Raw genomic sequence first — 57,671 nt, forward strand, 5'->3', positions numbered from 1 at the left:
GGGATAGTTCAATTAAGTGTGTCTGGGTTAGTTATTACTCTATCGCAAGGCGTAGCCTTGCGACGAGCGCGCGATCCGCGCCGCACAGTCGGAGGCCGAAGGCCGGAGACTGCGCGGCGCGGATCGCGCGCTGCCATTTTTAGCTTGGCCCCATGTGCTTGGTTACCCGATCCCCATACAGCTTAACCAGATCGCGCTGGATGGCCTTCCAGCCATACGCCTGTTTGCGCCACGACTTCTCGTTATGCATTAGGCTCAGGTACACCTGCTTCATCAAGGCCGTATCTGATGCCCAGGCAGCCTTGCCCTTGATGAGTTTACGGATGATTCGGTGGACGGCTTCCACGGGGTTGGTCGTATAGATCATTCGACGTAGGGCTATCGGGAAGTCTAGGAAGGCCATCAGCTCATCCCAATCACGACGCCAACTGACGACGATACTGCTGTACTTGTGACCCCACTCTACCTCAAAAGCCTCTAGGGCTGTTGCTGCTGCCTCCTGAGTGTCCGCCTTGTAAACCGCCTTCAAACCTCTTACCACCGCCTTCATGTCCTTGTCATCTACGAAGCGCGTGGTGTTGCGCATCTTATGCACCAGGCACTTCTGGACCACCGTGGCCGGGAAGACATCATTCATCGCCTCACTAAAGCCCGTCAAGTCATCCGTGCAGAAGACTAAAACGTCCTCGACGCCACGAAACTTTAAGTCCTCAAGTACCAGTCCCCATTGGTTAGCACCCTCATTTTCAGACATATACATGCCCAATAGGTCCCGATTACCGTGACCGTCAACAGAGTAAACAGTGTAGAACGCACGGCTGGAGTACTTGCCCTCGTGGCGGACTTTGAAATGGATCGCATCCATGTAAATTACGGCATAGAACTCTAAAAGTCGGCGGTTACGCCACTCTTGAATGACTGGAAGTACCTGGTCCGTAATGGCCGATATCTTGCCCGCCGAAATGTCCACCCCAAACATCGTCTGGAGCAACCGCTTAATGTCCTCAACCGAATTACCCTGCGCATACAGAGCTAGTATCTGCGTGTCCAAACCACTCGATAGCTCTCGCTCTCGCTTGGGTACTAGCTGGGGCTCAAAGGTCCCCTGCCGGTCCCGCGGCGTACGGATCGACAAGGGGCCAGCTTCGGAAAGAATCGTCTTGTCGGTGTAGCCGTTACGCTTGTTCTCCTCCCCTTGGGCTCTCGTCTCAGCAACATGGCCTAGGACCTCGCCGTCCAGGGCGGCATTAACCATCGTCTGGAGCAGATGAGCAAACGGGCTACCTTGCTCTAGTAGGGGTTTACGCGAGTAAAGCTGCTCGTGCATCTGCCGGAACTGCTCAGGATCGCTGAACAACTCTTCCAGCGTGGGATTTTTACTTTTCTTTGCCATAAATCACGAATCTAAGTTGTGTGAATGTAGACACACTTAGATGAACAGTCTCCAGTTTAGTAGTTCCCAGTCGATAGTTCATCGTTTCTAGTCGATAGTTCATAGTTCCTGATCGATAGCTAATCAACCGAACCATGAACCATGAACTACTGAACTATGAACTATGAACTATGAACTACTGAACCCCTAAACCAAACCACAAACCCGCTGATACGCCTCGTGCAAATCCCTAACCGTTTTATCCGCCTGGAAGTGTTCAGTGACGTAAGCCTTGCCTGCGGGCCCCAGGGTTTCGCGCAGGGGGGCTTCCTCGGCAATGCGCACCATGGCCGCCAGCAGGGCGTCTTCGTCCCGGGCGGGAATGATGAGGGCCGTTTTGCCGTCAATGCCCAGGCCCCGGTTGCCGCCAATGTCGGTCATGACCGTCGGCCGGCCCAGGAACATGCTCTCCAGCAAGACTTTGCTCAATCCCTCGCCCTTCACGCTGGGCAGCAGACTGACGTCAGCGGCGGCCAACAAGCGCAGCGCGTCGGTCCGGAAGCCAGCAAAAGTGTAGCTGTGGGAGTAGTAGCTGTCGGCCAGGTCCGATTCCAGCTCCGGCGTCTGCAGGCCCCGGCCCACGAAGAGGAAGTGCAGGCCCAGGTCGGGCGGCAGGCGGCGGATGGCCGTACCCAGGTAATCCATGCCCTTCATCCGCCGCGCGTTGGCCAGGATGATGACGGTCAGCTGCGCAAGGTCGATGCCGAATTCTTCCTCCAGGTTCGCCGGAACAATGTCGGCGTACCAGGCGGGGTCGTGGCCCTTGCCTACCACGATGGTCTTGTCCTTATCGAAGAAGGGTAGGGCATCGAAAGCGTCTTTTACCGCCTGGCTGACGCAAATGATGGCGTCTACCCGCCGGTTGAGGTGCTGAAAATAGGCGGAAGGGTCCCACCAGTGGACGTTGCCGGTGTAGCCCCGGTAGGTGACGACCTTGCCCGGCCAGCCCTTCGCCGCGCGGATGCCCGCCACGATGCTTTTGTTGTTGAAAAGGTGCAGAACGTCGTAGTGCTGCCGGTCCAGCTCCTGCCGAATGCCCGCCGCGTCGGCCCGGCCAAATTTGCTGGCCGGGTGCCAATCGATGATGCGGACGCCGCCCGCTTCTAATTCATCGAGGTAGTTGGCGCCTTCCCGCCGCGTCATCAGCGTAATGCGGTAGCCGTAGTCCTTCACCAGCCCCGTAAACCAGCGCCCCTCCGGACGAACAGCGTGATAGCTATCGCGGTAATCACTGACAACCAGAATGGAAAGGGATTGGGCCATGGGGCAAAGGTAGCATTTTACCTTTCCTGGCAAATTGGCGAACGGCAACGCCCCAGCTCCTGCCACCTGTTAAAGCACACCGCCCCCCGGCGCTTTTTCGTTAGCCACCTATGCAGCGAACCCTTCTTGGCCTCTTACTCATTTTTTCTGCCACCGCACTCTCCGCCCAAAGACGGGGGCCCGAAGCCTACCACCGCGGGGTGAGCATTGCCGTGGAGCTGGGGCTGGAAACGGAGCGCCGGGAGACCTACTCCCTCTTTCTGCGGAATCCCCCGGTTCTGCCCAACCCCGAAACGCCCCAGCCCCCGCCCATCCTCCTGGTACGGCCAGGCAACGATACCCTCCGGTATTTTTTCCAGGAGGATACCGACTTTTCCGGTCGCCCCGCCCGCCGCACCCAGCGCTATAACTTTCAGGTGAAGCTGGAAAAGAAATTGCTGAGCGGAATGGAATTCGGCGGCGGCGTGTTCTTCAGCAGCGGGAGCCTCGATACGGAACTGGAAAACCCCGCTGCCCCTTTCGATGATTTCGCCTACCGCGTCAGCAAGGTCGATTACCTCAAATACGGCGTCTCCGCCATCCTCAAATTCCACCTGTTCCAACACCGTCGCCTGCAGCCCCACCTGGGCATCCAACCCTTGTTCCACTTGGAACGGGTGAACGCACTGGAACGGAGCGTAATCTTTCCCGCTTACGGCATCGAACACCCCGTCGCTCTGCCCCCCGATCCCTACACTTTTTTTGTACTCGATCTGCGCCTGCTCTGCGGCCTGAGCTACTCCCTGACGGATAGGTTCCTCCTCGGCCTCAACGCCGTAGGCTTTTCCGCAACCCGCCGGGCGTACCTGGGCCTGGAATGGAAGTATCGGTTGACGGACTATTAGCTTAATGAGTGAATGCGTGAATGAGCGAATGAGTGAATAAAAGCCGGTGGAAGCAGGGCATAAAAAGTGTAACAAAATAATTTTTCGCTGACTTCCCTATTGGCAAATCCTAGTGTAAAATGCTGATAATCAAATATTTTCACAATATTACGTTTTCAAAATCGGATTTTTGGGAGGAATAGCATCTCCCTGCATGCCCACCCCGTGCGGTACCCAATCGCTGCGCGGCAGTATGTCCCGTGCCATAGCCTGCCTCATGCGGCAGCCAATTAACTGCGCTGCTGCCTACGGCGGTCGATTATTCGATTATTCATTTATTCAACTATTGTACAAGTGCGGCAGCCTATCCCGTGCGGCAGCCCACTAGCTGCGCTGCTGCCTACGGCGGTCACGCATTCACGCATTCACGCACTAGAGCCCTAAGCGATTAATCGCCTCCCAAGCCAGTTCCGACTCGTAGCCCCGCTGAAAAAGGTAGTCCGCCAGCTTCCGCCGCCGCAGGTAGGGGTGGAGTCCCTTCTTTTCTTTCCGGTTGCGCCGGAGCAGCTCTTCTTCCAACGCCTGCTGGTATTCTTCGTCCGATATTTCCTGAAGCGCCTTGTTGATGCAGTAGGGGGAAATTTCCCGCTGCCGCAGTTCCTGGGTGATTTTTTGCCGGCCCCAGCGTTTCATCCGGAACTTGCCCCGGGCGAAGTTGCGGGCGTAGCGCTCCTCGTCCAGAAATTTTTCGCTGATCAGGTCGGCAATAACCGCTTCGCCGGCTTCCCCCCCGTAGCCCAGCGTGTAAAGCTTGTTCCGGGCCTCCTGGTGGCAACGGTCCTGGTAGGCGCAAAAAGTCCGCAGCGCCTCCAGCGCCTGGGGGTGGGTGTAAACGACCTTTTGCTCTTTATTAAACAATTTGTAGTTGTTGGGTGGGGTAAAAATACAAATTTTATGCCAACCTCCAAGGCCGGCTCCGGTTAGTATTGCTTGTTAGGACTTTCGTCCGCTAATATTCATCCATTCGTTTGGTGCTTAATCTGCCAGGCGAATGAAGTAAAAAATCCCATGGACTTCGATTTTACTGCATTCTGGACCAAGTACGAGGCCGTACTGCTGGTCATCGGCGCCAAAATTCTCGCGGGCGTCTTCATCTTGGTAGTTGGCTTTTGGCTCATTGGATGGATGGCCCGCCAACTTGGCCACCTGCTCCAAAAGCGGCAGATTGACATCAGCGTGGCGGGTTTTCTTACCAGCTTTTTCAGCGTCGGACTCAAAATTTTGCTGGTGCTTTCCATCGCTGGCATGTTCGGGGTGGAAACGACGTCGTTCATCGCCATCCTCTCCGCACTTTCCCTGGCCGTGGGGCTGGCCCTTCAGGGCAATCTCGGGCACTTCGCCAGCGGCATCCTCCTACTGAGCTTCCGGCCCTTCCGGGTCGGGGATTTTGTTACCGCCGACGGCTACTCGGGCACCGTCAAAGAAATTCAGGTTTTCCACACCATCCTCACGACCCTGGATAATCGTCTGATCATCATCCCTAATGGCAAGGTGATGGGCAACGCCATCGAAAACATGACCGCCCAGGGCTTCCGGCGTGCCGACTTCACCTTCGGCATCGGCTACGGAGACGACATCGATAAGGCCCGCGCCGTAATCGCCGAAGTCATCAACGCCACCCCCGGCATTTTGCTGGAGATGAACTACGACATCCTCGTCAAAAAACTCAACGACAGCAGCGTGGATTTTGCCGTGCGCTTCTGGACCGATAACGCCAATTACTGGCCCGTTTTTTTCCACTTTACCGAACACGTAAAAAAGGCTTTTGACGCCGCAGGCATCGGCATTCCCTTTCCGCAAATGGACGTCCACCTCAAGTCCGCACCCCCTCCGCCGAAGGAATTGGGTGTTTAAAGGTGCTTTTTTGGGGGCGACTAAAATTCCTCCCCTGCCAGGCATTGAGATCTCCGCCCAACGGTGCTATTTTTCCACCGCTGCCCCGCGCCGGGGCTGGCGATTAAACGGAAACTTGCACTATTTATGGACCTCAATTTTATTACCGACGAGCACTGGGCGCTCGTTACTGCCTACGCCGTAAAAGCAGCGGGTGCGCTCCTCGTCTTGTTCATCGGCTTCTGGATTGCCAACGCGCTGACCAAAGTAGTGGGCCGGCAAATGAGCCGCAGCGACGTAGACCAAACCATCATCAATTTCATCCGCTCGCTGGTTAGTACCGGCCTGAAAATCCTGGTCATCATTGCCGCTGCGGGCATGGTAGGGGTAGAAACGGCCAGCTTCATCGCCGTATTCGGGGCCCTGGCCTTTGCGGTCGGCCTGGCCCTGCAGGGCACGCTGGGGCACTTCGCCAGCGGCATCATGCTCCTCTTTTTCCGTCCTTACAAAGTGGGCGATCTCGTAACCATTGGCGGCGGACAAACCGGCACGGTCAAGGAACTGCAAATCTTCAACACCGTCTTGGCAACGCTCGATAACAAGCGCGTCATCGTCCCCAACGGCACCGTCACCAGCAACATCATCACCAACATCAGCGGCCAGGGCATCATTGGCGTTGAGCTGAAGTACGGCATCGGCTACGGAGACAGCATCGATAAGGCCCGCGCCGTCATTCTGGCAGTGGGCAAGGAATGCCCCTGGATCCTGGAAAATCCCGCCCAGGGCGTCGTCGTGGCCGAACACGGAGACAGTTCCATCAACCTCGCCACCCGCCCCTTCTGCAACAGCGAACACTACTGGGATACCTTTTTCTATATGCAGGAAAACGTCAAAAAGGCCTTTGATCGCGAAGGCATCAGCATTCCCTTCCCGCAGCGCGATGTGCACCTGATCCAACCCAAGTAGGCCCACTAGTGGATGGGGCGCCGTTTCAACTGAAGTGGCGCACCATCCGCACCTCTTCTTCCGTCAGGTGGCGGTAAAAGCCCCGGGGAAGGTCTTTTTTGGTCAGGCCGGCCAGGTACACCCGGTCGAGTTTTTCCACCGTGTAGCCCAGGTGCTCAAAGGCGCGACGGACAATCCGGTTGCGGCCAATGTGGATCTGCAAGGCCACCGTTTTGGGGTCGGCTTCGTCGGCCAACCGGGCCCAGCTGACGTTGAAGGGACCGTCGTCCAGGTCAAAGCCAATCTCCAGCCGGGCCAGGTCGCTCAGGGCGAAGTCGCGGTCGAGGGTAGCGTGGTAAATTTTGCTGACGCGGTGGCTGGGGTGGGTGAGGCGTTTGGCGGTGTCTCCGTCGTTGGTGATGAGGAGCAGGCCGGTGGTATCGCGGTCGAGCCGCCCGACGGGAAAAAGGCGGTAGGGAGTGAGTTGAGGGTCTCGCAGAAGGTCCATCACCGTCGTGCGGTCCTGCTCGTCGCTCGTCGTCGTAATCACGTTGCGGGGCTTGTTGAGCAGGATGTAGACGAAGCGTTCGTCGGGCCGCACTGTTTTGTTGCCTACACTGACTTCATCGCCCGCCTGGATCTGGTAGGCAGGGTTGGACTCCACCCGCCCGTTTACCTTTACTTTGCCGGCCTTCACCAGGTCGCCCGCCTGCCGGCGGCTGGCCACGCCGCTGTGGGCAATGTATTTGTTGAGGCGCATCCCGATGATGTCGTCCACGGGGCGATCCAGCCCGGGGGGCGTGGCGGAGTTCCGGGCCTGGGAACGTTGGAAGTAACGAGGGGTTTTCATTGCTGCAAGGTAGGGAGTTTGCCAATTCATAGTTGATCGTGCACCAGGCAGCAACTGCACGATGAACTATCGACTACTGGACGGATAAAGATGGCGCGGCCGCAGGTGCTGTGCCCGTCGTTTGAAAGAGCAAGGAATGAAAAAGGCCAGCCTTACTCCTTAACCACCTGCACACTGTAATTGCGGTTCCCCAGTTGCAGGTGAAGGGAATAAACGCCACCCGGCAGGTGCCCCAGCGAAGACAAAGTGAAGTCATTGGACTCCACCCGGTAGGTCCCTACCAACTCACCGCTGACGTTGTAAAGACTGGCTTTGGCCGGCAAAGGGAATTGAAAATCGATGGATCCACTCAGCGTTTCCCGGAAAGGACTGGGGAATATGCGGATGCCAGAGGCGGCGTCTATCGGCGTTGTCGCTACCGTGCCTTCCTGGAAAACACGGACGTAATCGAATACCAAATCACCGCTCTGGAAGCTGCTCTCGATGCTGGGCTGGATGGCAAAATTGAGCAGGAGGTATTGCTCGGCGTGGAAAGGCCAGGTGCTGGCGTTGCGCACCGCAGGCCGGTAGGTGTAGTGTACTACGTCGTCAACGCTGAAGACCAGTTGTTCGGCCGTCCACTCCAGTGCATAGACGTGAAATTCGTTGGAAACAGTAGGGATGCTGCGTCCGCCGTGGTTGACGGTATTGCCAAAGCTTGAGGGAGTATGGATGGCACTTTGCACAAAATTCTGGTTGTTTCCCCAGTGCTCCATGATGTCAATTTCGCCGCACGCCGGCCAGCCCGTGGTGCCGAAGCCTTGGGTCTGCCAGTAGGCACCCGTTTCGGTGATGTTTTTCCCTAGCGTCCAGATGGCCGGCCAGGTACCTATCCCCCTGGGCAGTTTGGCCCTGACCTCCACGCGGCCATAGGTAAAGGCAAACCTCGAGTTCAGACGCGCCGAGGTGAATTGCTTGGTATGGCCCTGGTTGGTGTAGGTCTCGCGCTGGGCCCGGATGGTCATCAGGCCGTTTTCGAGAAAGGAGTTGTCCGTCCGGTCCGTATAATGTTGGATCTCTCCGTTGTACCAACTGCCACCATCGGGCAGGCGCGTCTGATGAAACCATTTGCTGGTATCAATTGCTCCCGTACCTTCAAATTCGTCCGACCACACCAATCGGTCAAAAGTCGTCGTGCTGCTGCTTGGGCGGACCGTATCTACCTGCGTGGGGGCTGCCTCCACCGGCCACCCGTTCACCAGTCCTAAGGGTAAAAGGAGCAAAAATGGGTTTAAGAAGAACAGTAACGGCTTTTTCATTGGTTGAGGGGATTTTGCGGCGCATTAGTCCGGGCACCTTACCAAAGGTAGGATTTTTAAGCTAAATGCCCGTTGGGCGTGGATACTGACCAGCCTACCCCCCTTGTTCTACTTCCAAAACCCTGGCGCTTGCTGGGGGGAAGCACTGCGCAGTAAACCCCAGGAAATTTAGACAGGCGCTAAGCTCAGCTTTTGAGAAAAGCAGAATACATCCAAACCATTTTTTCCTGTGTACGGATGTAGTCGCTCATCAGGGCATTTGTGCCCTCGTCGCCCGCCTCGCTTGCCAGTTGAAGCACTTCCCTTTGCATGACGATGACGGTTTGGAAGCTATCCAGTATGGCCCTCACCGCCAGCATCCCATCCGATTGTTTGGCACTTTCCTGGATGGACGCCAGTTGTACGTAATCCGAGTAGTTGTGCGCAGGGGTTTGGCCCAGGGTCAGAATACGCTCCGCAATTTCATCGATCTTGAGCAAAAGGTCGTTGTACAATTCCTCAAACTTTACGTGCAGTTCAAAGAATTTTTCCCCTTTGATGTTCCAATGAAAGCCCCGGGTGTTCTGATAAAAAAGGGAGTAATTGGCCAGCAAAACATTCAACTTCTCGGCCAGTTCAATGGCTTTGTCTTGTTCTAACCCAATGGCATTCAACGTAGGCATGGTAAGTGTTTTTGGCCGTAGTAAATAATGATCTACGAAAACACCCGTAGCCGTTTATAGGTTGTCGACGCCAGCGATTTTTGACCGTGGTTGGCGGCAATATTACTGCCCACCCAATCGCTCCGCCCGGATGCCGGGCTTGATTACTTCGGCGGCCTGAAACTGTTGCTGGGCCGCTTCGATCTGCCCGGCGTTGTAGAGTGCGGTGCCGTAATTCCACAGGGCGTCGGCATTAGCGGGCTGGACCTGGGCGGCGCGGCCGAAGTAGCTCACCGCTAGGTCGTTGCGGCCAGAAACGCCGTTGGCCACGCCCAGCAGGCGGAGGGTTTCGTAGTCGTTAGGAGCCAGTTGCTCCGCCCGGCCGAGGTAGGAGAAGGCGGCGGCCAGGTCGCCGCGTTCCTCGCCGGCGTTGCGGCCAGCGGAGACGAGCGCGATCAGCAGGTTATCCTGCGCCGCTTGGTAATCGACGTTGATGGCCAGCACCCGCTCGTAGTCGGCAATGGCCGCATCGTAGTCTTTCAGCAGCAAATTGGCGTTGCCCCGCAGCAGGTAGGCGTTCAGGTAGGTAGGGTGGATGGCCAGGGCGGCGTTGAGGTCTTCGCGCGCGGCGGTGAGAAGGCCCTGGTTGGCGGCCTGGCTGCTGGCCGGCAGTTGCTGGTAGCGGTCGATCCGGACTCCCCCCGCCGCGTTGCGCAACTTGGCACTGTTGGGCTGCCGCAACACATCGGTGGTAAAAAGGGTAAAGTTGTCTTTCCACACGGGGTTGCGTACCAGCGTGGCCACCCCGAAGAGGAGCACCAGACCGGGAATCACCCAAGCCAGCCCCCGGCCACAACGCTCGCTCAGCGCCGCCAACCCGGCCGTCAGCGCCACCGCCCAGCCCAACGAGGGCATGAAAAGGAAACGTTCGGACATGTTCGTGCCCACACTAAAAAAGACGTTGCTGACGATGGACAGCGAGGCCAGGTAGATCAGGATGCCCAGCGCCACCATCGGTCGCTGCCGCCAGCGCAACAGCGCGTAGCCCGCCAGGCCCAGGTGCAGCAGCAAACCCAGCCAGGGCGTCAGCGCCCCCCAGCTTTGCACCGGCACCGCCCGGGGGTAGTAATCGTGCACCAGGCCGGTAGGAACAAACAGCAAACGCAGGTACTCCCACAGTGTATGCATGACCGTGGCCAGGCGGTCCGCCCCCGAAAGGGCCACCCAGTTGCCATTCTTCAGCTCCAGAAAAGGATTGTTGAGGAGCTCCATAACGGGCTCGCCGAGGGAAAAACCGATCACGGCACTGCGGATTGCCAGAAAAACTGCGGCGGCTACCACCGTCGGCAAATAGTAACGGAGCCGGCCCAGCCCCGTCTTCCCCTGCTCCCTGAACAACAACAGCACCGGAGGAATGACGGCGAGAAAGGTAATCGCATTCTCCTTAGCCAGGCATCCGAGAAAGAACAACCCGGCACCTGCGACCGCGCCCCAAAACCATTCCCGTTCCGCCGCCCGCCACACCAGCAACGTTGCGCCGACGGCCCCGAGCAGGGCCAGGATTTCGTCGCGCCCCTTGATGTTGGCCACCACCTCGGTATGCAGCGGATGCGCGGCAAACAAGGCCGCCGTCGCCAACGCAAACCACCAGGGCAAAGCCGGACGCGTGCGCGCCAGGTCCCGCAGGAAAAGAAAAATAACCAGCGTGAGGCCACCGTACCAGAGCACGTTGAGCAGATGGTGCAAAAACGGCCCTTCACTCAGCTGCCGCTCCACCGCAAAAAGGGCCAGCGTCAGGGGCCGGTAGCGCCCGCCTGCCACGAGGCTGGCCTTGCTTTCGTCCTGAAAAAAGCCATAAAAGGTATCGTAACTGAACAATTCCGGCCATCCGGCAATACCCTTTTGGACAATCACATTATCGGTAATCACAATCGCATCGTCCAAAGCGAAATCGTGGCCCAGCGTATTGACGTAGAGCAGGCACGCCAGCAGGAAAAGTCCTCCCAACTGTACCCGCAGGCGAAGGAACCAGGGCAGCGCCGCAGGCGCGGCAGGGGACGGGGGCGCGGCGGCCACTTGCGGTTTTTTCGACTTTTTTGCCATGGCCTAAATGTACGCAGCCAGCGGAAAGTACGGGAAGTTGCCGTCATTTTAAGCCCCGGAGCCGGGCAATCTGCCTTAGCTTTGCCCGCGCACCCCAAAATCTTAGCCCATGCCCCTCATACTGGTAACCAACGACGACGGCATTACTGCCAATGGCATCCGCGAATTAGTCAGCATTGCCCGGGAGTACGGCGACGTGCTGGTGGTCGCACCCGATAGCCCGCAATCGGCCCAGGGCCACGCCATCACCATCGAGCGGCCCGTTTTTGTGCGCGAAAGCGACGTCTTCGGGCCTAAGGTAGAGTCTTACGAATGCAGCGGAACGCCGGTGGACTGCGTGAAAATTGCCAAGAGCGTTTTGCTGCACGGCCGCAAGCCCGACCTCTGCGTTTCGGGCATCAATCACGGCAGCAACGCGGCGATCAACATCCTCTATTCCGGCACCCTTTCGGCGGCCATGGAGGCGAGCCTGGAGGGCATCCCCAGCATCGGCTTCAGTTTTCTGGATTACCGGGCCGATGCCGACTTTACGCCCTGCCGCCCCTACGTCCATCAGCTCATCCAACACGTTTTGCAGAACGGCATGGAGGCCGGCAGCCTCTTCAACGTCAACATCCCCAAGCTGGAGGAGGGGCAAATCAAGGGCCTGAAGGTATGCCGGCAGGCCGAAGCCCGGTGGGTGGAGGAGTACCAGCGCGGCGAAGACCCCCGCGGCCGGCCCTATTACTGGCTGACCGGCCGCTTCGTCAACGAAGACGAACGCCTGGATACCGACGCCCTGGCCCTGCAATCGGGCTACGTCTCCCTCGTACCCAGCCACCACGACCTGACCAATTACGCCGCCCTCGATCGCCTCAAAGCGCTCGAAGGTGCCCTCCAACCGCCACAAACGCCCGGCCAGCCGCGTACCGGACCCGTAAAGAACCAGCAACTGGAGCAGTTTTAAGCCCTACCGTTCCCGACCAGCAAACCCCTTCCGGCGGGGTGCGCTGACCGTTCAGTCTGCCAAAACCGCCGCTCCGTAGACGGTTATGGTGCCCTGTTGTACGCACCATTTCTCCGCTTAACTTTGCGTGACAGACAATCTCAGGAAAATACCTTGGACCGGCCCGATAGGCCATGTTTTCGACAGCCTCGCTCCGGTGGGGGTCATTATCTCATGAGAGTATTGCGAGTATTTATTCTCTCCGGATCGTTCACGAAGATGAGAATACCCACCATCTGCTAATCCGGCTTCTCAACGCGCGGTCCGTACCAACGGGCCGCGCGTTCGTTTGTTGGCTTTTTTTGTTGGCCAATATTTTGCGGTGGGCGCGGCCGCAGGTGCTCCAGAAAGTTGCAGAAGCAAGGTGCGGAAGCGCCAAAGAACCATCCCCCCACCAAGGCGTTGGATTGGGAAACCCCCGGCTTTTCCCATGTTCCACATCATGCACAACACGGCAGATTTTGACGCCGCCCTGGCCGCCAGCCACGAGCAAGCCATCGTTTTGTTCAAGCACAGCGCCAGCTGCCCCTTCAGCGCCGTTGCGCAGTTGGAAGTGGCCCACGCCAAAGACGCGCTGGAGGTGTACGGCATCGTTGTGCAATACACCGAAGCCCTGAAAATCGAGATTGCCGAACGGCTGGGGATCGCCCACCGCAGTCCGCAGGCCATCATCATCCACAAAGGCGAAGCGAAGGCCGAGTACTGGCGCAGCCAAATCAAAGAAAAACAGCTCAAAGAGGCCATCCGCGCCCTTGGATAGGGTGGGCGTACGGCGGAGCGGTGGTATTTTGGGCTTTCTCCGGTCCGGTGGCGGGTGCTGGTCTCTCGGCCCTCCCCTGCGCAATTCTCCTTATTTCTTCGATTTTCCATTCCCAAGTTCTGGCCCATGCCCACTCCCCAAACCTTACGTACTTCCCTGACGGACGCCTTCTTCATCATTGTGGGGGTGCTCTGCGCCGCTTTCAGCCTGGAGGGCTTTTTGCTGCCGAATGCCTTCATCGATGGTGGGGTGACGGGCATTTGCCTGTTGATTACCGGGGTGACGGGCTGGCCCTTGCCGGTGCTTCTGGTCGTTGTCAATATCCCTTTTCTGGTGCTGGCCAATTCGGTGGTGGGCCCGCGTTTTGCGCTCAAGACGGGGCTGGCCATTGCGCTGTTGGCGGCGGTGATCCTCTTCGTGCACTTCCCGCAGCTTACGCAGGATAAACTGCTGGTATCCGTCTTCGGGGGATTTTTCCTGGGGGCGGGCATCGGGCTTTCCATGCGGGGTGGCAGTGTGCTGGACGGAACGGAGGTGCTGGCCATTTTCCTGAGCCGCCGGCTGGGGGCCAAGGTGAGCGACTGGGTCATCATCATCAACGTCGCCATTTTCTCCGTTGCCGCCATGCTGCTTTCCATTGAACAGTCGCTCTATTCCTTACTGACCTATATTGTGGCCTCCAAGGCACTGGACTTCATCGTAGACGGCGTGGAGGAATATACCGGGGTTACCATCATCAGTCCGCAGAGTGAAGACATCCGCATTGCCCTCATCGAAGAAGTAGGCTGCGGTGTGACGATCATCAACGGACAGGGTGGCTTCGGAGCCCGCGGGGAATTGAAAGAGCTTGACCTGCTCTACGTAGTCGTTACCCGCCTGGAAATCCACAAGCTCACCACCGTTGTCCGCCACCGCGACCCCAAGGCCTTCATCACCATGAGCAGCATCAACGACGTCTACGGGGGAATGGTTAAAAAGCGAAATGCCGTAGGCTAGCGCACCATCAAGGCTTTTCCGCCTCCAAAATCTGACATCCAACATCTGACATCCAACATCTGACATCCAACATCTGACATCCAACATCTGACATCCAACATCTGACATCAAACATCTGACATCAAACATCTGACATCAAAAATCCCCCGCTATCGCTATTGGCTGAGCTACCTCTGGGAGCAGGTGCTGGAAACAACGGCGTCTGACTACAATGCTTTTTTGCAGGTGAGTTTGGTTCATGGCCGCCTTCAGCTGGTGGCGGAGGAGGCGATTTACAGTTTCGGGGATTATTACCTGAACTTTCGCAAGGTCTTCGAAGTCTTCGATTTTGGGCAGTTGCCCGAGCGGGCGTCGGTCCTCGTACTGGGTCTGGGCCTGGGCAGCATCCCCGAGTTGCTGGCCCTCAGGCACGGGCTGGCCTACGCCTACGTCGCCGTAGAGATCGACCCCGTCATCATTGAATTGGCTGCGGAGTACAGCCTGCCGGCGCTCGACGTACCCCTGGAAATTCACCACGCCGATGCCTACGCCTTTTTGCAGCTTGACGACCGGCGTTACGACCTCATCTGCGTCGATGTTTTCCAGGACGCGACCGTTCCTGAACACCTGGGCGGGACAGATTTTCTCGACCTGCTAAAGGAAAGCCTGGCCCCCGGCGGTGCCATCATCTACAACCGTTTGGCCGATACCCTGCTGCACAAGCGGCAGGCCCGGGCCTACTTCGAGGACGTTTTCGGGCCGGCCTTTCCAAAGAGTGCGCTGTTTGACTCTGGGGGCAATTTTATGCTGGTCAACGAGGCCCGCTTCGTGGAGGCTGCCGCCGGAGCGGGGTAGCCTTACCTTGCTACTTTGTCCCTTCCCTGGCACCTGCGTCCGCGCCCAATGTTTTTTTAGAGGCTGCGGGCAACTTGTCTGTTACACCCGCTAGCGTGACTCCGGGGAAAAACTTATCTTAGCCCAATGAAAAGGACCTGCCCTGAATGCGGCGATGAATACACCGGCCGCTCCGATAAAAAATTTTGCTCTTCGCCCTGCCGCGCCGCCCACCACAACCGGCTGAACGCCGAAGACACGGCTTTTCAACGCAACGTCAACAATATCCTGCGCCACAACCGCAACGTGCTGGCCGAGCTTAACCCCGAAGGCAAGGCCAACGTCCGCCGCGAACGCCTGATTGACCGCGGCTTTAAATTCCGCTATTTCACCAATGAATACCGGACGCGCAACGATACCCTCTACCACTTTTGCTACGACTACGGCTACCGCGTGGAAGACACCCCCGATAGCGAATGGGTTTTCCTCATCAAGCGCCAGGAATACGTTGAGTGACCTTGGCGCGTTATAGTAGTGGGCTGCACCAAACGCCTACCACCTCCTAAGCAATACCCATGGTATCAAAATACGACCATCTTTTAGTCGGACTGCTCACCTCTGTGGTGATTTCTTTCATCGCCTACGCGCTGCTGATCCAGGGGGTGGAATGGGCCTCGGGCCTGGCCGAGCGTAATATTGTGTTCCAGCCGCGTACGGTGGCCCTGATGGCGATTTGCCTCAACGTGCTGCCCATGAATTACTTCCGCCGCCGCTACCACAACCGGAGCCTGCGGGGGCTCGTCATCGGTACGATGCTTATGGCTACCCTCTGGTTTGTCTACTACGGCCGCGATTTGCTCAACGGTGGGTAGCTTGCTTAAGCTATTTTTTCTACCTTTCGCGGATGACCGTAACCGACAAAATCGCCGCCCTCCGCCGGGCCATGCTGGAGAGCCAGCTCGATGCCTACATCGTTCCTTCCACGGACCCTCACCAGAGTGAATACCCGGCCCCGCGCTGGGCCGCCCGGGAGTGGACCTCGGGCTTCACGGGCTCCTCCGGGACGCTGGTGGTCACGCTCCACGAAGCCCGATTGTGGACGGACAGCCGCTACTTCATCCAGGCCGAGACCGAACTGGCGGGCAGTGGCATCAGCATCATGCCCGAGCGGGTGCCCAACGCCGTATCGATTGAAGACTGGCTGGGGTCGACCCTGTTGGCCGGACAAAACGTGGGGGCTGACGGCCGCGTCATCAGCGTAAACACCGCCCGGCGGATGCGCGACGCGCTGGCCAAGAAGGACCTGCACTTGCTTCTGGACGACGACCTTTTTCAGCGTATCTGGCTCGCCCGCCCCGCCGTACCCAGCCGACCAGTATTCGAGCACGCCGCCGCATTCAGCGGGGAAACCTGGCAAGTCCGCCTCACCAGGATGACGGAATGGGTCCGGGGGAAAGACCTGGGCTACTACGTTGTTACTGCCCTGGATGAGATTGCATGGCTGCTGAACCTGCGGGGCAGCGACATTGACTTTAACCCCCTCTGCGTAGCCTATCTCGTGGTAGGCAGCGGCGGAGACCATGCGCTGTTCGCTGCCCCCCGCCCCGGCTTTACGGCCTGGACGGAAGCTCCCCCCGCCGGCCACCAGCTGGAAGTGTACGATTACGACAAGATCAGCAGCTACCTGCGCCGCATCAATGCCCTGGATGCCGACGTCGGATTGGACGCCGCCACCTGTTCCGCCCGCCTCTACCTCCACGCTGGCGAAGACCGCGCGGAAACGATTCCCAGCCCCATCCCCGGCTGGAAGGCCATCAAAAACGAGGTGGCCCTGGATCACCTGCGGCAAACCATGCGCCACGACGCCGTAGCCCTGCTGCGCCTTTTTCGTTGGCTCCCCGGGGCCGTGGCCGAGGGGGTCGATGAAGATGGCGTTGCCCGACACCTCACCAGCCTGCGTGCCGAACAGCCGCATTACGTAAGCGACAGCTTCAACGCCATCGTCGGCTACGGCGGCAACGGGGCCATCGTGCATTACCACGCCCCGGCCATCGGCTCGGCCACGCTGGAAGCTACGGGAATCCTCCTGCTCGATTCCGGGGGACAGTACCTGAGTGGCACCACCGACATCACCCGCACGGTAGCTCTGGGGCCAACCACCGGGGAGATGCGCCGCGATTTTACCCTCGTTTTGCAGGGACACATTGATCTGGCCATGGCCCGCTTCCCCCGGGGCACTTCGGGGGCCCAGCTCGACATCCTGGCGCGGCAACCCCTTTGGCAGGTACACCAGGACTACGGCCACGGCACCGGCCACGGCGTCGGCTTTTTCCTCAACGTCCACGAAGGTCCCGCCAGCATCAGCCAACAACCCAAGTCGCCCAACACCCAGTATCCCCTGGAACCGGGCATGGTATTGAGCAACGAGCCGGGCTTCTACCGTACGGGCGCTTACGGGCTGCGGGTGGAAAACCTGGTGGCGGTAGTCCCGGCTGCCGTGGAGGGCTGGCTCGAATTTGAGACGCTGACGCTGTTTCCCATCGACCAAAGCCTGATCGTGCGGGAAATGCTCACGGCCCAGCAGTTGGACTGGCTCAATGCCTACCATTCCCGCGTTTTGGCCGAAGTAGGGCCTCTGTTGGAAGGCGACGAACTGGCCTGGCTGGAGGTCGCTTGTAGGGCGCTGTAGGGGAGATATTTAGGAAATCAATTCGTTATTTGGGTGCGGCTCCCTTTGCGCTGGGCTCGTACTTTCGAACATGTTCGAATGTTCGGGGGGCTGTTGCGTTTGGCTCGTACTTTCGAACATATTCGAATGTTCGCCGGAGGGGGGCACTCAACCCCTTACCAAGCAACCCCCTAAGATATACCGTCCACTACCGACCGGGCAATTCCTCCGCCAGTACGCCGTAGAGCGTTTCAGCACCGCTGAAGTAATTTTTCAGCAGGATGTTTTCGTTGGGGCTATGCTGGTTATTGTCGGGGTTCACCAGGGGCAACACCACGGCAGGAGCGTCCAGTATCGTAACGAAAGGGGCGATGGGTACCGAGCCGCCCATGGTGCGGATCAGGATGGGCTCGCGCTGGAAAGTCCGGTGGAGGGCACTGCGCAGCCACTGTACGGTGGGCCCGTTGAGGTCGGTCCGGAAGGCTCCGTAGCTGGTGGTGCCAGCAAAACTGGCCAGACGGGGATGGCGGGCGCGTTCTTCGTCGGTGGGTTCACGGCCTTCGGGAATGAGGTAATAGCCCTGGGCTTCGAGGTGTTTGCGGATGAGTTCCAGGAGCCGGTCGCCGTCGGATTCCTGGACGAGGCGGAGGTCGAGATTGGCTACCGCCGTGGCGGGGATGATGGTCCGGGCGGCGGCGCCTACCCAGCCGCTCTGGATGCCTTTGATGTTGAGGCTGGGGTATTGCAGGGCTTCCTGGAGATTTTCGCCCACGCCATCGGGCGTACGGAAACCGATGCGGCGGTGGATTTCGTCGGCATCGTCGGGGACGCTGGCGAGTTGCCGCCGGGTGGCGTCGTCTAGCGTGATGCCATCGTAAAAGCCGGGGATGGTCACGCGGCCCGCTTCGTTTTTCATGGAGGCCAGGAGTTGCGCCAGGCGCAGGGCGGGGTTGGGGGCGTAGTTGCCGTAGTGGCCGCTGTGCTGGGAAAGCTTGGGGCCGTAAACCGTAAGGCGGGCCGAAGCAATGCCCCGCGCTCCACCGACGATGGTGGGGGCGTTGATGGCGTGTACCGGCCCGTCCAGAATGATCAGGTGGTCTGCGGCGAGGTCCGCGCGGTGGGTTTCGACGGCCCCGGGCAGGTCGGGGCTGCCGGCCTCTTCCATGGGGTCGACGATGAATTTTACGTGATAATTGGGCCGTTTGCCGCTGGCGATGAGGTGATCCCAGGCCACCAAAAAGAGCAGGATGGGGGCTTTGGCGTCGGAGCTGGAGCGGGCAAACAGGCGCACGTCGGTTGTCTCCGGCGCAGTGGGGCGGGTGGCCACGCGGGTGTATTCGATGATGCCGTCGGCGCGGCTGTCCATTCGGCCGTACACCGGTTGAAAAGGCGGGGCGAGCACCCACTTGCTCACGTCCACGGCCTGCCCATCGACGTGGCCGTAAAAGAGTACCGTCTCGGCTTGGGGCGTAGCGGCCTGGTAGTGGAAGAGCAGGAGATCCAGTCCAGCGTTTTTCAGTCGCTTGCCGACGAAGCCGCGTTGGGCGAAGGCTTTTTCTACCCACTGCAGGTTGGGTTCGATTTGCCCTTCCACGCGGGCGTCGTTGGGCAGGGCCAGAAATTCTTCAAAAACATCGAGCGATTCCAGCGTGCGTTGGTAAAGCGTCTTACCACCGGCATCTCCGGGCGTACTGCTGCGGGGCGTAGCTTGCTGGGCGCGGCCGCAGGTGCAAATGATCAGGACAAGGAGCAAGGGAAGGACGCCACGCCGGCCGGCCCGTACGATGGAAATTATTGTTTTCATTGGGCTAAGGTAAGGGGAAGTGCGCGTTGTACAATCATCTTTCCAGCATTCGCAATTTCACCTCATTGCGAAGAAGAATTTTACGAGGAGCCTTGAATTTGACCCAAGGTGATTCCAGTAGGCAGAATAGCAGTAGAGCAAAACTCTCTGTTGTAATCGCTTCTCTATTCGAAGGTGTAAATCAATGACGGGAAATTTATTTTTAAAAATATCTCTCCACCTATTGCTTTAATGACCAGAGTGTCCTACTTTTGTAGAGTATTCATATTGATAACCCCTTTTAACCAGCCAAGTGATGGAGGCTATTTTGCCTTTGGTGTGGGCCACAAAACCCTTCTTGTGAGATTTTCTACCCCCCCCCCTTTAGCAGTGCGATTATTTTAATCACTTGCTTGTCTTTTTTGCCAAGCATCTCCTTTGCTCAAGGGGTCGCCAATGCCTTACAAATTAGTCCAAATGCATCGTTTTCTAATATCTCCTCCAGCGCTAGATCAAAGCTGGACAGGATGAGAGCAAATGATGCATTCCATGAAATATCTCCAATTTTCCTTGCTGATATTGCTACGTTTAATGAAGGTGCTGATGTTCCAATACAACTTCCAAGGGTGAAAAGTCCCGTGTTTATCAGGCCTATCCACGTCGAACTAAAAACGAATGGAGATTATGACTGGTACGGTGAGATGGAAAGGAATCCAGGCGTCTAGATGTCTCTAAAGAAAAGAAACGACGAAATTTTCGGTAGCTTGACCTACCAAGGTAGGCACTTCAGGATCAGAAACCTTGAGCGAGGTTTCCCTGTACTGATCGAGTTGGAGAAAGTAAATGAGTCTTTTGCTTACTGTTCCTCAAAGGTAGAAGAATTGGCTATCAAGCCACCAAACCAGCACAACGCTAAGATCGATTGTGCCCCACTCAGACTTATTCGAATACTAACGCTATACACTTCTGCTGCTAGCGCAACTGGCCTGAACCCCGTTACGGAAGCCGCAGACATGATCGGTAATTCAAACATCGCCTTAATAAATAGTGGATTGAATGATGTTCGCTTTGAAAACGCAGGAGTTCAACTCTTTAATGGCTTTGTTGAGACAAATACCAATAATCCAGGACTTGACATTCGAGATGATTTAGTTGCGCTGACAGTTGCGCTGAATGACCCTGCAACAGCGGTGAGTCAGTTTAGAGAAAACTTTAACGCCGATCTAGTTGTCTTGTTTGTTGATGGCAACTATAATGGTCTAACTTTTACGATTTTAGGTAGGGCGGGGCTTGCCCCGCTCGTTGAATCAAATGCCTACGCTATTGTGGAAATAGATGGAGGGTCCAATACAACATACACCCACGAAGTAGGGCATAACCTAGGATGTCTACATGATGATGACATGGATACTACGGATCCATTGATTGGTGATTTTGCAAACGCGCAACTCTTTTCCGTCGGAAATGATGATTTCAAGACAGTTGTAGCAAATGGGGGGGCTGTAGGGCAAACCATACTTAATTTTAGTAACCCTGGTATTAATTTTGCTGGTGTGGCAACCGGGACAGCCAACGAGCGCGACAATGCACGTCAAATCGATGAAAACTCGGCGTGCCCAGTTTCCTGTTATCGCCTGGGAGGAGCCCCAATGAATGTTTACATCAGTGGATTGAATATGGTCAATGCAAACCAATCATCGAATTGGTGTGCTAATGTATCTAATTGTGGAAGTATAACTAATTACAACTGGGCCTACAGTACAAATGGGTTTAGCTACACCCCTTTCTTTGGCGGCTCCTGTGCATCTTTTACGGCACCTTCCGGAGCAAGCCAGTTCTTCTTACGAGTTGTGGTTTCTTGTGCAGATGGAAGCCAAGCTGAAGATGTTCACCGAGTAACGATACAGGCTGGCGGCGGCGGTGGCGGACCGATTCCAAGGGCAGTCGGTCCAAACGAGGTAATGGCAAATGAAGATTTCCTTCCCCAAGATGATGTCTTTTCCCTAAGGCTGTTCCCAAATCCAATAATTGAAAACCAACTAAGCCTGAGTATGCAGGTGGGTCAAGATTACCAAGATGCTGTTCTTTCTTTGAGAAGCCTCTCTGGAGGGTTGGCTCATTCCATCCCGTTACAAAGTCTCAAGCAGGGAGCCAACAATATCAGCGTAAATTTACCAGATTTATTGCCAGGGGTTTATGCCGTGACTGTTTCTACTGCTTCAGGACAACAAGCCACTGTCAAAGCCATAATTAAATAATATCACCGTGCCCCCCTTCACCAAAATCATCATATTCAGCCTATTCATATTTTTGAACTGGGGATGTGAAAAAGCAGAGCCATTTACCCGTAATGATGCGGTGCACCGAGGGGAAGCATTAGCCTCATCGGGAGAAATGCTTGAGTTCGTCCCAATGCAGTTTCTAGCAACGCCATCCCTACGCACGGGATTCCACCGAATATCTGGTATTTCGGTTCCGTTGAACCTCCCAAATAAGCCTGAGCTTATTGTCGATATGAATATATTAGACTTGTCCATTGGCTGTAAGGAACTGAATCACGCGCCAGCATTTCCCACCAGCCCAATTACCTATCCACACGCCAGGGTGGACCAGAGCATTGATGATCAATCGCTTACTCCTTACGTACTCCGAGAAGATCGTGAAAGCTGGGTGTGCATTGATACCATAACCGAGGGTGGTAGGCAGCTGGAGGGCACGTTTGAGTTGCACCTGTACCGGGAAGAAGCAACTTTCCCCGGGTTTGAATCGGGATGGCCTCGTGAGTTGTCCCTATTGGAAGGGAGGTTCACGGCCTATGGCGTAATTGGTGGGCAGTGATCACGGGGAGTAATTGCTGAACAGGCATTTTCACCCCTAGCAACTGCTCCTCTCAAGGGATTAAGCGATGCTACGCTATAACGGAAAACACAAGGTTTCTACTGGCGAAAGCCAACTCCGCAGTGGGGTTTTCCATTTATTGAGATGATGAGAACCCTTCTAACTCTTCTGGGCAACAAGCCACTGTCAAAGCCATAATTAAATAATACCACCGTGCCCCCCTTCACCAAAATCATCATATTCAGCCTATTCATCTTTTTGAACTGGGGATGTGAAAAAACAGAGCCATTTACCCGTAATGATGCGGTGCACCGAGGGGAAGCATTAGCCTCTTCGGGAGAAATGCTTGAGTTCGTCCCAATGCAGTTTCTAGCAACGCCATCCTTACGTACGGGATTTCACCGGATATATGGTATTTCAATTCCGTCAAACCTCCCAAATAAACCTGATTTATTACTTCAGATGAATATCTTAAATTTATCAATCGGCTGCAAGCAATTGAACCATTCTCCGGCATTTCCCACCAGCCCAATTACCTATCCACACGCCAGGGTGGGCCAGAGCATTGATGATCAATCGCTTACTCCTTACGTACTCCGAGAAGATCGTGAAAGCTGGGTGTGCATTGATACCATAACCGAGGGTGGTAGGCAGCTGGAGGGCACGTTTGAGTTGCACCTGTACCGGGAAGAAGCAACTTTTCCCGGGTTTGAATCGGGATGGCCTCGTGAGTTGTCACTCTTGGAAGGGAGGTTCACGGCCTATGGCATAGTTGGCGGGCAGTGATTTCAGGGAGTAGGTACGCTTTAAACAATCAAATTATCACCCCGCAGCAACTCCCGCATCTCCAGGTCCATTACCCCGGCGCGCTGCCGGAATTTATCGGGGTCGCTGCGGTAGGGTTCCTGGAGGACGAAAAAACGGTTTTGCATGGTGCCCGTTCCGTTCATCCGGCTCAGTTTCTGCACGATGCCTTCCTGCTCAAAATACTTCATCTCCCGTTTGATGATTTCCAGCGGCAGGCCAGTGGCCATGATCAGTTCCTGGGCACTCACGCGGTTGTCGTGGGCAGAGAAAATCTGCAATAAATCCTCGACGGTGAGGAAGGGATCGGGAGAAAGCACGAGCTGGGGGCCTTCCCGAAGCTCCTCCCGAAACCCAAAGAAGTAACGGCCCTTACTGTTTTGACTCCGGTTCAGAATCCCGTACATGAACAGCGCGTTGAGGCGGTTACGGGCCTGGTTGAGGGTAATGCCGGTTTTTTCACTTAATAGGTGGGGGGAGACCAGTTGGTCGGGTTCCCGGTGGATCAGGCGGAGTAGGTCGCGGTCGCTGATGTCCCGCTGCGTAGTGGAATTTTGCTTTTTCTGGAAATTGATGAGCAGGGGGATCATGGCCAGCAACAGACTGGTCACGGTAATCGCGATGGCGAGAATTACGGCATCATCCATAGTCGAACGCTTCTGCAGTGATCGGGCACAACGTGCGTAAAGTCCTTATTCTTTTTCCAGGTACCGCGCCACCATTTCCTGAACAACGTCTTTGAGGAAAAGACCCCGCATTTTGGCGTGTTCTTTTAACTCATCCAGATGCTCTTTGTTGAAGATCAGGGTGACCCTTTTGGTGTTATCCTGGTGGCTTTCCTCACGGCTCCGCTCGTCTTCGGGATTGACCGTGGAGCGAATCAGCAGGTCGAGGCCAGTCGTCCGGCGGCGGGCGGGGATGCGGCCGGGTGTGGTACCGAAGGCTTTGCCAGCCTTGGGTTCGCGGTCAAAACCATCGCTGAGGAAGGCGTCGAGGTCTTTAGTAAACCGTTTGCTGGAGAGTTTCTTGCGGGCCTGGTCGGAGTTGGCGGCTACGTCCACGTCCACCTGTTCTTCTTCGGGAAGGGCGTTACCCGGCCGTGCGGAGGCCTGTTGCTGAGGTTCCTCGAACAGTCCGAAAAGATCGTCAGTGAAGCGCTTTTTTGCCATGGTGCTGCGGGTTACTCGGTGGGCGTTTCCTCAGTGAAACGTTCCCGCGACTGGATGGGGTGCGCGGTGCGTTCGATTATTTCCTTGCAGGCCTCCAGATAATCCTGGGCACCGTTGCTGTTGGGCGCGTAGTCGAAAATGTCCTGCCGGCTGGCCGGGGCTTCGGCCAGGGCGACGTTGTCCCGAATGTAGGTGCTGATCAACAGAGGGCCAAAGTACTTCTGGATCGTCTCCACCACGTCGCGGTTGAGCACTTTGCGGTGGTCGTACATCGTGGCCAGTACCCCGCTGATGTGGAGCTCTTTGTTGAGCCGCAGCTTCACTTTCTGGATGACCTGCTTGATCTTGGCCAGGCCCTGGAGGGCAAGAAACTGCGTCTGAAGCGGAATGATCACCTGCTGGCTGCTGGTCAAAGCATTGAGGGTGAGCAGGCCCAGACTGGGCGGACAATCGATGATGATGAAGTCGTAATCGTCTTTCACCCCCGCAAACAACTCCCGCAGGATGAATTCCCGGCCCGCTTCATTGACCAGTTCCATCTCCGCGCTCGAAAGGTCAAGGCTGGAGGTAATGACGTGGAGGCCGGGCTTGGCCTCGAAGGGCGTCAGGTCACTTTCTCCCATCATGCTCTCGTAGATCGTTACCGGCTGGCGGGGGATGCCCAGGGAGAGGGATAGGTTGGCCTGGGGGTCCAGGTCGACGAGCAAAACCCGCTTGCCGAGCTCCACAAACCCGGCACCGATGTTGATGGCGCTCGTCGTTTTGCCGACGCCGCCTTTGTGATTAAGTAAGCTGATAACGGTTGCCATACGCGAATAATGGGCCTTATTTGGAGGGGCGAAGGTAGGGAAAGCCCCGGCATTTCGGTAAGATATGCATAATTCTGCTGCTTTTAGGCCGTTTTCCGTCGTATTTTCTACCCGGAGCCTTTGAAGGGATGCGGCGCGTGATGGTTGGTGGTTACCCCCGGATTCCGGATGCGGTGCGTGGTGGTGTGTGGGTACCCCGGATTCCGGATGCGGTGCAGGATGGTGTGCGAGTACCCCCGGATTCCGGATGTGGTGCGTGATGGTGTGCGAGTACCCCGGATTCCGGATGTGGTGCGTGATGGTGTGCGAGTACCCCGGATTCCGGATGCGGTGCGTGGTGGTGTGTGGGTACCCCGGATTCCGGATGCGGTGCATGATGGTGTGCGAGTACCCCGGATTCCGGATGCGGTGCATCCTCCATCCGGGGTTATTAAGGTTGGACCCCTCCGGGGTCGGGCGGGGCCACGCTCCCGTACACGCTCAGCGCTGTTCGCCCCAGCTTTCGCGGTCGAGGCCGCGGAAGTTGATGGCTTCGGCCAGGTGCTGGGGGGCAATATCCGGGCAGTCTTCCAGGTCGGCTATGGTGCGGGAAACCTTCAGGATGCGGTCGTAGGCCCGGGCGCTGAGCTGGAGTTTTTCCATGGCGTTTTTCAGGAGTTGGTTGCCGGCCGCGTCGATCACGCACCAGTCGCGGACCATCCGGCTGGGCATCTGGGCGTTGCAGTAGATGCCGGGCTGGCCGGCGTAGCGCTGGGCCTGGATCTCCCGGGCGGCCAATACGCGCTGGGCGATGACGGCGCTGGTCTCCGTTTCTTCCTTACGGCTGGCGAGTTTTTCCAGGGGGACGGGCGTGACTTCCACCTGGAGGTCGATGCGATCCAGCAGCGGACCACTGATTTTGCTCAGGTAGCGCTTGGCGGCTCCGGGCGGGCAGGTGCATTCGCGGTCGGGGTGGTTGAAGTAGCCACAGGGGCAGGGGTTCATGCTGGCGATGAGCATGAAGCTGGCGGGAAAATCGACGGTGACCTTGGCGCGGCTGATGACGATGCGGCGCTCCTCCATCGGCTGCCGCATCACCTCCAGGGCACTGCGTTTGAATTCGGGCAATTCATCGAGGAACAAGACGCCGTTATGGCTAAGGCTGATCTCTCCCGGGCTGGGGTAGCTTCCGCCGCCGACCAGGGCTACGTCGCTGATGGTATGGTGGGGCGCGCGGAAGGGGCGGTTGGTCACCAAGGCCGTTTTCCCCGGCAGGATACCGGCGACGGAGTGGATTTTGGTGGTTTCCAAAGCCTCCCGCAGGTCGAGGGGCGGCAGGATGGTGGGCAATCGGCGGGCCAGCATGGTTTTTCCCGCGCCGGGAGGCCCGATAAGGATGACGTTGTGCCCCCCGGCGGCGGCAATCGTCATGGCCCGCTTGATGTTTTCCTGGCCTTTTACGTCGCTGAAGTCCACGTCAAAACACGCCCGCTCCCGGAAAAACTCCTCGCGGGTATTCACCACCGTGGGCTGGAGGCTGCTGTTGCCGGTCACAAAATCAATGGCTTCGGAGAGGCTGCGCACGCCGTACACGGGCAGGTCGCTGACGATGGCCGCTTCCCGCGCGTTTTCTTCGGGCAGTAGAAAACCCTGGTAGCCCTTCGCGCGGGCCTTGATGGCAATGGGCAGGGCGCCTTTGATGGGCCGCAGCTCACCGCTCAGGGAAAGCTCGCCCATGATCATAAAATCGTTGAGGCGGTTGGTGTTGATCTGGCCGGTGGCGCTCAGGTAGGCCAGGGCGATGGGAAGATCGTAGGCGGCACCTTCCTTGCGGATATCGGCCGGGGCCAGATTGATCACAATCTTCATCCGTCGGTTGATGAAACCACTATTGACAACGGCGGCTTCGATGCGGTAGGAGCCCTCGCGGATGGCGCTATCGGGCAGGCCTACTACATTGTACCAGGGTTTGCCCTCCCCTACGAGGCCGCCGGCATTGACTTCCACGGTAATCATGCGGGCATCAACGCCTTCGACGGCGCTGGCAAAAGTTTTTACTAACATTGGCTGCGGGTGGTGGCAGCACGTTCTTTCGCCCGTAAAAGTAGGATGTTTGCACGAAAGTAAAAAATTTGTGTCAAAAAAACTTTGCTCCTTCAACTTTCTTCGCACCTGCGACCGCGCCCAGCATGAAATACTGCGCAGCAAAATGATTGTTATTCAGGCGCTTACGCAGGTGCAGGGGAAAGAACAAAAAAGCAAGGTTTAGTGGGGTAGCCTAAAAAATAAAACAAAAACACTAGTTTTGCCGCCCATGGCCAAAGCTACCCTGACCGAGAGATTCGTCCAAAACGCCGTTGCTGAGCAGCTCAACCGGCAGTACTACCGCCGCAAGCCGGCCTACGTAGTCACCGAGGCCTACACGCGGCTGAAGCGGGCCGACGTTTTTCTGGCCTTCATGCGCACCCACAAGCGCCCCTACGTGGTGGTGGTGGAGGCCAAAAGCCGGACGACGATCCACCAACTGACCCTGCGCGACGACCCCGATAAGCTCCGCTGGGCGGGCCGCCTCATCACCATCGGGCTCATCGCGGGCCTTTCCGCCGTGCTGGGATACCAGTGGTACTTTAATGCCCTGAACACGGTACTGCTGCTGGCCCTTTTTCTGCTGGGCGCGGGCCTGATCACTAAGGCCATCGCTTTGCTGGAACTGAGTGCCCTGCGCTCTGTCGGGGCCATCGAGCAACTGGGCCGCTACCCCGCCAATGAGCAGTGGATTGCCATTGCCGAAGACGCCTTTGCCAAGCCCGCGCAGTACCGCGCCCTGCGGCGGCAGTGCCGCAAAAATCGGGTGGGCCTCATTGTGGTCACCGCCGCCGGCAAGCTCCTGCTGCGGGAAATCCCCATGCCCCGGCATACCTTTAATAATTACCTGGGCAGCTACGGCAAACAGAGCGACATCTTGAAAATAATCGAAAAAAACGCCCGCTACGGCCCTACGCCGCCCGAGCGCCGCAAGACCCGCCGGCAGTTGCTCAACGCCCTCGTTATGGTGAGCACCGTTTCCATTATGGGGGCCATTGCTTACGAGGAGAACGTCCGCCCCGTGGTCCCCGATCCCTTCGCCGCCGCCATTTTTACCGATAGTATTAAGGTGGATACGGCAGACGTTGCGGCCATCGATTCCACGCGGGCAGTGACTTGGGCCCCCGACTGCACGGGCCTGCAAGTGAGCCGGCGCGGCTTCATTGTGGTGGATGCCCTGTTGAGCGAAGAAAATGCGAACCGTCGCCTGGCTAAGCTCAGTGCGGCGGGCATTGTGTTCGTCCGGGCCATCCCGACCGAATGTCTCCACAGCTGGCCCGCGCCGGGCCGCCTGGCGATCTGGACGGGCGAGGTTTTTCCCGATCGGCCCGCTGCCAATGCCGCCGCCCACCGCTACCAGCAACAGCTGTTGGCGGCGGGGTTGGAGAGTGCTTATGGGAAAGCGGTGAAGGTGCGGGCGGGGGGCTCCTCGGCGGTACCGTCAGAGTAAGAAAACCCTACCCGGGCAACTCCCCAATAAACGGCTGGTCGTACACCCGCTTGCCCGTAGCCATGTAGAGCGCATTCGCCAGGGCACCCACCACGGGCGGCAGCGAAGGTTCCCCCAACCCCGTCGGGTCAATGCCATTATCTACGAAGTAGGTCTCGATGCGTTTTGGCGCTTCGGGGTGGCGGATCAGGCGGTAGCTGTTGAAGTTGTCCTGCTGGGGCTTGCCATCGGTGATGGTCAGTTGACCATACAAGGCGTGGCCGATGCCATCGACGATGCCGCCCTCCACCTGGTTGATGGCCCCTTCGGGATTTACCACAATGCCGCAGTCGACGGCACAGTACACGGCCTCTACCTGCGGCTTGCCAGCGCTGTCCAACGTAAGGTCGAGCACCTGCGCCACGTAAGAATCGTGGCAGTAGTAGGCCGCGACGCCGCGGGCGTCGCCGCTGTCGGCGTCCCAATTGGATTTTTCGCGGACCAACTTCAGGACCCCCGCGTAGCGCTCGGGTTCGTAGTCGTTCTTTTCTCCTACGGGGTTTTTGCTGGCGCGTTCGAAGAGTTCCAGGCGGAAGTCGATGGGGTCTTTCCCCGCCGCTTCGGCCACCTCATCGAGGAAGGCCTGCTCGGCCCCGGCGATGAAGTTTGACTGCGGAGCCCGCCAAGCGCCCGTAGAGACGTTGCTGGGTTGTCCGAAATTTTCCACCAGGTAGTTGTCCACCGCGCCCGCCGGAAAGCGGTTGGCAAAAACCGGACTCCCGTTCGTGCCCGTCCCCCGGATGTGGAAGGCAATGAGTTTCCCCTCCGCATCCAGGCCCGCGCGGTAGCGCACCAGGTAGTCGGGTCGGTAGGTGCCTTGGGTCATATCGTCCTCACGCGTGTACACGAGCTTGATCGGTGCCCCGGCGGCTTTGGAAATCAGGGCCGCTTCCACCCCGAAGTGGCCGTAAAGGCGGCGGCCGAAACCTCCCCCCATGCGCGTCATCCCGATCTCAATCTGCTCAGGTTGTAGGCCGAGAACACTCACCAAAGTTTTTTCCAGGAATTCGGGCGTCTGGATGGGCCCCAGCAACTCGGCTTTATCGGCCGTAACGTGGGCAAAAAAGTTCATCGGCTCCAGCGTGTTGTGAGGCAGCAGCGGGGCTGAGTACGTAGCTTCAATGATCTTGGCCGCGCTGGCAAAAGCCGCCTCGGGGTCGCCATCGCGGCGGGCCACCTCGGTTTTGCCGTTGGTCAGTTGTTCTTCAAAAGCGGCGCGGTGGGCCTCCGTAGATTCGGGGGCAGAAACCTGCTCCCACTCCAGTTTCAGGGCCTTTTTGGCCTGCAGCACCTGCCAGGTCGTTTCGCCCACCACCGCCACCAGGCGGGGGAAGGCATTGGTGTCTGACCACTGCAGCTCCGCGCCCTCGGGTGCGGTATTGATGGTCACCACCTTGCGGATGCCCGGCATGGCCAGGGCCGCGCTGTCGTCTACCGACTTCAGTTGCATCCCAAAGGCGGGTGGGTGGACGATGCTGGCAATGAGCATGCCTTCCCGCTGGACGTCCAAACCGAACAAGGGCTGCCCGGTCGCGATCTTGCGGGCGTCGACGTTCTTTTTTCCCTGCCCGATGATCTTAAAATCTTTGGGGGCCTTCAACGCGACGGTCTCTGGAACTGGCAGGGTAGCGGCCAGTTCCGCCACCGCACCGTAGCCAACCTGCTGGCCCGAGGCCGCGTGATGGATCATGCCTTTTTCGGTGGTCAGTTCTTCCACTGGTACCGAAAGTTGCTGGGCCGCTGCGGCCAACAGCATGGCGCGGGCTGTAGCACCGGTTTTGCGCAGGGGCTCCCAACCGTGGCGGATGGATTGGCTGCCGCCCGCCAGCTGCCGCGTGAAAATATCGGTATTGAGCTTGCCCTGCTCCACGATCACTTGCTCCCAGTCGGCGTCGAGTTCTTCGGCAATGAGCATCGGCATCGACGTCTTCACGTTTTGACCGATTTCCGGGTTGGGGCTCACGATGGTAATGACGCCGTTGGCCCCGATTTTCAGGAAGCCATTCAGCTGCACCCATTGCTCGGGCATCACCAGCTCAGGGGCCAGCGTAGCCACCGCTTTTTGCTCGCAGGAGGTCAGGAAACTGAAGCCCAGCAGGAAGCCTCCCCCGGCGGCGGCGGAGACTTTCAGGAAATTTCTACGGGTGGGTTGGGTAGACATGCTAGTTATTTTGCTTCCCGCGGGGCGGGGATATTGGTCTTTGAAAGTACACCGTCGGGGCCTTGGGAAGTCCGTTTTTGCGCTGCCGCAGGTGCAATGGAAAAGGATAAAAGAGCCGGGGAAGGAGGCCCCCGGGCAAAAGGCCCGTCAGCTCAGTTTCGTCGCGGCCGACTTTACCGCAGCGTGGATGCGCAGGTAGGTGCCACAGCGGCAGATGTTGCCGGCCATGCCCGCGTTGATGTCTTCGTCCGTCGGGTTGGGGATCTGGCTGAGCAACGAAGCGGCGCTCATGATCTGCCCCGCCTGGCAGTAGCCGCACTGCGGTACGTCGTGCTCCAGCCAAGCTAGTTGCACCGGGTGATCGCCGTTGGCCGAAAGGCCCTCGATGGTCGTCACGGGCTTCTCGCCTAAGCCCTCTACCGTCATTTGGCAAGACCGCATCGCTACGCCTTCGATGTGGACGGTGCAGGCCCCACACTGCCCAATGCCGCAGCCGTATTTGGTCCCCACGTAGCCCAGGGAGTCGCGGATGACCCACAGCAGGGGCGTTTCGGGGGAGGCTTCTACCTGGTGGGGCTTGCCGTTGACGTTAATGGTGTACTGTGCCATGAATGTTGGTGATTTTTGGTAAGCGGCGGACCTTTTTCAGTCCAAGCCACATGCGCAGCGAAAGGTAAGGCTTTTGGCCTAAACCAGCAGCCCCCGGAGCAAATTTAAAATTACATCTGTAGTAAATGGTTCAATAATGTTGGTCATTTGGCCTCCTTTAAGACGGTTTTTTAGCGGTCCTCACCCCAATTTGCCGCATCTTTACCTTTGCTGTACTACTGACGAAATGACCAGGCCTATGCTCACCACCACCGTGGACCAACTGACTACCCACCACATCACACAGTATCTCGGTGTGGTCTCTGGCTCGTCCATTATTGGCGGCGAAGAACGGGGCCTCCTGGCTGCCGCCCTCGGTGCTGCGGCCGACGGCATCCCTGCCCCCTACGAACGCCTGGAACGCGAAGCCCGCCTGCGGGCCATGGACCACATGCGCCAACAGGCTGAACTCGTAGGTGGCCAGGCCATCGTCGGGCTGCAAATCAAACACGAATTGCTCGATGCCTCCCGCCAGATCACTCTCGTTCTGGCCCTTGGCACCGCCGTAAAACTTCAGGGTTGGTGACGAAAAAGGAATTATCCCACTACTGGTATTGGTTGTTGGGCCAGTGGGCTCTTGGTCCTGCGCACGGATGCCCGGGGCTAACGGTAAAAGCTATGGTATTACGCATACTGGTGACTGGCCTGCTGCTGGGGTGGGCCGGCCGGGTGGGAGCCCAGACCATCCACATCACCGACGAGCTTACCAGCCTGCCCCTCGAGGGGGTCCTCCTGGTCAGTCAGAACCCACCCGCAACCACCATCACTGATGCGAAAGGGGAGGCCGGCCTACAGGACTTTACGATGGCCGAAGCCATCAGCATCCGTTCTTTTGGCTACGCGACGGTCACCACCAGCTACCAGCAGTTGCTGGCGGCTGAGTTTCGGCTGGCCCTCGTTCCCACTGCCCTCCACATCGACCAGATCGTCGTTTCCGCCACCCGTTGGCAACGGCCCGCCAGCCGTACCCCCGCCACCGTACTGAGCATCAGCCCGGAAACCGTCGCCCTGCAACAGGCCCAAACCGCCGCCGACTTGCTGGGGCTTTCGGGCAAGGTCTTCATTCAGAAAAGCCAGCAGGGTGGGGGCAGCCCCATGATCCGCGGCTTCTCCGCCAATCGCCTCCTCTACGCCGTTGATGGGGTACGGATGAACACCGCCATTTTCCGGGGCGGCAACCTCCAAAACGTCATTAACCTCGATCCCTTCGCCATTGAAAATACGGAAGTCCTCTTCGGCCCCGGCTCCGTCGGCTACGGCAGCGACGCCATCGGCGGGGTGATGAGCTTTCAAACCCTTACCCCCCAGCTGGCCACCACCCCGGGGCTGCATCTCACCGGCAAAGCCACCCTCCGCCACGCTACCGCCAACCGCGAACGAACCGGCCACCTGGACCTCAACCTCGGTTGGGAAAAATGGGCCTTCGTCACCAGCTTCAGCAGCTGGGATTTCGACCACCTCCGCCAAGGTGCCAACGGCCCTACGGACTACCTCAAAACGGTCTTCGTCCAACGCCAAGCGGGCACCGACCGCGTCATCGAACAAGATGACCCCCTCCTGCAAATCCCCTCCGCCTACGGCCAGCGGAATTTTATGCAGAAAGTCCGCTTCGTCCCCCGCAAAGACTGGACCCTGGACTACGCCTACCACCACTCCACCACCACCCCCTACGGCCGCTACGACCGCCACAACCGCTTCCGCAACGGGCAGCCCCGCTACGCCGAATGGGACTACGGCCCCCAGCAATGGTCAATGCACCACCTCAGCGCCAGCCACCGCCGCCAGTCTGCCCTCTACGACGCCGCAACCGTCCGCCTGGCGCGGCAAGATTTTGCCGAAAGCCGGATTGACCGCAACCTCAACCAAAGCATCCGCAATACCCAAAGTGAAGCGGTGGTGGCCTATTCCTTCAATCTCGACTTCAACAAGGCCTTCGGCCCGCAGCACGAACTCGCCTACGGTGCCGAGTACGTCCACAACGACGTCCGTTCCACTGGCCTGCTTACGGACATCGTCACTACCGCGGAGCAACCCGGTGCGGCGCGTTATCCGGCGGCCACCTGGCAGTCTTTGGCCGCCTTCGCAACCCACACCTACCGTCCTTCCGGACCGTGGACGCTCCAGGCTGCCCTGCGCTACAACGTTTTCCGGCTGGCGGCCGATTTCAACAACAACAGCGATTTCTTTCCCCTTCCCTTCCGCACCAGCCAGCAGCAAGACGGGGCCCTGACCGGCAGCTTCGGTGCCGTCTTCCGCCCCGCCGAAAAGTGGATTTTGCGGGCTAACCTCGGTTCCGCCTTCCGTGCCCCCAATGTCGACGACACCGGCAAAGTCTTCGATTCCGAACCCGGAGCCGTCACCGTACCTAATCCCAATCTGGCCGCCGAATACGCGTGGAACCTGGACTTCGGGGTCGCCAAATTATTCGGCGAGTCCGTCAAGGTGGAACTGCTGGCCTACCACACCCGCCTGCAAAATGCCCTGGTCCGGAGAAATTTTCAGCTCAACGGCCGGGACAGCATCCTCTACCAGGGCGAATTGAGCCAGGTGCAGGCCATCCAGAACGCCGCCCTGGCCCGGGTCTGGGGCCTCCAGCTCGGTTTCGAAGTGCAACTGCCCGCCGGCTTCCGCTTTCTCACCGACCTCAATTACCAGGAAGGTGAAGAAGAACTGGACGACGGCACCACCAGCGCCTCCCGCCACGCCGCCCCCGCTTTCGGTATCACCCGCCTGCGCTACACCAGCAAACGCACGACCCTGGAAATCAATGCCAGCTACCAGGCCGAACGCAGTTTTGCCCGGCTGGCCCAGGAAGAACGTGCCAAGGACGAGATCTACGCCAAAGACGCGGCGGGCAATAATTACGCTCCAGCCTGGTATACCCTCAACTTCAAGGCCCAGTATCGCTTTTCCAAAGCCTTTCACCTCAGTGTAGGTTTAGAAAACCTGACGGACCAGCGCTACCGCCCCTACAGCTCAGGCATTTCAGGTGCTGGGCGGAATGGCTTGCTGGCTTTGAGCCTGTATTTTTAATGGCGTGCGCTTATTGGTAGGCTGTCTAATCTAATGGGATTAACCCGTACGCGCTTTAGGGGCCTAGACCGCCTAGGTTGAGACCCTCTGGGTCGATCCGGCTAAGACAGTAGCGTATTCTCCTACGACCCAGAGGGTCTCTAGTAAGCGCTTGAGCCTCCCCCGGTTGATCTGGGGTTGAGCCCCCAACGAAGGGGCCAAAGTGAGTATGGCTGCAACCTAGCGAATTAGACCGCCTACCCTTAGTGCCCCTTAGTTGCCTTACTTCCTTAGTGGTGAAAAAAAAAGCTGCGCAGCAGCCTAATAAATCCCTCCACTGTGGATGATCACCACCGTGCTGCCAGCGGGATAAACCCTACGCCGCAGCCGGTCGAGCACCCCGAAGAAAAGCTTTGCGGTGTAGATGGGTTCCAAAGGAGGCAGGCCTGGCTCGGGCAGGGCAGCGCGGGTCGCAATGCCCGGCGATGCCATTCGCCATGCCTCCGGGAATTTGCCGTAGCCACCAAAGTGATAATCGGTGATCAAACTCCAATTGCCTTGGTCTGGGTTGGGCAGCAGGGCGCGGATGCTGGCGGACATCCAGTCGCCTTTCAGGGCGGGAAAAACCTCAATGCGGGTGGGGGGCTGGGCAGCAGCAATGACGCCAGCCGCCGTCCCACCCGTGCCCGCGCTCAAACAGAGGAAATCTGGGACTTGCCCGTGGAGATCGTTCACAATTTCCGGGTACAAGGCTCCCGTTTGGAGAGCACTTTCTGCGGTCGTTCCGCCTTCGGGGAGCCACCAGATTTGCTCCGCAGGGCGTTGGTAGGCCTGGGCAAGGTCACTGCTGCGAGCCGCCAGCCATTCCGCCTGCCCCTTCATTCGGTATTCGGTGCGGGAAAGGGGGATGAGGTGGGCCCCGTCGGCACGCGCCCGTGTCAATACGGCATTGTCGGCTTCTTCGCCGCGCACGTACAGGACAATGGGGATAGAGAAAAGCCGGCCCGCCGTGGCCAGGGCCGAAAGGTGATTACTGTAGGCACCCCCAAAACTGGCCAGGACCGGTGGCTCGCGCTGCTCCAGCGCCGCAGTGAGGATACCGCCCAATTTGCGCACTTTATTGCCTTGCAGCGCCGTGCCGGGCGCGGGCGTCAGCAGGTCATCCCGCTTGACGTAGAGCCTCACTCCAGCGGCGGCCGCAGCCGGGTGATTCCACGGTGCTAAAGGGCTATGCAAGCCGGCAAATGGAGCCATTGGGCGCGGACGCAGGATGCCGGGGAAGGCTTAAGCGGGCAGTGGCTGGATGTCAAAACCTGCCTCTTCGACCATATCGATGATTTCCGACTCCTTAGCGGTGCCTTCTACGGTCAGCACCTTACGGGCGTCTTCTACATCGACCCGCCACAGGGTGACGCCTTCTACCTCGTCGAGAAAGGGGGTAACGGAACGGACGCAGCTACCGCAATTGATGTTGGTGGCAAAATGCATAATCCTGGTCATAGCTCAAAAGCGCATTGGTTCTTCCCCGGTAAACGCAAATGGGGTAGAAAAGGTCGGGCGGCCTGTGGTGAAATCTTTTGCCTGCCGGCCGCGCACCAAGCCCGGGAGATAAGCCCGCTGAACACCCTCGCCTGCGATTGATTCCCGCGGGATGTGCTGGTCAACGCGGAGAGAGTCAGGGCCGGGGGACAAGGGTATTTGGGCCAAAAGCGCCCCAAATGATCGAGTAAAGGAGCCAAAAGGTAGAATCTTTCCACCGCAGCGGCGGGGCCTGCCGAATTTTGCCTTTCCAAAACAAACACACGATGTTTACCAGATTTTTCTACGTTGCCCTGTTGGCTTGTTCGTTCACTGCTCTTGGTGCTTTCCCGGCATCCCGAACTTCTCCGGGACTATCGCCTGCGGCCGCGCCCATTGCCCCCAAATTCTCACCCGCAGAAGTGAAGGGCAGCATTGTGGGCATCATCGTTGACGCTGCCGATGGTAACCCCGTCGCCTACGCCACCATCAGTGTATTCGAGGGCGAGTTGCTGGTGAACGGTACCATCACCGACGATACCGGCAAATTTGAAGTGGAGGGACTGAAAAACGGTACCTACCGCCTGTCCATCAGCTTCATCGGCTACGAGAGCATTAGCAAAGACGGCGTAGAGGTGAAGAACGGCACCACCGACATCGGTACCCTGAAACTGGGCAGCTCCGCCGAAATGCTGGAAGAAGTGGTCGTCACCGGCCAGCGCGCGCTGATCGAAGAAAAAGTCGACCGCCTGGTGTACAACGCCGAGCAAGACCAGCTCAGCCGCGGGGGCGATGCCGCCGATGTGCTCCGCAAAGTTCCCCTCCTGCAGGTGGACCTGGACGGCAACGTGAGCCTGCGCGGCAACTCCAACATCCGCGTACTGATCAATAACAAGCCTTCGACCATTATTGCCGGCAGTGTGGCGGATGCAATGAAGATGATCCCGGCCGACGAAATCAAAACCGTGGAGGTCATCACCAGCCCCTCGGCCAAGTACGACGCCGAAGGGGCGGGCGGCATCATCAACATCATCACGAAGAAAAACAACCTCGAGGGCTACTTCCTCAACGTCGATACCGGTCTTGGCGTGCGCGGCTCCAACCTGGGCCTGAACGGCAGCTACCGTACGGGCAAATTCGGGATGACCCTCGGCGGCTTCGGCCGGGCTTTTTACAACGACGCAGAGACTTCCCTGGAACAAACCTTTGTAGACAGCCGCAGCAGCCAGTTGGGCACGGCGGCGGATAACGGCATTTTTGGCCGCTTTAACCTGGGCCTCGATTACGACATCAGCAAGACCCAGTTCCTCTCCGGCGGTGTCCGCTACGGCGTCCGGGATTTTGCCCGCGACCAGCTCCAGACCACGAACGTCTTTAACGACCAAGACCTGATTGCCACCTTCCTGCGCGACATCGACAGCGACCGCAGCTCGAACAATTACGACTTCAACCTGGACTACCTCCAGATCCTGGCTCCGGGCCGGGAGCTGAGCCTTTCCACCCTGTACAGCACGACGGCCGACGTAAGCAATTTCACCTCCGCCAATCTGGATGGAGAGGCCACCGTGCTCAATCAACTGCGCAACCTCAACGACAACGCCAACAACGAACTGACCTTCCAGGCCGACTACCTGCACCCCGTGGGCGATAAGCAGATCATCGAGGTGGGCGGAAAAGCCATCATGCGGGAAGTCAACAGCGAATTCAGCTACCTCAGCGCCAGTGCGGCGGGCAACTTCGCCCTGGACCCCAGCCGTCCCGCAGGGCAGTTGGACTACGGGCAGGACATCCTGGCGGCCTACGCCGCTTACACCCTTCAGCTGCCCGCCGACGTAACGATTAAGGCCGGCCTGCGCTACGAACAGACGAGCCTGGAAGCCACCCAAAACGGCGAAGCCATTGACCTGCCCGACTACGCCAACCTGGTGCCTAGCCTGAACTTCTCCAAAAAAGTAGGCGCAGCCACCGTAAAGCTGGGTTACAACCGCCGCATCCAGCGGGCCGGACTGCGCCAGCTCAACCCCAACGTCAACCTGGAAAACAGCCAGAGTATTGAGGTGGGCAACCCGCTGCTGCTCCCGGAACTGACGGACAACGTCGAACTCGGCTACAGCGCCATGGTAGGCAAAACCTACCTCAACCTCTCCGTCTTTGGCCGCAACAGCAATAATGCCATCAACCAGGTCCGCGTTCCCGTAGACAGCCTTGACGGGGTACTGCTGACGACCTACGAAAACATCGGCCGGGAACGCGCCATGGGCCTCAACGCATTTGTCAACATCTACCTGACGAAGGACTGGACGATCAATGGCGGGATTGACCTCGACTACGCCAACCTGCAAGGGCAGGTAACGGGCATCGACGGTATTTCCGTGACGGTGAAGAACAGCGGCCTCAACTACGGCGGCCGTTTGATGAGCCAGTTCAACCTGAAAAACGGCTGGCGCGCACAGGCCTTTACCTTCATGCGGGGCCGCCGGGTGCAGCTGCAGGGCGTCCAGGGCGGATTCGGGATGTACGCGTTGGGACTTAACAAAGAATTCAACGAGGGCAAAGGCTCGATTGGCCTCTCCGCCGAAAACTTCGCCACCCGGGGCTGGACCCTGCGCTCCGAGCTGGAGACGGCCACCTTCAGCCAGGTCCGCAACGACTTACTGCTCAATCGCAACGTCAAACTCACCGTCAGCTACAAATTCGGCCAGCTGGACGCCAACAAGGCCCGCAGTAAGACCCGTGGTGTACAGAACGACGACGTAATGAGCGGTGGCGACGACAACGGCGGCGGCGGAGCCCCTCCGGCTTCGGCCCCGCAGACCCGCCGGCAGGTGCGCAAGGCCGAAGCCGCCAAACCCACGGTGAAGCCCGGGGGAAAGGAGTAAGCCATTCACCAAGTACCGTAATGGGGAGCTGGAGTCATTTTTGTGGTCAGCTCCCCGTTTACCATGTCTTTGTACCCGCCCCCCCCCCTTCGCTCCTGGTTCTTTGCCCTGCACCTGCGGCAGCGCCCGATTAGGGCGCAAGCGTTCACTTGTTTTTCGAGTAGTCGGGCGGGCATCAATGGAAGGTGGTGCCTAAAAACCAGCTACACACCTTGAACCATTAGCGGTCGGCAGAGGCGAAAAATAAATACTTCAAATTTATCGTTAAGACGGTATATTTGCAGATATTCGTCAGATTTATGCTTTTATCCTTCTCTGTTTCCAATTTTAAATCGTTCCGGGATGAGCAGGTGCTCGACTTAAAGGCTGATGCCATTAAGCCTGCCTTCAGTTGGTTGGAAAATGCTGCCGTTGCGGTTGGCAAGGAAGACAAAGCGCTACGCGTCAAGGCCCTCTACGGTGCTAACGCCAGCGGTAAGAGCAATTTGATAAAGGCTTTGCGGGTTATGTTGAGCATTAGCCTTACGGGAGGGCCCAAGCCAGGTGCGTTGGCAGAGTTGGAAGGGTTTGCTTTTGACCCTGAACTGCGCCACTCCCCAAGTACTTTTGAACTGGAGTTCACCACCGACCAAAGGCGCTACAGGTATGGTTTTAGAGCGGATATGGCGTGCTTTCAGGAAGAGTGGCTGTATGATGAGACCGTGCGGAAAGCCAAGGTTTTTGTGCGTAATGGACAGACCGTCAGCATTGGTAAAAAGTTTTTCGAGCATCCCGAAACAGTGGCTATTCTGGAGCGGGGGGATAATTCGCTGTTTAGGCAAGAGACCAGCTTCCTCTCGGCACTTTCTTTCTTTGATGTGGGTGCGGCGATACGCCATACGGTGCAGTTTTTATCCGGAATAACGGTCATTAACAATACGGAGGAGGTGCATGTGGAGCAATCTGCCTATCAGTTCTTGGTTGGGGAACCAATGCAAAGGAAAGTGCGGGGCCTCCTGGACTACGCGGGAATCCGATTTGACGACTTGATGGTGATGGACAAAGAAGACCCAAAGTTTTCCAAGCCTGAGTTATTAGAGCGCACCCGTGGGCGGTATTCTCTAATGACTGCTTACAAGACCGGGGTAAATGAGGGAACGGATTTTGCCTGGTTGGCAGAGCAGGGTGAATCCCAAGGCACCCAAAAACTGCTGACACTAGCGCCTTATGTCGTACGGGCAATCGAACAGGGAAGTGTTCTGTTCATCGACGAATTTGAGGCTAAGCTGCACACCCGCCTTTCCAGGGAGATCGTCGCCATGTTCAATTCTTCGGCGGGCAACCCCAACAATGCTCAGTTTATCTTTTCTACCCATGACACCAACTTGCTGGACCATCGTTTGCTACGCCGAGACCAGATCGACTTTGTTGACAAGGGCGCAGACCGTGCTTCAATGCTTTACTCCTTATCCGACGTAAAGGGCATTCGGAAAGATGCCGACTTTGAGCGCGACTATTTGGGGGGAAGTTATGGGGCAGTGCCGGAGGTAACCGATTTCAACATCGCCATTTTAGAAGACTGATGGCGGCAAAAAAAGCAAAGCATCGGAAGGCGATCCGAAGAGGGAAACGATTTCTCATTTTATGTGAGGGGCAAACCGAACGTTTGTATTTCAAATCTTTCCATGATAAGGGCGTAAGCGTAGAGCCGCGCGATCCCAATGGAGACAAAGGCAACTGGTACAAGACGCCATAAATTCGGACGATGGGACTTACGACCAAATTTGGGTAGTTTTTGATCTCGACCATCAGGCAGCCAAAGGTGCCGCACAGCATGAGGTATTTGACAATACAATTGCCAAGGCCCAGGCTGCTGGTATCCGGGTAGCCTATTCTGTGGACGCCTTTGAGCTATGGTTTTGCCTCCATTATTCCTTTGTCAACTCCCGCCAGGAGAGGAGCTATTACTACGAGCAACTCAGCCGGCATTGGGCCATCAACTACGAGCGAGAAGGTAAGAAGGCTAAGTTTTGTCTAGGGATCCGAGAACTACTGGAAAAGGACCCTGTGGCGAGCGAGCAAGAGGCCATAAAACGAGCCAAACGATTATTCGAAATGCATAAGAGTGAGCCACCACACCGGCAAAACCCGGTTACTACCGTGTTCCAACTGGTGGAAGAGTTACTTCAGGCAAAGTCTTAAACGCCCCCTCGCTCCTGATTCTTTGCCCTGCACCCGCGGCAGCGCCCGCTGAACCTTTTGCGGCCTGTGGCTTTTCCCTGGGGTATGGAACTACGCTTTGTCCCCCAGGAAGAAATTGACCGGCAACTCTACGACAGTTGTGTACACTTTGCGACCAATGGCAGCATCTACGGCTACCACTGGTTTTTGAACGCAACGGCCAAAGACTGGGATGTGCTGGTGGAGGGCGACGAATGGGTGAGCGTGATGCCCCTGCCGCGCAGCAAAAACTGGTGGGGCCGGCAGCGGCTGGAACAACCCGGCCTGATCCCCGAGTTGGCCGTTTACAGCGTCCGCCCCCTGAGCCCCACCCGCATCCAAGCATTTTGGGACGCCATTCCCGCCGAATTCCGCGGCGGGGAGCTGACCGTGGAACCGGCCTCGGTGCCCGCTGCCCCCGGTCGTTTCAAGGTCCACCGCGCCGCCGGTGAGGCCCTGTTTCTGGACCAACCCTACGAAACGCTGGTGGCCGGTTTTGGTCCTGACTATTTCAACCGTCTGCAACTCGCCGAGGCAGCTGGCCTGCGCCCGGCGAGCAGTTTCAAACCCGAACGCCTGGCCGATCTTTGGCTGGAAACCCAGGGCCGCAGTGCCACCAACGAATGGCAGTACCATGCCATGCAACGCATTATGTACCAGGTCCTCCACCGCAGCTGGGGCGGTACCCAGGCCGTGCAGGATGCCACCGGGGAACTCCTGGCCATGGTCTTCATTGCCTACAGCCACGGCCGCATCTTCCCGCTCTTCCGGGTAGAGAGCGTACAGGGACGTAGCGTGGGGGCAATGACCTACCTCTGGGATCAACTCCTGCGTACCCACGCCGGGAAAAACCTAAAAATCAAGCGCGAAGACTTGTGGTGATGGGGTCCTGATTTTTCCTTTGACGAGAATTAAAGCGGCAATAAACCCGGCGATCCGTTACATTTGTGGTATTATTGTAATTTATACACTATCCCCCCCGCCATGCTGAAAACTCAGGATCACCAGAACACGAAAATCGTTGCCACCGTTGGCCCCGCCTGTAGCTCTTACGAAGGCCTGAAATCGCTCATCATTGCCGGTGTCGATGTGTTCCGGCTCAACTTCAGCCACGGGGAGCACGAGGTACACGGACAAATCATCCAGCACATCGTTCAGCTCAACAAAGAGCTGGATACCCACGTCAGTATTCTGGCGGACTTGCAGGGCCCCAAACTCCGCGTCGGTAAGATGGAAGGCGAGGGCCTGCCCGTTGCCGAAGGACAAATCATCACCTTCACCAATACCAAGTGCGTGGGCAACGCCGAACGCATCTACATGAGCTACCCCGAGTTTGCGCAAGACGTGACGGTGGGCGAGCGCGTGCTGGTGGACGATGGTACCCTCGTCTTCGAAGTAGTGGAAACCAACGGCAAAGACACCGTAAAACTGAAGACCCTTTTTGGCGGTGTCCTCAAATCCAACAAGGGCGTTAACCTGCCCAACACAAAAATCAGTCTGCCCAGCCTGACGGAAAAAGACATGCGGGACCTGGAGTACATCCTCACCCAGCCCGTCAACTGGATCGCGCTCAGTTTTGTCCGCCACCCCAAAGACCTCAAAGAACTGCGGGCTCACATCGACGCCGCTGGCCACCCGGCCAAGATCATCTCCAAGATCGAAAAGCCCGAGGCCATCGAGAACATCGATAAGATCATCAAGCACTCCAACGCCATCATGGTGGCCCGGGGCGACCTCGGCATAGAGGTCCCGATGGAGCGCCTGCCCATCATCCAGAAGGAAATCATCCGCAAGTGCATCCAGCGGGCCCGCCCCGTCATCGTCGCTACCCAGATGATGGACTCCATGATCAACAACCCCAGCCCCACCCGGGCTGAGGTAACCGACGTAGCCAACGCCGTACTGGACGGCACCGACGCGGTGATGCTCTCCGGCGAAACCAGCGTGGGCCGCCATCCCGCCCTGGTGGTCAAGGCCATGAACGCCATCATCCACGAAGCGGAAAAGATCTACGAAATTGGGGTAAAAAGACCGAAGTCTAACGAGAAAAGCGGCACCTTCATCAGCGACGTCGTGTGTTCTGCTGCCGCCTGGACCGCCCAGAATGTCGGGGCCCGCGGCATCGTCGGCATGACCCGCTCCGGTTATACCGCCTTCAAGCTCTCCAGCTTCCGCCCCAAGGCGAAAATTTACATCTTCAGCGACCTGCACCCCATGCTCAACACCCTTAACCTGTGCTGGGGCGTGCGCTGCTACCACTACGACAACTACACCAGCACCGACCAGACGGTAAAGGACGTCACCCAGATCCTGAAGGACAACGGCCACGTAGTGGAGGGCGACCTGCTGGTCAATACCGGTTCCATGCCCCTGGAGATGCGGCGGCGGACGAACATGATGAAGATCACGATCGTGGATTAGGCCGTCTGCGGGGCGAGCGATCCGGCGACGAATAGAGAAATGGCGTTGGGGCAGGAAGGCGGAAAAGTCTGCCCCCCTACGCAACGTCCACGCCCTCCGCGCGTTAACTAAGAACGCCGGCAGTTGGCGTGCCCTCCATTATTTGCGAGGTGCGCCCACACTGGCCTCATCCGCCAACCTCATCCCCGTTCGCCATGCGCAACGTCCTCCTCCTCTGCACCGTCTTATTCGCCGCCAGTCTGGGTGCCCAAACCGGCCCCCTCACCGAAGGCGGGCTGAAGAAACAAACCCGCTTCATTGAAGCCAAGCAGGAAGCCCTGCTGGGCAAGACGACCGAGGCCATCGGGCTGTTTACCACCCTGGCGGAGGAGGAACCGGAGAATGACGCTATCCAGTTTGAGCTGGGGCGCCTGCACTTTGCGGCCGGCGCTACGCCCGAGGCCATTGACCACCTCCGCAAGGCATACGCTACGCGACCCAACGAGGTCTACGCGGCCTTCCTGGCGGAACTCTACGAAGCCAGTGGCCGCCACCGCGAAGGGGCCGAGCTTTTTACAGAACTGATCCGCATGAACCCGGGCAACGAAGATTATTACCTCGAAAAAGCGGCGTTTCTGGTCCGGGCCCAGGACCTTAAAGGAGCGGTAGCCACCTACAACGAGCTCGAAAAACGCATCGGCACCAATGCGGAACTCAGTCGCCGCAAGCACGCCCTCTACCTCGGGCAAGGCGACCAAAAACGGGCGGAGAAAGAACTGCTCGACCTGGTGGCTGCCCGCCCCGAAGTCCTCGAATACCAGCATTTGCTGGCGGGCTACTACGCCAGCCAGGGCGAAACGGACAAGGCCCGAAAGGTGTACCAAAACATTTTGGCTGCCCAGCCCGCCGACGTCCGTGCCCAGCTCGCCTTACAGGATGCGGCCGGCCCCGCAACGGTGACCGACAGCGACGGTCAGCTGCTGGAATTGCTGGGGCGCAGCGACATTGACATCGACCTGAAAATCGGCAAACTCCTACCACTGGTGCAGGAGGTGGCGCGGACGCAGGATGCGGGGCTCGGACAACGAGCAATGGGACTGGCCACGGAACTCCGCCGCGTGCACCCCGACGAAGCCAAGGCCGCAGCCCTCCAGGGAGACCTCTACTTCCACACCGGCCAGTACACCGCCGCCGCCGAGGCTTACCGCGCTACGCTGGCCCTCGACGATACCGTTTATCCCGTCTGGGAACAACTCCTGGCCGCTCTCTACCTCGATAACCAGATCACGGCGCTGCGCAAGTACGCCGAAGAAGCGCTTGACATCTACCCCAACCGTCCGGCCATCTACGTGCACTACGCGCTGGGGGAAGTGTTGCGGGCCGACTTTGCTGCTGCCGACGCCCTCCTCCGCCAGGCCCAACTGATGGTGAGCGGGCAGCCCGAAGCCAACGCCGCCCTGGCCACCCTCCAGGAAGCCATCGCCGGCCTCGAAGCGGGAGATACTTCCGCCAAACTCAACCTGGCCCAATTGCCCGGTGGCAGCGACGGACCGCTGGGCAAACTCTGGGCGGCGGGGGATCGCCTCTCTGCCCTCAGCGCCGCCGCCGCCAGCGCAGGAACCAATGCCCTGCTCCTGGAAAAACTGGGGGATGCCCAAGCCGCCGCCGGAGACAAGGCCGCAGCCGCCAGGTCTTACGCCAGCGCCCGGGCCGCCGGCAGCAAATCCGGAAACCTGAGCCAAAAACTCTCGCGGGTGGGGAGTTGAGCCATCGGCCCGAAGACGCAGGCAGGAAAAAAGACCATCCCCAATCGGTCAGCGATCAGCTGAATCCACCAGAATGATCCAAGCCCCCGGACATTTGCCTGCCATGCGCCTTGCTCCTCGATCCATGACCTTGCATCCTGCGGCCGCGCCCCGGTCGTTCCATCTCCTACTGCTATGCGTACTTTTTTCCTCTTATCCCTCCTGGTTTTGCTCTTCGCTACTTGCGGCAAAAAGACCACGGGTGGCGCCGATGGCCGGGATGGCCTGACCACCACCAATAAAGCCGCCCGGGTCATCAAAGGCCTCGAAGACGGGGCTTTCAGCACCCAATACCTGGAAGGGAAAGCCCGCGTGGAGGTCAAGAGCCGCGACCTCAACATCGGCGGCACGGCAGTTATTCGGCTGGAAAAAGACCGCGCCATCTGGATGAGCGTGAAAAAATTTGGCTTCGAGGGAGCGCGCGCGCTGATTCGGCCCGACTCCTTTTTCGTGGTCAATCGCCTCAACGGGGATTACACGGCCGAGCCACTCAGTTACCTGGAGCAGAAGTATAAAATCCCGGCCCGCTTCGACCTTTTGCAGGAAATCGTGCTGGGCAACGCCGTATTCTTTTCCCGCGATCTGACCCTGGCGGCCGAAGGCGAGCAGTACCGCCTGACGGGCAAAGACACCCGCTTCGCAACGGAACACCTGGTGGATGGCCGAGGCTTTCGCCTGCTGGAAATGCACCTCACGGAGCTGGGGCAGAACCGGAAACTCTCCATCCAGAACGCCGGCTTTCAGGCCGTTGCCGCGCCCGGGGGGCAGAGCGACTTCGCCCACGAACGCACCGTGGTGATTGATGCTGCCGCTACGGGCCGGGCCGAGCTGGACCTCACGTTCACCAGCCTCGAATTCACCGGGCCGCTGGCCATGCCTTTCACGCGGAAGTAAGGGCGCGCGCTGGTTCTACACCTTTTCTACTACCAATACGACGGTCTCCCCGCCGGGCAGTTCCAGGCTTTCGCCGGGAAGATCGGTGGTGCATTCCAGCTGATCGGCCAGTACTTCACCGGCCAGGTAGGCTTCGAAGGCGGTAGCGGCTTCCAGGACGGCGGGCGTGCCGGCCAGGCGGACCCGAATGCGATCGGTTACCTCAAAGCCCTGGTCTTTGCGCAGATTCTGGATGCGGTTGACCAGTTCGCGGGCGATTCCTTCGCGGGCCAGTTCGGGCGTTACCGTTACGTCGAGGGCCACGGTGAGTTCTCCGTCGGTAGCAACTTTCCAGCCGGGGATGTCTTCGGTGCTGATCGTCACGTCGTCTAAGGTGATGGCTACTTCTTCGCTGCCCAGGGTGAAGACGAAGGCTCCGGAATGTTCCAGTGTGGCGATGTCTTCAGCCGTCATGGCGGAGATGACGGTGGCGGCGTCCTTCATTTGCTTGCCGAGGCGCTTGCCCAGGGTACGGAAGTCGGGCTTGATGCTTTTGCGGAGGAAGTTGCCGTCGGTCAGGAATTCGACGGCTTTGATGTTCACTTCGCTTTTGACGATGTCGGCTACCGCGGCTATGTGGCGGCGGAAGTCTTCGGTAAGGGCGGGGACGAGGATTTTCTGGAGGGGCTGGCGCACGCGCAGGTTCTCGGCCTTGCGCAACGACAGGGTGAGGGAGCTGAGGCGTTGGGCGTAATCCATGCGCACTTCCAGGTCCTGATCGATCAAGGCGGGATCGGCGGGGGGCAGGAGGCTGAGGTGGACGGAATCCGCAGTGCCCTTACCTTGCTTCGATCCTGCAGCCGCGCCCGTCAGGTTGCGGTAGAGCCAGTCGGCAAAGAACGGTGCAACGGGAGACATGAGCTGGGCCACCCGCAGCAGGCAGGTGTGCAGGGTCTGGTAGGCGGCGCGTTTATCCGTCGTCATTTCCCCGCGCCAGAAGCGGCGGCGGCACTGGCGCACGTACCAGTTGGAGAGTTCGGCGTTGACGAAATTATCGATTGCCCGGCAGGCCGGCGTGGCGTCGTAAGCGGCGTAGAGGGCCGATACCTCATGGGTCAGGGAGTTCAGACGGCTGATGATCCAGCGGTCGATCTCGGCGAGGTCCTGGTGTTCAACGGGCTGGTCTTGCAGCGGATCGTAGCCATCGATGTTGGCGTAGAGCGCGAAAAAGCCGTAGGTATTGAACAAGGTGCCGAAGAAGACGCGCCGTACTTCCTGGATGCCTTCTTCATTGAAGCGAAGATTATCCCAGGGGTTGGCGTTGCTGATCATGTACCAACGGGTGGCGTCGGCCCCGTAGTTGGCGATGGTCTGGAACGGATCGACGGCGTTGCCGAGGCGCTTGGACATCTTTTTGCCGTCTTTATCCAGCACCAGGCCGTTGGAGACGACGTTTTTGAAGGCCACCGAATCGAAGGCCATCGTAGCGATGGCATGCAGGGTGTAGAACCAGCCGCGGGTTTGGTCTACGCCCTCGGCGATGAAATCCGCCGGGAAGGCCCGCGCGAATTTCTCTTCGTTCTCAAAGGGGAAATGCCACTGCGCGTACGGCATCGCGCCACTGTCAAACCAGACGTCGATCAGGTCCAGTTCGCGGACCAGTTTTTTGCCGTTTTGCCAGAGGACGATTTCGTCGATGTAAGGGCGGTGGAGGTCGGCGGGGACGGATTGTGCCAGGCCCAGTTCGGCGTTGGCTACTTCGATGGCGGCGGCGAGTTCGGCGACGGAGCCGATGCAGATTTCTTCGGTGCCGCATTCACTGCGCCAGATGGGCAGGGGAATGCCCCAGTAGCGGGAGCGGCTCAGGTTCCAGTCCTGGAGATTTTCCAACCACTTGCCGAAGCGACCGGTGCCGGTGGATTCGGGTTGCCAGTTGATGGTCTCGTTGAGCTCGGCCATGCGGTCGCGCAGGGAGCTGGAGCGGATGAACCAGCTATCGAGGGGGTAGTAGAGGATGGGCTTATCCGTGCGCCAGCAGTGGGGGTAGCTGTGGTTGTACTTGGCGACGTTGAAGGCCAGGCCAGCTTTTTTGAGGTGGATGGCGATGTCGACATTGACGTCGACGTAATCGCTTTCGTCTTTGTAGTTTTTAACGTAGCGGCCCGCAAACGCTCCGGCCTCGTCAGTAAACTTGCCCTGTTTGTCCACCAGCGTTAGCGAGCCGATGCCGTTGGCTTTCCCGACGGCCATATCGTCTTGCCCGAAGCTGGGGGCGGTATGGACGATGCCCGTGCCGGCGTCGGTAGTGACGAAGGCCCCGGTGATGACGCGGAAGGCGTCGCCGTCGGTGGGGGTGGGCCCGGCCAGCAACTGGTCGTAGCGGATACCGGCGAGTTGGCTGCCGGGGAAAGGAGCGGAGATGGCCTCCACCGTCGGCTGGTTGTGTCCACCGAACCAGTTGCCCACCAGGGCGGCGGCCAGGACGACATCGTTGGGTGCGCCGGTGTAGGCATTTCTGGTGCGTACTTTGACGTACGCAATATCGGGGCCAACGGTAAGGGCGGTGTTGCTGGGGAGGGTCCAGGGCGTAGTGGTCCAGGCGATGATGTGGACTTCCTTGCTGTCTGGACTTCCCATTGCACCTGCGGCCGCGCCCCCGTCCTCTTCCGCAGCGGGGGGCGCTACGGGCAGGGTAAAGAGCCACTCCGAAGCAGTGTCCCGCTGGGTCTTGAACATGGCCACCACGGTAGTGTCGGTCACATCCTGGTAGGCTCCCGGCATGTTGAGTTCGTGGGAACTCAGGCCAGTACCTGCGGCGGGCGAATAGGGCTGGATGGTGTAACCTTTGTACATCAGGCCCTTATCGTAGATGCGCTTGAGGAGCCACCAGACGGACTCCATGTACTCATTTTCGTAGGTGATGTAGGGGTTTTCGAGGTCTACCCAGTAGCCCATCTTGCGGGTAACGTCGTCCCAGACATCTTTGTAGCGCATGACGGTTTCGCGGCAGGCGCGGTTGTACTCATCTACGGAAATCTTGACGCCGATGTCTTCCTTGGTGATGCCCAGTTCCGACTCTACTTTCAGCTCGATGGGGAGGCCGTGGGTGTCCCAGCCGCCCTTGCGTTCCACGCGCTTGCCCTGTAGGGTCTGGTAGCGGCAGAAAATGTCTTTGATGGTGCGGGCCATGACGTGGTGGATGCCCGGCAGGCCGTTGGCCGAGGGTGGGCCTTCGTAAAACACGAACGCGTTGGCGGGATCCCGCTCCTCGATGCTGCGGGCGAAGATGTTTTCCCGTTCCCAGAAGGCCAGGATTTCCTGATCGATGGCCGGGAGGTTCAGCTGTTTATGCTCTGCGTAGATCATGGTAAAAAAGTGGCGTAAGGCGGGCAAAACCCGGCGTAAAGTGGAACAAAAAAGCTCCGGCGGAAACGGGTCCGTCGGAGCTTTTGGGCTGTGGAACTACAGCAGCATACCTACGGACGCGGAGCGAGCGCAATAATTATGCCGTCAATAATTCGTGGTGCAGCCATGGTGGCAAAGGTAACACGCGCCGCCTACATTCGTTGCGCACCGGGCGGGAATCTGCCCGGTGGCGGGGTAAAAGAGGGGCGAAACGCCGCCGGCGAAAAAAAATTTTACCGTTTTGCTTGTTGGTAAATAAATTAATAATACCTTAACAGCGCAGAAAGCGGTAGTATATACCGCTCTTCAAGGCAAATTTTAGTTTTCATTTGGTTTTTTGGGGTTATTGGGAGGCAACTGCGTTGCCTCTTTTTTTGTGCCTGAGCGAAAGGAAAATCCTGGCTTCAGCCCACTGAAATCTCACTGGCGTAGGAGATTTTTACCGTTACGGAGTTGGCGATGAAGCACTTTTCTCCCGCCGCGTGGTGCAGTTGCCGGGCGGCCTCAACACTTGCGGCCTGGGCGATGACGATGTGGGGGCGCAGGGTAACTGCGGTGAAGCGTCCGCCCCCGTCTTCGGTTTCGCTCATCGTTCCTTCGGCCTGGTCGACGTATTCCAGCACGGTAATGCCGCTGGCGGAAGCGAGGTGTAAGTACCAGAGCATGTGGCAGGTGGAGAGGGAAGCCAGGAAAAGCTCTTCGGGGTTGTAGCGTTTTTTATCGCCGCGGAAGCTGGGGTCGGAAGAAGCCTTGATGGCCTCGGTCTTGCCGGGAGCGGAGATGAGGTGATCGCGGGAATAGGCGCGGTAGTCGAGCGTGCCCGAGCCGCGATTGCCGGTCCATTCGGTCTTGATCTGGTAATGATGGTCTTTGGTCATGATCGTTTTTTGGTGGGAGAGGAGAATGATCCAAGATAAGTGCTGGAAAGGACATGGAAGAATTTGGGGGGAGGGAAGTGCTGACCGCCCGCCAGTTCCGGCGGCAGGGGGGAGCTGCTTTCGTCGAGGGGTGTGCAACTTTGTCCCCACTCCGTAACTTTACCTTTACGTATGCAAAAAGGCACCGTTACGAAATCTACTGGCAGCTGGTACGACGTCCTGCTCGATGAGCCCAGCCCGGCGGGGGATGTGGTCCTGCGCTGTCGCGTGGCTGGCCGCTTCCGCCTGGAGGATAAGCAGCTTACCAACCCCATCGCCGTCGGCGACCGCGTAGCCGTCTCCATCGAGAATACGGGCGACGCTGAAACCGGTGCCATCCGGGAAATCGAGGAGCGGCGCAACTACGTCGTCCGCCAAAGCCCAAGAAAAAAGCACGAACTTCACCTCCTGGCCTCCAACATCGACCAGGCGGTACTGATCGTTACGGTGGTTTTTCCCGACTTAAAGCTGGGCTTCATCGATCGCTTTTTGCTCATGACGGAGCCTTTCGGCATCCCCACCACGATTGTTTTTAACAAGGCCGACCTCTACGACGAGAACGCCATGGCCACTTTTGAGGTAGTGGCCGATATCTACACGGCCATCGGCTACGAGGTACTGCTGGTCTCGGCGCAGGAAGGCACGGGCATCGCAGCATTCCGGGAACTCCTCCGGGGCAAGCGCAGCCTCATCAGCGGGCAGTCGGGCGTCGGGAAATCCACCCTCGTCAATGCCGTTGCCCCCGAGCTGGATTTGCGTACGGGCGAACTCTCTGACTACACCGGCAAAGGCCAGCACACCACCACCTTTGCTGAGTTGTTTCAGTTGCCATTCGGCGGGGAAATCATCGATCCGCCGGGCATCAAGAATCTCTCTTTCAACTACCTTAAGCCCATCGAGGTGGCCTATTACTTCCGGGAAATTTTTGCGCTGAGCCCGGAGTGTCGTTTCGGCGGGGCCTGCCTTCACAAGGGAGAGCCCGGTTGCGCCGTCATTGCCTCGGTGGCCGCTGAAGATGACCGGGTGACGGACCTGCGCTACAACAGCTACCTCACGCTTCTGGCCGAAACCGAGGAGCAGAACTACTGGGAGCGGAAGAAGGTGTAAGCTTTTTTGGGGCCCTTCGTCCAGAAGCCTAACTTAGCCGCCAATCACTAAGCTCCCCCCGTCATGCAACTCGGCTACGTAAGCGCCATCCTCCCCGAACTCACCCTGGAAGAAAACCTGGCTTTTGCCGCCTCCGTCGGATACGACTGCCTGGAAGTCATGTGCTGGCCCCCGGGCAAGGCCGAGCGGCGCTACGCGGGCGTTACCCACCTCAACGTGGATACCCTGACGACGGCGGAAATTTCCCGCATCCAAGACCTTCAGCAACAGTACGGCGTTCGCATCAGCGCCCTGGGCTATTACCCCAACCCCCTGGTGGCCGATGAGGCGGAGGCCAAAGTCTATACCGACCACCTGCGGGCGCTCATTGATGCCGCTGCGGCGCTGGAGGTCTTCTGCGTCACCACTTTCGTGGGGCGCGACAAAGACCGCACGATCGAAGCGCAGTGGCCGCGCTTTCTGGCCACCTGGCGGCCCATCGTGGCCCACGCGGCGGCTAAAAACGTACGCATCGGCATCGAAAACTGCCCCATGCGCTTCACCAAAGACGAGTGGCCCGGCGGGACCAACCTGGCCATTTCCCCCGCCGTTTGGGAACGCATGTGGGCCGATATCCCGGACGCCCACTGGGGGCTCAACTACGACCCCAGCCACTTCATTTTGCAACACATGGATTACACGCTGCCCTTCCGGCAGTACCCTGAGCGGATGATCCACATCCACGCCAAAGACGCCCGCATCGACGTCGAAAAGCGCAACCACCACGGCGTTTTCAGCCACCCCAACCTCTGGCATACGCCCAAAATTCCGGGGCTGGGCGACGTGGACTGGGGCCGCTTCGTAGGCTATTTGCGGGAAACGGGCTACGACGGGGCCGTATGCGTAGAGGTCGAAGACCGTACCTTCGAGGGCAGCCTCAGCAAGCGGCAGGCGGCCCTGCGCCAGAGCTATGCCTACCTGCGGCCCTTCGTGTTTTAGGGCGCGGCCGCAGGTGCTCCCCCCCGACCCCCCAATGGGGGGAGTATGGACTCCGAGCAGGGAAGGGGCCAGCCATTTCCTTCCCCCCTCTCCAGCAACCCTTCCGGCGGCAGGGGGCTAAACCCTGGCTAAGCCACTATCTTTGGAGCATGAAAGCGTTATTCTCCCCACTTTTCTTTACTCTCCTGTTTTGCCTGGCCTGCGGGAGCCAGCCCGATCCGGCCGCTGCCAGCCAGCCCGCTCTCCCCGAACCCCCGCGCAACCAGCCCAGCGCCCCCGAGCCCGAAATCCTCTTCGCCTGGGTCGATGACCTCAACCTCCGCGAAGCGCCCAAGACCTCCAGCCCCGTTGTGGCCACCCTCCAGGTCAACGATGCCCTGATCTTCCACGGTGAAAAGACGGACTTCACCGAAAAGATTGCGCTCCGCGGCCAGACCTACGACGAACCCTGGCTGAAAGTCACCACCAAAAAGGACCAAACGGGCTGGGTCTTTGGCGGGGCCGTCCGCCGCCAGGGCGAAGCAAAAGGCACCCCGCAGTCGAAGGAGGGCCTCATTGACATCGCCCACTTCGGCCGCTACGAACTCAGCCGCTGGGAAAAAGAAACGGAAACCACCGAGTCGGTAGGCGATGCCGACATCACCCGCACCACCTACTCCCTCGGCACCCAATTGTTGCGCATCACCAGTTACGAAACCGGAGAGTACGGCTACGGCCGCACCTACCGTCTCCTTGGCTCCGACGGAGAAGTCCTCAAAGCCCGCGAGCTGGACTGGAGCTCCGACCCCACGCATACCCTCACCGAAAAAGTGTACGACTTTACGCAGACGCCCGCCCGCGCTTACCTACGCAGCCAGGTGTTTACCGAGCATTTTTCGCGGCTCCAGCCCCGCCCCGAAACCGTCGAGGGAGACTTTACCACCCTCAGCCTCAGTCCCGCTGAAGCGGAGGAACTGCTTGAACGCCTGGGTAAGTTGTAGTTCATAGTTGGCGTAAGACGCAAAGTGGCCCGGTCTCATTATCCCCCGGGAACTTCCACTGCTTTTTAAAGACCATCCTCTGCACCTGCGCCCGCGCCCAAATAAACGGCACGACGCGCTACGGGGCTGCTTTCGGCGGTCTGACGAACAGTAGCCAGAACCCTGCCACGGCAAAAGATTTTATGGGGTTAGAAACTTTAATTTTCAAAGTACTATGTATTTTACTTATCTTTGGCATTGCAAACAGCAAGACATGATGTGCCATGAATAAATACCTGATGGCGGGCCTCGTTTTCGTGCTCCTGAAGTGGTGGCACCAGACGGCCACGGCGGAAGAACTGCTTTTCTTGCTGGCCCCGACCGACGCCCTGGTCAGCACCGTTACCGGTTCGGCCGGGCTGTGGGAACCAGGCTCGGGCTATTTCCACGCCGGGGAAAATATGGTAATTGACGCCTCGTGTTCCGGATTCAACTTTCTGCTGATCAGTTACTTACTCTTCAGTTGGCTTTTGCTGCAACGCTACGGGAAATGGAGAATGCTGTGGCTGGCCATGTTGCTGGCTTGGCCACTTACCATCCTGGCAAACTTCTCCCGGATCCTGACCATCCTGCTACTGGGCTCGATGAGCCCGCATGGGCTTTCGGCGGGTACCTGGCACGAAATGCAGGGGGCTTTCGTCTATTTTTCCGTATTGGTCATGGCCTGCGGCTTCACGCAAATGCTCCTGAAACCTAAAAAAACTCCTACCGTCACCCACAACGACAACCAACCATTGACCATCATCCATGAATACCCTGATTAACCCCCGCTGGCTGTTCGCCGTCCATACCTTCCCACTGCTGGTTTTTTCCTGGCTCGCCTACCGGCAGTACACGCTGATCGAGTCCTTGCTGGAACCGGAATACAAAGCGTTTTGGTTAACGTTTGCCATCATTACCGGATTTTTTTTGGCGGGGGTACTCGGGGCTGGGGTGTGGCTAGACACCGTACGTAAACGGGTTCCCGTTGCCCTGTTGGCTGGTTTGTTCATCACTACCGTCGGCTATCTGTATTTCGGGATTAACCACTTATCGCAGCTGGTCCCCTGGAATATTCCCCGCTGGCTGGGGGGGGAGGACTTGGCCCTGTATTTTCTCACCTTTGGCATGCCAACGCTGGGCTACTGCCTGCTGGGCGCGGTACACTATGCGACGCCTGATGCGGAACAACGGAAAATCTGGCCCAATTTCGTCGCAGCCTTCGTGATTCCACTGGCGGTTTACCTGGTTTCCATGATCGGTATTCCGCTTTTTAGCGGGATGAGCAGTGGTTTCATGGAGCACATTCTGGTCGTCTTATTCATCACGCTTACCGTAGCTTTTCTGTTTTTTCTGGTACGTGGTCTTTACCTGCTGGCCATCCGCCGGGAAAAGGCCTTTCGCGAACGCCGGATTTGGTGGATGATCCCGCTGGCCATTGTCTTCCCCTTGCTGGGGCTGTTGGTGAATAGCGGTAGCCTAAAGCCTGGCGGGCCAGGTTTTGCTGGATCGAACGTCTTTGGCGATTTCAGCCACCCGCTTTTTTACCTCATCGCTGGCTTCAATGGCTTGTTGCTGTGCCTGCCCGACTACGATAACAAACTCTACCGCCTGTTTCTTTTCCTGGCTAAGTCAACCACAACGGCCTTCATTGCCTACTTCTTCGTTGTCTTCCTGCCGTTTTTGCCTTTGTCCATTCCGGCCATCCTGGTTTTTGGCCTGGGCTTTCTGATGTTGACGCCTTTGCTCTTGTTCCCCGTCCAGCTCACTAGTTTGCGGGACGATTTCCGCTTTCTGAACCGTTACTTCGACCGTCGATTTCTATCGCTGAGTGGGGTGGTCTTTTTTTTATTCCTGCCCCTTACGATTACCCTGAATTACCAGCGTGATAAAAGCACGCTCGATACGGCCCTTAATTACGTATACGCGCCAGCGGAAGCTGGCCAGAAACAGGTCGATGCTAAATCGCTCACCCGTGTCCTCCGCAGTATTGACGAACAAAAAGGCCGACGCAACGACTTCCGTTTCGGCTCGGGAACGCCTTATCTTTCCAGTTATTACCGTTGGCTGGTGCTGGATAACTTGACCCTGTCCGACGCTAAAATCAACGACCTACGCCGCATTTTTCTCGGTGAATCTGGCTGGGAGAACCAGGGGGTTTCCCGGATACCCGTTGGTAAGGTAAGCCTTACGAATACTACGGTGGAGACCACCTGGGACCCGCAACAGGAAGTATGGAGCAGCTGGGTGGAACTGGAACTGACGGCTGATTCCACGCTCGGCCTGCAGGAATACCACACGGAATTCCGCCTGCCGCCCGGCGTTTTCATCGCCGATTATTACCTGTACGTCGGCGACCGTAAGGAATTTGGTATACTGGCCGAGCGGAAGGCAGCGACCTGGATCTACAATAATATCGTAAATGAGAACCGCGATCCGGGACTGCTGCGCTATAAAACGGCTGACGTAGTTTGCTTCAATGTCTTCCCCTTTCAAGCGGGCGAGGTCCGACGTACGGGCATGCGCTTCCTGCACCGGGAGCCGCTCACGCTGCCCTTCGCTGGAACTTCGCTGGTGCTTGGTCGGGTGGGGGAGCACCAAGTCGGTGGAACACAATCGGGGGCAACTATCTATGTGTCCCAGTCGGAAAAGGCGGCGCTGACGCAGGTGCAGGGGAAGGTTGGGGTGCAATTCGTGGTGGATGCCTCTCGGCAAAGTCGCGAGACCGAAGCTGACCTCGTCGCCCGCATCAAAGCTTTTGCAGCCGGGCTTCCTGCCAGTAGCCCACAACCCCGCATTACGCTGGCTGGAACTTACCCCCAGCACCTTGCCTATAATGATGACTGGGAAAGCGCATTGACAAAAATGCCCACTGGCGGCTTCTTTGCCCGGCGTGCCATGGAGGAAATCCTGGCCACAGTGCCCGAGACCTCACCCGCCCCGACCTTTTGGAAGATCATAGTTGTCCCCAACCAATGGAATCGCCCCGTTCTGGACGGCGATTTCTCCGCCTGGGCCCATGCCCTTCCGGCGGGGAACGATTTTTACTACCTCTCGGAGAAAGGAACCCTTGCGCGGCATTCTCTCGTCGAAGAACCGGCCCGCCAACAACAAGATTCGGTCACACTGCCCGCCGTAGTGAGTGCTTACGCTTATCCAAATGCGGACGCACCAACCCACTGGCTACCGGTAAACAATGAGCCGGCGATATTGCTCCAACTTGGGGCCGCGCCGTTGGCCGCAAATGGCTTGCCTGCCAAAACCTGGGCGGCTGGCCTGGCGCTGTACGGCCAGTATCTCCACCACCAGCGGACTGGCCAAACAGGCTACCGCCCCTGGCTGGCCGAAGTACGGGGCAGCTTCCGCGCCGCCCTGCTGATGCCCACTACCGCCTTCCTGGTTGTCGAAAACGATGCCCAAAAAGAAGCCCTCCGCCGAAAACAAGCGGAAACGCTTGACGCCGATCCAGCCCTCGATCTGGAAGAAGCGGACATCCGCAGCATGAGCGAGCCAGGGCTGTTTTGGGGAATGGCGATCCTGTTGTTATTGCTTGGTTGGCAACGGCGGAAGCTCAGTTTTTAAGATCATTCTGGCCTGGGCTTAACGAAGCAACCAAAAGAATTGCGCGGGCTGTTTATCTCAATGCCTCCCCACCTCACCGCCCACAACGAAAACGCCGGGCTTCACCCGACGCTGCGTAAGCGGGGCCTCCAGGGGCGGGAGAGACTTCCGTTCGGCAAAACCCTTAAATGAACAACCTAAGACTATCCTCAAAACGAAGAGTTATCTTTTGTCCCGCTCAGCAGCCTGTCCCGTGCGGCAGCTTTGTCCCGTGCGGCAGCCTGTCCCGTGCGGCAGCCTGTCCCGTGCGGCAGCCTGTCCCGTGCGGCAGCTTATTCAATTATTCAGTTATTCAATCCTTCAATCCTTCAATCCTTCCCCCAACGTACCTTTGCCGCCCCCTCCATTTCCGCAAGCCCCCCGCCATGTCCCGTTCCCGCCGCAGCCGTTACCCCGCCCGCATTGATCAAGTTCGGATTACCGGCCTGGCCGACAAAGGCTTCTGCGTAGGCAAAACCCCCGCTGGCGAAGTCGTTTTCGTCGAGAAAGTGGTGCCGGGAGACGTAGTAGACGTCCGGCCTTTCAAAAAAAGGAAAAAGCTGCTTTTTGCCACGCCCCTGGAGTGGCGGCAGCGGAGCGCAGACCGGGTGGAGCCTTTTTGCCAGCACTTCGGCGTTTGTGGGGGATGTAAATGGCAAGATTTCAGTTACGCTGGCCAGTTGCGGGAGAAAGACCAGATTGTAC

The 57,671-nt window shown here is 58.2% G+C and carries 49 protein-coding genes (1 of these 49 running past the window's edge); 31 read left to right on the forward strand and 18 right to left on the reverse strand.

Annotated elements, in window-relative coordinates; all coding sequences use genetic code 11:
- Positions 1 to 139 precede the first annotated feature (139 nt).
- Both H9S92_RS18040 and H9S92_RS18045 read right to left on the reverse strand, forming a co-directional pair.
- Positions 140 to 1,393, reverse strand: coding sequence for an IS256 family transposase (locus H9S92_RS18040; RefSeq protein ID WP_187465088.1), 1,254 nt, complete (start codon positions 1,391 to 1,393; stop codon positions 140 to 142).
- Between the two features lie 186 nt (positions 1,394 to 1,579).
- Positions 1,580 to 2,695 (reverse strand): glycosyltransferase family 4 protein, encoded by a 1,116-nt coding sequence (locus tag H9S92_RS18045; RefSeq protein ID WP_187468098.1) that lies wholly within the window; start codon positions 2,693 to 2,695, stop codon positions 1,580 to 1,582.
- Between the two features lie 110 nt (positions 2,696 to 2,805).
- Between H9S92_RS18045 and H9S92_RS18050 the strand changes: the two genes are divergently transcribed.
- Positions 2,806 to 3,579, forward strand: a complete 774-nt coding sequence (locus tag H9S92_RS18050; RefSeq protein WP_187468099.1) for a hypothetical protein — start codon at positions 2,806 to 2,808, stop codon at positions 3,577 to 3,579.
- A 411-nt stretch (positions 3,580 to 3,990) separates the two neighbouring features.
- Here the strand turns inward: H9S92_RS18050 and H9S92_RS18055 are convergent, their stop codons facing one another.
- Positions 3,991 to 4,476, reverse strand: a complete 486-nt coding sequence (locus tag H9S92_RS18055; RefSeq protein WP_187468100.1) for a regulatory protein RecX — start codon at positions 4,474 to 4,476, stop codon at positions 3,991 to 3,993.
- 150 nt (positions 4,477 to 4,626) lie between these two features.
- Between H9S92_RS18055 and H9S92_RS18060 the strand changes: the two genes are divergently transcribed.
- Together H9S92_RS18060 and H9S92_RS18065 are read left to right on the forward strand one after the other, a co-directional pair.
- A complete protein-coding gene (locus tag H9S92_RS18060) occupies positions 4,627 to 5,472 on the forward strand; it encodes a mechanosensitive ion channel family protein (RefSeq protein WP_187468101.1) in 846 nt (281 codons plus the stop codon).
- A gap of 126 nt (positions 5,473 to 5,598) precedes the next feature.
- Positions 5,599 to 6,417 carry a mechanosensitive ion channel family protein gene (locus H9S92_RS18065; RefSeq protein WP_187468102.1) on the forward strand — a complete coding sequence of 273 codons (819 nt, stop codon included), beginning with the start codon at positions 5,599 to 5,601 and terminating at the stop codon, positions 6,415 to 6,417.
- A 25-nt stretch (positions 6,418 to 6,442) separates the two neighbouring features.
- Here the strand turns inward: H9S92_RS18065 and H9S92_RS18070 are convergent, their stop codons facing one another.
- The 4 genes from H9S92_RS18070 to H9S92_RS18085 form a co-directional block, all read right to left on the reverse strand.
- Entirely contained in the window at positions 6,443 to 7,246 is an 804-nt protein-coding gene (locus H9S92_RS18070; RefSeq protein ID WP_187468103.1) for a pseudouridine synthase, read from the reverse strand.
- Positions 7,247 to 7,398: 152 nt separating this feature from the next.
- Positions 7,399 to 8,544, reverse strand: a complete 1,146-nt coding sequence (locus tag H9S92_RS18075) for a family 16 glycosylhydrolase (protein WP_187468104.1) — start codon at positions 8,542 to 8,544, stop codon at positions 7,399 to 7,401.
- 185 nt (positions 8,545 to 8,729) lie between these two features.
- Positions 8,730 to 9,206 (reverse strand): Dps family protein, encoded by a 477-nt coding sequence (locus H9S92_RS18080; RefSeq protein WP_187468105.1) that lies wholly within the window; start codon positions 9,204 to 9,206, stop codon positions 8,730 to 8,732.
- A gap of 102 nt (positions 9,207 to 9,308) precedes the next feature.
- Complete coding sequence (locus H9S92_RS18085; protein ID WP_187468106.1) at positions 9,309 to 11,288, reverse strand: tetratricopeptide repeat protein; 1,980 nt, start codon at positions 11,286 to 11,288, stop codon at positions 9,309 to 9,311.
- Between the two features lie 109 nt (positions 11,289 to 11,397).
- Between H9S92_RS18085 and surE the strand changes: the two genes are divergently transcribed.
- The 7 genes from surE to H9S92_RS18120 all read left to right on the forward strand — a co-directional run bounded on the left by surE (position 11,398) and on the right by H9S92_RS18120 (position 17,531).
- A complete protein-coding gene (gene surE / locus H9S92_RS18090) occupies positions 11,398 to 12,234 on the forward strand; it encodes a 5'/3'-nucleotidase SurE (protein WP_187468107.1) in 837 nt (278 codons plus the stop codon).
- 469 nt (positions 12,235 to 12,703) lie between these two features.
- Positions 12,704 to 13,033, forward strand: coding sequence for a monothiol bacilliredoxin BrxC family protein (locus H9S92_RS18095; RefSeq protein WP_187468108.1), 330 nt, complete (start codon positions 12,704 to 12,706; stop codon positions 13,031 to 13,033).
- A gap of 126 nt (positions 13,034 to 13,159) precedes the next feature.
- A complete protein-coding gene (locus H9S92_RS18100; protein ID WP_187468109.1) occupies positions 13,160 to 14,029 on the forward strand; it encodes a YitT family protein in 870 nt (289 codons plus the stop codon).
- Between the two features lie 183 nt (positions 14,030 to 14,212).
- On the forward strand, positions 14,213 to 14,863 hold the full coding sequence (locus H9S92_RS18105) for a spermidine synthase (protein WP_187468110.1): 651 nt from the start codon (positions 14,213 to 14,215) through the stop codon (positions 14,861 to 14,863).
- 126 nt (positions 14,864 to 14,989) lie between these two features.
- Complete coding sequence (locus H9S92_RS18110) at positions 14,990 to 15,358, forward strand: hypothetical protein (protein ID WP_187468111.1); 369 nt, start codon at positions 14,990 to 14,992, stop codon at positions 15,356 to 15,358.
- Between the two features lie 59 nt (positions 15,359 to 15,417).
- Complete coding sequence (locus tag H9S92_RS18115; protein ID WP_187468112.1) at positions 15,418 to 15,714, forward strand: hypothetical protein; 297 nt, start codon at positions 15,418 to 15,420, stop codon at positions 15,712 to 15,714.
- Between the two features lie 32 nt (positions 15,715 to 15,746).
- Positions 15,747 to 17,531 carry an aminopeptidase P family protein gene (locus H9S92_RS18120; protein ID WP_187468113.1) on the forward strand — a complete coding sequence of 595 codons (1,785 nt, stop codon included), beginning with the start codon at positions 15,747 to 15,749 and terminating at the stop codon, positions 17,529 to 17,531.
- A gap of 187 nt (positions 17,532 to 17,718) precedes the next feature.
- Here the strand turns inward: H9S92_RS18120 and H9S92_RS18125 are convergent, their stop codons facing one another.
- Positions 17,719 to 19,314 carry a M20/M25/M40 family metallo-hydrolase gene (locus tag H9S92_RS18125; RefSeq protein ID WP_187468114.1) on the reverse strand — a complete coding sequence of 532 codons (1,596 nt, stop codon included), beginning with the start codon at positions 19,312 to 19,314 and terminating at the stop codon, positions 17,719 to 17,721.
- Between the two features lie 401 nt (positions 19,315 to 19,715).
- Here H9S92_RS18125 and H9S92_RS18130 point away from each other — a divergent pair, with 401 nt between their 5' ends.
- The 4 genes from H9S92_RS18130 (at position 19,716) to H9S92_RS18145 (ending at position 22,917) form a co-directional block, all read left to right on the forward strand.
- Positions 19,716 to 20,018: a hypothetical protein gene (locus tag H9S92_RS18130; RefSeq protein WP_222936161.1), complete on the forward strand. Its 303-nt coding sequence runs from the start codon at positions 19,716 to 19,718 to the stop codon at positions 20,016 to 20,018.
- Positions 20,019 to 21,551 (forward strand): M12 family metallo-peptidase, encoded by a 1,533-nt coding sequence (locus H9S92_RS18135; protein ID WP_187468116.1) that lies wholly within the window; start codon positions 20,019 to 20,021, stop codon positions 21,549 to 21,551.
- 7 nt (positions 21,552 to 21,558) lie between these two features.
- Positions 21,559 to 22,131 (forward strand): hypothetical protein, encoded by a 573-nt coding sequence (locus tag H9S92_RS18140; protein WP_187468117.1) that lies wholly within the window; start codon positions 21,559 to 21,561, stop codon positions 22,129 to 22,131.
- 213 nt (positions 22,132 to 22,344) lie between these two features.
- The gene (locus tag H9S92_RS18145) at positions 22,345 to 22,917 is read left to right on the forward strand and encodes a hypothetical protein (protein ID WP_187468118.1); all 573 of its coding nucleotides are present in this window, start codon (positions 22,345 to 22,347) and stop codon (positions 22,915 to 22,917) included.
- A gap of 20 nt (positions 22,918 to 22,937) precedes the next feature.
- Here the strand turns inward: H9S92_RS18145 and H9S92_RS18150 are convergent, their stop codons facing one another.
- The 4 genes from H9S92_RS18150 to H9S92_RS18165 form a co-directional block, all read right to left on the reverse strand.
- A complete protein-coding gene (locus H9S92_RS18150) occupies positions 22,938 to 23,582 on the reverse strand; it encodes a hypothetical protein (RefSeq protein WP_187468119.1) in 645 nt (214 codons plus the stop codon).
- Positions 23,583 to 23,627: 45 nt separating this feature from the next.
- On the reverse strand, positions 23,628 to 24,104 hold the full coding sequence (locus tag H9S92_RS18155) for a hypothetical protein (RefSeq protein ID WP_187468120.1): 477 nt from the start codon (positions 24,102 to 24,104) through the stop codon (positions 23,628 to 23,630).
- Between the two features lie 11 nt (positions 24,105 to 24,115).
- The gene (locus H9S92_RS18160; protein ID WP_187468121.1) at positions 24,116 to 24,913 is read right to left on the reverse strand and encodes a ParA family protein; all 798 of its coding nucleotides are present in this window, start codon (positions 24,911 to 24,913) and stop codon (positions 24,116 to 24,118) included.
- A 480-nt stretch (positions 24,914 to 25,393) separates the two neighbouring features.
- Positions 25,394 to 26,956: a YifB family Mg chelatase-like AAA ATPase gene (locus tag H9S92_RS18165; RefSeq protein ID WP_187468122.1), complete on the reverse strand. Its 1,563-nt coding sequence runs from the start codon at positions 26,954 to 26,956 to the stop codon at positions 25,394 to 25,396.
- Positions 26,957 to 27,026: 70 nt separating this feature from the next.
- Between H9S92_RS18165 and H9S92_RS22560 the strand changes: the two genes are divergently transcribed.
- Both H9S92_RS22560 and H9S92_RS18170 read left to right on the forward strand, forming a co-directional pair.
- Positions 27,027 to 27,161, forward strand: coding sequence for a hypothetical protein (locus tag H9S92_RS22560; protein ID WP_264757990.1), 135 nt, complete (start codon positions 27,027 to 27,029; stop codon positions 27,159 to 27,161).
- Positions 27,162 to 27,206: 45 nt separating this feature from the next.
- Positions 27,207 to 28,427, forward strand: a complete 1,221-nt coding sequence (locus H9S92_RS18170; RefSeq protein WP_187468123.1) for a hypothetical protein — start codon at positions 27,207 to 27,209, stop codon at positions 28,425 to 28,427.
- Positions 28,428 to 28,434: 7 nt separating this feature from the next.
- Here the strand turns inward: H9S92_RS18170 and H9S92_RS18175 are convergent, their stop codons facing one another.
- Together H9S92_RS18175 and H9S92_RS18180 are read right to left on the reverse strand one after the other, a co-directional pair.
- The gene (locus H9S92_RS18175; RefSeq protein ID WP_187468124.1) at positions 28,435 to 30,627 is read right to left on the reverse strand and encodes a xanthine dehydrogenase family protein molybdopterin-binding subunit; all 2,193 of its coding nucleotides are present in this window, start codon (positions 30,625 to 30,627) and stop codon (positions 28,435 to 28,437) included.
- 147 nt (positions 30,628 to 30,774) lie between these two features.
- On the reverse strand, positions 30,775 to 31,236 hold the full coding sequence (locus tag H9S92_RS18180) for a (2Fe-2S)-binding protein (RefSeq protein WP_187468125.1): 462 nt from the start codon (positions 31,234 to 31,236) through the stop codon (positions 30,775 to 30,777).
- A gap of 238 nt (positions 31,237 to 31,474) precedes the next feature.
- Between H9S92_RS18180 and H9S92_RS18185 the strand changes: the two genes are divergently transcribed.
- Positions 31,475 to 31,801, forward strand: coding sequence for a heavy metal-binding domain-containing protein (locus tag H9S92_RS18185; RefSeq protein WP_187468126.1), 327 nt, complete (start codon positions 31,475 to 31,477; stop codon positions 31,799 to 31,801).
- Between the two features lie 92 nt (positions 31,802 to 31,893).
- A complete protein-coding gene (locus H9S92_RS18190) occupies positions 31,894 to 34,308 on the forward strand; it encodes a TonB-dependent receptor plug domain-containing protein (RefSeq protein ID WP_187468127.1) in 2,415 nt (804 codons plus the stop codon).
- 300 nt (positions 34,309 to 34,608) lie between these two features.
- Here the strand turns inward: H9S92_RS18190 and H9S92_RS18195 are convergent, their stop codons facing one another.
- Both H9S92_RS18195 and H9S92_RS18200 read right to left on the reverse strand, forming a co-directional pair.
- Entirely contained in the window at positions 34,609 to 35,523 is a 915-nt protein-coding gene (locus H9S92_RS18195) for a 1-aminocyclopropane-1-carboxylate deaminase/D-cysteine desulfhydrase (protein ID WP_187468128.1), read from the reverse strand.
- A 48-nt stretch (positions 35,524 to 35,571) separates the two neighbouring features.
- Positions 35,572 to 35,787, reverse strand: coding sequence for a heavy-metal-associated domain-containing protein (locus H9S92_RS18200; RefSeq protein WP_187468129.1), 216 nt, complete (start codon positions 35,785 to 35,787; stop codon positions 35,572 to 35,574).
- Positions 35,788 to 36,092: 305 nt separating this feature from the next.
- On the opposite strand from H9S92_RS18200, the gene H9S92_RS18205 reads away from it, so the two are divergent.
- The 7 genes from H9S92_RS18205 (at position 36,093) to H9S92_RS18235 (ending at position 45,982) form a co-directional block, all read left to right on the forward strand.
- On the forward strand, positions 36,093 to 38,684 hold the full coding sequence (locus tag H9S92_RS18205; protein ID WP_187468130.1) for a TonB-dependent receptor domain-containing protein: 2,592 nt from the start codon (positions 36,093 to 36,095) through the stop codon (positions 38,682 to 38,684).
- Positions 38,685 to 38,962: 278 nt separating this feature from the next.
- Positions 38,963 to 40,246, forward strand: a complete 1,284-nt coding sequence (locus H9S92_RS18210) for an AAA family ATPase (protein ID WP_222936162.1) — start codon at positions 38,963 to 38,965, stop codon at positions 40,244 to 40,246.
- A 154-nt stretch (positions 40,247 to 40,400) separates the two neighbouring features.
- Positions 40,401 to 40,865 (forward strand): RloB family protein, encoded by a 465-nt coding sequence (locus H9S92_RS22880; protein WP_187468192.1) that lies wholly within the window; start codon positions 40,401 to 40,403, stop codon positions 40,863 to 40,865.
- 84 nt (positions 40,866 to 40,949) lie between these two features.
- Entirely contained in the window at positions 40,950 to 41,765 is an 816-nt protein-coding gene (locus H9S92_RS18220; RefSeq protein WP_187468132.1) for a hypothetical protein, read from the forward strand.
- A gap of 105 nt (positions 41,766 to 41,870) precedes the next feature.
- Positions 41,871 to 43,304: a pyruvate kinase gene (pyk, locus tag H9S92_RS18225; RefSeq protein WP_222936170.1), complete on the forward strand. Its 1,434-nt coding sequence runs from the start codon at positions 41,871 to 41,873 to the stop codon at positions 43,302 to 43,304.
- A gap of 194 nt (positions 43,305 to 43,498) precedes the next feature.
- Positions 43,499 to 45,049 carry a tetratricopeptide repeat protein gene (locus tag H9S92_RS18230; RefSeq protein ID WP_187468134.1) on the forward strand — a complete coding sequence of 517 codons (1,551 nt, stop codon included), beginning with the start codon at positions 43,499 to 43,501 and terminating at the stop codon, positions 45,047 to 45,049.
- Positions 45,050 to 45,223: 174 nt separating this feature from the next.
- A complete protein-coding gene (locus H9S92_RS18235; RefSeq protein WP_187468135.1) occupies positions 45,224 to 45,982 on the forward strand; it encodes a DUF4292 domain-containing protein in 759 nt (252 codons plus the stop codon).
- 15 nt (positions 45,983 to 45,997) lie between these two features.
- On the opposite strand, the gene ileS is transcribed toward H9S92_RS18235, so the two are convergent.
- Positions 45,998 to 49,327, reverse strand: a complete 3,330-nt coding sequence (ileS, locus tag H9S92_RS18240) for an isoleucine--tRNA ligase (RefSeq protein WP_187468136.1) — start codon at positions 49,325 to 49,327, stop codon at positions 45,998 to 46,000.
- A gap of 443 nt (positions 49,328 to 49,770) precedes the next feature.
- The gene (locus H9S92_RS18245) at positions 49,771 to 50,244 is read right to left on the reverse strand and encodes an OsmC family protein (protein ID WP_187468137.1); all 474 of its coding nucleotides are present in this window, start codon (positions 50,242 to 50,244) and stop codon (positions 49,771 to 49,773) included.
- A 171-nt stretch (positions 50,245 to 50,415) separates the two neighbouring features.
- On the opposite strand from H9S92_RS18245, the gene rsgA reads away from it, so the two are divergent.
- The 6 genes from rsgA to rlmD all read left to right on the forward strand — a co-directional run.
- Positions 50,416 to 51,390, forward strand: a complete 975-nt coding sequence (gene rsgA, locus H9S92_RS18250) for a ribosome small subunit-dependent GTPase A (RefSeq protein ID WP_187468138.1) — start codon at positions 50,416 to 50,418, stop codon at positions 51,388 to 51,390.
- A gap of 63 nt (positions 51,391 to 51,453) precedes the next feature.
- Complete coding sequence (locus tag H9S92_RS18255) at positions 51,454 to 52,368, forward strand: sugar phosphate isomerase/epimerase family protein (protein WP_187468139.1); 915 nt, start codon at positions 51,454 to 51,456, stop codon at positions 52,366 to 52,368.
- Between the two features lie 149 nt (positions 52,369 to 52,517).
- On the forward strand, positions 52,518 to 53,348 hold the full coding sequence (locus tag H9S92_RS18260) for an SH3 domain-containing protein (protein ID WP_187468140.1): 831 nt from the start codon (positions 52,518 to 52,520) through the stop codon (positions 53,346 to 53,348).
- A gap of 263 nt (positions 53,349 to 53,611) precedes the next feature.
- Complete coding sequence (gene xrtK, locus H9S92_RS18265) at positions 53,612 to 54,151, forward strand: exosortase K (protein WP_187468141.1); 540 nt, start codon at positions 53,612 to 53,614, stop codon at positions 54,149 to 54,151.
- A complete protein-coding gene (locus tag H9S92_RS18270; RefSeq protein ID WP_187468142.1) occupies positions 54,135 to 56,948 on the forward strand; it encodes an MSEP-CTERM sorting domain-containing protein in 2,814 nt (937 codons plus the stop codon). Before xrtK ends, H9S92_RS18270 begins: the two co-directional genes overlap by 17 nt.
- Positions 56,949 to 57,352: 404 nt before the next feature.
- Positions 57,353 to 57,671 carry the beginning of a 23S rRNA (uracil(1939)-C(5))-methyltransferase RlmD gene (gene rlmD / locus H9S92_RS18275; RefSeq protein ID WP_187468143.1) on the forward strand. Its footprint extends 1,100 nt past the window's final position, so only the first 319 of its 1,419 coding nucleotides appear in the window; its start codon is at positions 57,353 to 57,355; its stop codon lies beyond the right edge, outside the window.

It is taken from the genome of Neolewinella lacunae, assembly GCF_014349155.1.
GTDB classification, from domain to species: Bacteria; Bacteroidota; Bacteroidia; order Chitinophagales; family Saprospiraceae; genus Neolewinella; species Neolewinella lacunae.

Bases quoted from the DNA above. Each gene is read 5' to 3' on its own strand.
- H9S92_RS18100 (WP_187468109.1), top strand. From the start codon at position 13,160: ATGCCCACTCCCCAAACCTTACGTACTTCCCTGACGGACGCCTTCTTC.
- H9S92_RS18110 (WP_187468111.1), top strand. From the start codon at position 14,990: ATGAAAAGGACCTGCCCTGAATGCGGCGATGAATACACCGGCCGCTCC.
- H9S92_RS18085 (WP_187468106.1), bottom strand. From the start codon at position 11,288: ATGGCAAAAAAGTCGAAAAAACCGCAAGTGGCCGCCGCGCCCCCGTCC.
- H9S92_RS18230 (WP_187468134.1), top strand. From the start codon at position 43,499: ATGCGCAACGTCCTCCTCCTCTGCACCGTCTTATTCGCCGCCAGTCTG.
- H9S92_RS18045 (WP_187468098.1), bottom strand. From the start codon at position 2,695: ATGGCCCAATCCCTTTCCATTCTGGTTGTCAGTGATTACCGCGATAGC.
- H9S92_RS18270 (WP_187468142.1), top strand. From the start codon at position 54,135: ATGAATACCCTGATTAACCCCCGCTGGCTGTTCGCCGTCCATACCTTC.
- H9S92_RS18200 (WP_187468129.1), bottom strand. From the start codon at position 35,787: ATGACCAGGATTATGCATTTTGCCACCAACATCAATTGCGGTAGCTGC.
- H9S92_RS18135 (WP_187468116.1), top strand. From the start codon at position 20,019: ATGTCTCTAAAGAAAAGAAACGACGAAATTTTCGGTAGCTTGACCTAC.
- H9S92_RS18095 (WP_187468108.1), top strand. From the start codon at position 12,704: ATGTTCCACATCATGCACAACACGGCAGATTTTGACGCCGCCCTGGCC.
- H9S92_RS18070 (WP_187468103.1), bottom strand. From the start codon at position 7,246: ATGAAAACCCCTCGTTACTTCCAACGTTCCCAGGCCCGGAACTCCGCC.
- H9S92_RS18160 (WP_187468121.1), bottom strand. From the start codon at position 24,913: ATGGCAACCGTTATCAGCTTACTTAATCACAAAGGCGGCGTCGGCAAA.
- H9S92_RS18155 (WP_187468120.1), bottom strand. From the start codon at position 24,104: ATGGCAAAAAAGCGCTTCACTGACGATCTTTTCGGACTGTTCGAGGAA.
- H9S92_RS18180 (WP_187468125.1), bottom strand. From the start codon at position 31,236: ATGGCACAGTACACCATTAACGTCAACGGCAAGCCCCACCAGGTAGAA.
- ileS (WP_187468136.1), bottom strand. From the start codon at position 49,327: ATGATCTACGCAGAGCATAAACAGCTGAACCTCCCGGCCATCGATCAG.
- H9S92_RS18115 (WP_187468112.1), top strand. From the start codon at position 15,418: ATGGTATCAAAATACGACCATCTTTTAGTCGGACTGCTCACCTCTGTG.
- surE (WP_187468107.1), top strand. From the start codon at position 11,398: ATGCCCCTCATACTGGTAACCAACGACGACGGCATTACTGCCAATGGC.
- H9S92_RS18185 (WP_187468126.1), top strand. From the start codon at position 31,475: ATGCTCACCACCACCGTGGACCAACTGACTACCCACCACATCACACAG.
- H9S92_RS18075 (WP_187468104.1), bottom strand. From the start codon at position 8,544: ATGAAAAAGCCGTTACTGTTCTTCTTAAACCCATTTTTGCTCCTTTTA.
- H9S92_RS18235 (WP_187468135.1), top strand. From the start codon at position 45,224: ATGCGTACTTTTTTCCTCTTATCCCTCCTGGTTTTGCTCTTCGCTACT.
- H9S92_RS18080 (WP_187468105.1), bottom strand. From the start codon at position 9,206: ATGCCTACGTTGAATGCCATTGGGTTAGAACAAGACAAAGCCATTGAA.
- H9S92_RS18170 (WP_187468123.1), top strand. From the start codon at position 27,207: ATGGCCAAAGCTACCCTGACCGAGAGATTCGTCCAAAACGCCGTTGCT.
- H9S92_RS18040 (WP_187465088.1), bottom strand. From the start codon at position 1,393: ATGGCAAAGAAAAGTAAAAATCCCACGCTGGAAGAGTTGTTCAGCGAT.
- H9S92_RS18150 (WP_187468119.1), bottom strand. From the start codon at position 23,582: ATGGATGATGCCGTAATTCTCGCCATCGCGATTACCGTGACCAGTCTG.
- xrtK (WP_187468141.1), top strand. From the start codon at position 53,612: ATGAATAAATACCTGATGGCGGGCCTCGTTTTCGTGCTCCTGAAGTGG.
- H9S92_RS18260 (WP_187468140.1), top strand. From the start codon at position 52,518: ATGAAAGCGTTATTCTCCCCACTTTTCTTTACTCTCCTGTTTTGCCTG.
- H9S92_RS18190 (WP_187468127.1), top strand. From the start codon at position 31,894: ATGGTATTACGCATACTGGTGACTGGCCTGCTGCTGGGGTGGGCCGGC.
- H9S92_RS18220 (WP_187468132.1), top strand. From the start codon at position 40,950: ATGGAACTACGCTTTGTCCCCCAGGAAGAAATTGACCGGCAACTCTAC.
- H9S92_RS18165 (WP_187468122.1), bottom strand. From the start codon at position 26,956: ATGTTAGTAAAAACTTTTGCCAGCGCCGTCGAAGGCGTTGATGCCCGC.
- H9S92_RS18065 (WP_187468102.1), top strand. From the start codon at position 5,599: ATGGACCTCAATTTTATTACCGACGAGCACTGGGCGCTCGTTACTGCC.
- H9S92_RS18125 (WP_187468114.1), bottom strand. From the start codon at position 19,314: ATGAAAACAATAATTTCCATCGTACGGGCCGGCCGGCGTGGCGTCCTT.
- H9S92_RS18255 (WP_187468139.1), top strand. From the start codon at position 51,454: ATGCAACTCGGCTACGTAAGCGCCATCCTCCCCGAACTCACCCTGGAA.
- H9S92_RS18205 (WP_187468130.1), top strand. From the start codon at position 36,093: ATGTTTACCAGATTTTTCTACGTTGCCCTGTTGGCTTGTTCGTTCACT.
- H9S92_RS18175 (WP_187468124.1), bottom strand. From the start codon at position 30,627: ATGTCTACCCAACCCACCCGTAGAAATTTCCTGAAAGTCTCCGCCGCC.
- H9S92_RS18050 (WP_187468099.1), top strand. From the start codon at position 2,806: ATGCAGCGAACCCTTCTTGGCCTCTTACTCATTTTTTCTGCCACCGCA.
- H9S92_RS18060 (WP_187468101.1), top strand. From the start codon at position 4,627: ATGGACTTCGATTTTACTGCATTCTGGACCAAGTACGAGGCCGTACTG.
- rsgA (WP_187468138.1), top strand. From the start codon at position 50,416: ATGCAAAAAGGCACCGTTACGAAATCTACTGGCAGCTGGTACGACGTC.
- H9S92_RS18120 (WP_187468113.1), top strand. From the start codon at position 15,747: ATGACCGTAACCGACAAAATCGCCGCCCTCCGCCGGGCCATGCTGGAG.
- H9S92_RS18245 (WP_187468137.1), bottom strand. From the start codon at position 50,244: ATGACCAAAGACCATCATTACCAGATCAAGACCGAATGGACCGGCAAT.